The following is a 57,671-nucleotide window of genomic DNA, read 5'->3' on the forward strand; positions in this document are numbered from 1 at the left end:
GGCTGTCAGGTCGCCAAAATCGGTCGTGCCGCGCGCCCTTTTGTTACTTTTGCGGCGAGGCAAAAGTAAGCCCCGCTGGCAGGCGACGAATCAAAATCAAAGCCTGCGGCAGCGCAGCTACCGAAAGAAGCAAAATGAGCGAAGCTCATTTATCCACGCTTCGAGAGTGAGAGAAAGCTCCGGAAAAATAGAATTTCTTAAAAGAAAAAGGATCGTCTTACGACAATCCTAGCCCGGATGACGGCAACTAGCCTTTTGCAGAAAAAACCGAATTTTTCTTGACTTAAAACAGCGACCAAAGGAAGCTCGTTTTAAGACATAGAAAAACCGGTTTTTGCAAAAAAGCTGGTGCCAGTAAGCCGGAAAAAGCTCCAAAAAACAAAAAAATCCCACACTAAAATGAAACTAATTCAAAAAATAACAACGGCATTCCTGTTGCTGCTAGCAACGCAACAAACCGCTGCACAAAGCATAGAAAACACGATCCGGCAAAACGATAGTTTGTTTTGGAACGCCTATAACGCTTGCGAAATCGAAAAAATGCACGCTTTCGTCGCAGAAGATCTCGAATTCTACCACGACAAAGGCGGCCTGCAAAATTCCTGGCTGGAGTTCAAAAAAGCGATGTCCGAGAACATCTGCGGCAAAAAAGATTGGCATTTGAGACGCGAGGCCGTGCGCGGTTCGGTGAAATTCTATGTGATGGAAAAGAACAACGAGGTTTATGGCGCGATCCTTTCGGGCGAACACAAATTCTTCGTCTCCGAAAACGGAAAACCCGAATATGAAACCGGAGCGGCGCGATTCACACATTTGTGGCTGCTCGAGAACGGCCAGTGGAAAATGAAACGCATTTTGAGTTTCGACCATCAGCCGGCGCATTATGCGAACGAGCGAAAAATCGTCTCCGTCCAAAACAAAAAACTAAAGCAATTCCAGGGAAAATACGGCAGCGGTCAAGGCGTAATCACAGTCGCGCCGGGTGATGGCAAGCTGCTGTTGACCTTGGGAGAAAATCGGTACGAGCTTTGGCCCGAGTCCGAAACCGTTTATTTCACGAAGGAGCGCGATCTCACTTTCGAGTTCGTGAAAGTCGGGGCGAAAGTCTCTGAATTGATCATCAAGGAACGCGGCTCGGTGGTCGAAAAAGCTTCAAAAACAAACTGAAACAATGAAAAAAACACTCTTTATAGGGGCGTTTCTCGTGGGAAGCCTCATCGGATTGCGCGCCCAAAACACAAGCGAAGGCGTCGCGACCGTCGATTCGAAAAAAGTCGGATACAAGACTTTCAACTTACAACATCGAAAGGAAGGCGATCCCGTTCTGGTTTTCGAGCCGGGTTTGGGTGGCGGGACTTTCGATCCTATCCTGGCGCTTCTTCCCGACACGATTTCGGGCATTCAGTATGAAAGAAGCGGATTGGGAAAATCGGAGTTGGATTTGGGATTGACCTCGGATGCGCAACTCGTCGATCGCCTTCACGGACTGTTGGTCGCTTTGAAGATAAAGCCGCCGTATCTGTTGGTCGGACATTCCATCGGCGGACCTTACATCCGGTTGTTCGCCTCAAAATATCCTACAGAAGTTTCCGGCCTTGTCTTTCTGGATCCGACCGATTTCATGCTGACCGCGGACGAAGACGAAAAGGCGAGAATCCAGTCCGGAAGCGGCACAGGTTATCGGAAAACGTTCGCGGCAGTCCTCAAAGCCATGTCGCAAAACAGTAATTTCGGTTCCGGAGCGCACAACGACGCCAAAAGAGCAATGGCATCGAACGGCGATGGCTATTTCCCGGAGTATGCGAATTTGCCGCGTCTGGAAAACATTGCCGTTACCGTCGTTATTTCCTACAACAAATATATCGAAGCGCCAGATGAAGAAATGAACAAAAAACTGAAGTTGGGAATCGATTTCAAACCTTGGTGGAAACAATACGACGACTTGAGAATCAGCCATTACTGCGACTTGATCAAGGACAACGACCGCAGCTCGATCGTGCTTCTTCCGAAATACAGCCACGGTTTGTATTACCAAGATCCGAAGCTGATCGCGAAATTGGTCATCGAGAATTACAACAACGCAAAAAAGCCGTAATAGACGCGTGCAACCTTTTTGCTCCAAAAACCGTCTTGCTCAACGGAGGCAATCCTGATTTCGAAATTCGCTTGGGTCAATTTACCTGAAAGAACCAATCCGTTCGGTATCGAATCCTTAAATCACTATTTTTAAACCAATTACCAAACAACAACCACGCCTGGGGCAAAGCTTGTCGCTCAAAGCCTAAAGCGAAAAATCATCAATCTATGAAACTTGTCATCGACAACATCGACAAGAAATATCCCAATGGCGTGCATGCGCTGAACGGCGTTTCTGTCAGTATCGAAAAAGGCATGTTCGGGCTTTTGGGTCCGAACGGCGCCGGAAAATCCTCACTTATGCGAACACTCGCCACGCTTCAGGAAGTCGATTCCGGCTCAGCTTTTCTGGGCGACATCGACGTTTTGCACGACAAGGAATCCGTAAGGAAAGTCTTGGGTTATCTGCCGCAGGAATTCGGCGTTTATCCGCGCACTTCGGCTGTCGATCTGCTAGACCATCTGGCGCTTCTCAAAGGTTTCGACAACAAGACCGAAAGACGTCAGATGATAGACGAATTGCTCGTGAAAGTCAATTTGTGGGAACATCGCAAAAATGCCGTGAGCAGTTATTCGGGCGGAATGCGCCAGCGTTTCGGGATCGCGCAATGCCTTATCGGAAATCCGAAATTGGTGATTGTCGACGAACCGACTGCAGGTCTCGATCCCGGCGAGCGGAACCGTTTTTACAACATCTTGAGTGAAATCGGTGAAAACGTGATCGTGATTTTGTCGACGCACATCGTTCAGGACGTGCGCGAACTTTGCACGCAAATGGCCATTATGGACAAAGGGCGCGTACTTTTCAGCGGAAATACCGACGAAGCCTTGCTACAGATCAAGGACAAGGTTTGGGAACGCAAGATCGACAAACACGAACTTTCGCAATATCAGCAGGATTTCAAGGTGATTTCGAACAAACTCGTTGGCGGAACGCCGCTGATTCACGTGTTCTCTGAAAATGCGCCGTCAAGCGGATTCGTCAAGGCCGAGGAAAATCTCGAGGACGTCTTTTTCGCCAAAATCCACGAACTCGTTTAATTCCAAGAAAGTATGTGGAAATTTCTCAGATACGAGCTGCGCTACTGGCTTCGCACTCCCATGGTTTGGATCTTTACGTTGATTTACGCGTTGTTTGCCTTTGGAGCGACTGCTTCCGAAAACATCATCATTGGCGGAAATCCGGCGAATATCTTCAAGAACGCCCCGTTCCAGATCCAGAACTATTTTGCCATCATGTCCATCATTTTTTTGGTGCTCACGACGGCTTTCATGAACGCTACGGCAAACCGCGATTTCGAGACCGGAATGTACCAATTCGTGTTCTCCTCGCCTATCAAAAAACGCGATTATTTCTTCGGAAAGTTCCTTGGCGCTTATATCGTTTCCTTGATTCCGATGTTGGGAATCGTCATTGGAACGCTGCTTGCACCGCCGATCGCAGTCGCTTTCGATTGGACGCCGGCAGAAAGATTCGGACCCATTTACTGGACGGCATTCCTGCAAGGTTTTCTGGCTTTCGGAATCCCGAACGTGCTTATTTCGGGTACGTTGATTTTCGGGTTGGCGATCATTTTCAGAAACACCGTCGTCTCATTCGTGGGAACGGTTCTGATGATCGTTTTCTATCTCGTTTCCGGAAGTTTTCTGGGCGATCTCGACACCGAATGGATCTCGAATATCACCGATCCTTTCGGCACGCGACCGTTCGCTCTGGCCACGAAATATCTGACGATACAGGAAAAAAACCTGAGCGTCATTGCGCTTGAGGGCGATTTGCTTTGGAACAGATTGCTTTGGGTAAGCTTGGCGATAGTCATGCTCTTCGCGATCTATTGGAAATTCTCGTTCGACATCAAGACAAGGAAAACAAAGATCAAAAAAGACAAGGATGTCAAGATCCCGATGCTTTCCAACGCAGTTTTCACACCCAAAAGCGCGGGCGTTTTCACGTTCAGGTCGTGGTTGCATCTTATCCGATTCGAGACGAAAGCCGTGATCAAAAATCCGGTTTACATTACCGTGATGGCCATCGGATTCATCATTTTGATCGTCGGATTCTGTACTTTGACCTCAAGTTTCGGAACCAAAAAATACGCCACGACGGCCATGGTTGCCAACAGCATAATGGATTCTTACGAAATTTTCTTCTACGGATTCATCGCGTTTTATACAGGCGTTCTGGTCTGGAAGGAACGCGACGCCAAATTCAACGAGATACAGGATGCGACGCCCGTAATTTCCGGAATGCTTTTCACCTCGAAGCTCATCGCGATTTTCACGTCGATTTTGCTCGTGATGGTCGTCTCGATTTTCCTCGGAATCTGCACGCAAGCCATTTACGGCTACACGAATTTCGAAATCGGATTGTACTTTAAGGAACTCATCCTGATCAAGATGTCGGGGATTTTCTTTCTTATCGTGTTGTCGCTTTTGCTGCATTATCTGATCAACAACCGCTACATCGCTTGGGTTTCGTTCATCGCATTCACGATCATGAACAATTTCATTTGGGGCGCTTTCGAGATTTCGACCAATATGGTCAGGTTCGGCGCGCGTCCGGTGACGAGATATTCCGATATGAACGGATACGGTCCGTTCGTGCCAGGATTGAGTTGGTTCAGCGCGTATTGGTTCGCTTTCTGTGCGCTGCTCTTGCTCGTGATTTCCATGTTCTACATCAGAGGAAAAGAGGAACATTTCAAAAACCGATGGAAAAACGCGCGATTCCGTTTCAGACAGAACAGGATCGCGATCGCGGCCAGTCTTTTGATTTTTGCGCTTTGCGGCGGATTCGTGTATTACAATACACAAGTCCTGAACACGTACGATTCTGAAAAGGAACAGGAAAACAAGTATGTCGCTTACGAGAAAAACTACAAAAAGTTCGAGGGCAAAATCCAGCCGCGTTACGTCAGTTTTGACTATAACATCGATTTGACGCCCGAAAAACGCGAGATGCAAGTGGCCATTTCGGCTTGGGTCAAGAACAAGTCAGGCGAGCCGATTCCGCAATTGCATTTTACTTTGCCCGATATTTCGGACGACTACCAAATCGCGGTTCCGAACTCGAAAATCAACACAGACGACAGGAAATCGCACTACAGGATTTACGATCTGGCCAAGCCGATGCAACCCGGAGATTCGATCCAGATCAAGGTTTCGATAAACAAAACCAGTCCGGGATTCGAGAATCAAGTGACTTTTACGAAGCTTACGCAAAACGGCACTTTCTTCAATTCCGAAGACATTCTGCCCAAATTCGGATACCAAAGAGAATACGAGATTTCGGACAAAAACGAAAGGGCGAAACTCAAGCTTCCGAAAAGGCAAAGACGCGCCAAACTCGATGACAACGACCTCAAAGCACGCGACAACACTTACATCGGCAACGATTCCGATTGGGTAAACGTCACCACGACGATCAGCACAAGTGAAAATCAGATCGCCGTTGCGCCAGGCTCGCTGAAAAAAGAATGGAAAGCGAATGGAAAACGCTATTTCAAGTACCAACTCGACCACAAAGCGCTCAATTTCTACTCGTTCATCTCGGCCGACTACGAAGTTGCACGCAAGAAATGGAACGGCATCGACCTCGAAGTTTATTACGACAAAAAGCACGCTTACAACGTTCCGAATATGTTGAAAGCCATGCAAAAATCGCTCGAATATTACACCAAAAATTTCGGGCCTTACTACCAAAAACAATGTCGCATCATTGAGTTTCCGGGCTATTCGAGTTTTGCCCAGGCTTTTCCGGGCACGATGCCTTACAGCGAATCTGTCGGTTTCATCACCGATCTAACAAACGTGAAGCAAACCGACATCGACATGGTTTTCTACGTCGTTGCCCACGAAATGGGACATCAATGGTGGGCGCACCAAATTTGTGGAGCAAACATGCAAGGCGCCGAAATGCTCAGCGAAAGTTTTGCGCAATATTCGGCATTGATGGTCATGGAAAAAGAGTATGGCAAAGATCGGATGAAGAAATTCCTGCAATATGAAATGGACAACTATTTGTCTGGCAGAAGTTATGAATCGGAAGGCGAACAACCCATCATGAAGTGTGAAAACCAGCAATACATCCATTACCAAAAAGCGAGTATCGTGATGTATTACCTCAAGGAAATGGTCGGAGAAAACCAGACGAATCAGGCTTTGCGCAACCTTTTGACGCAATTTGGCTACAAGGACGCGCCTTATGCGACCTCGAATTTTGCCGTGCGCGAGTTCCGGAAAGTCACACCCGATTCGCTCCAATACCTGATTTCGGATTTGTTCGAGAACATCACTTTGTTCAGCAATCGCACCATGAAAGCGTCTTACGAGAAAAAAGGGAATGACTATGTGGTGACTTTAGAAACGCGTTCAGAAAAATTCCGGGCAGATTCCATCGGAAACGAAAAACCGATTCCTATTTCGGACTACATCGACATCGCCGTTTTTGCCAAACCCAAAGAGAACGAGCAATTCGGGAAAGTGCTTTCGAGACGACGCGTCAAGATTTCCAAAAAAGACAACGTGTTCCAATTCAACACGAAAGAAGAACCTTTCAACGCCGGAATCGATCCTTACAATTACCTGATCGACCGCGTTCCCGAAGACAATCTGAAGTCATTGCGCTAAAATTCCAAACGGCAGAAATCGATTTTTCTGCCGTTTTGTTTTTGTGCGAACTTTCGCCCGATTCTCTATATTTGCGCTACATCCAAACAACATGAAAAAACATTTACTCCTGCTCCTTTTCCTGAGCGCCGCCGCGGTTTCGGCACAAAAACTCAAAGGTTCGAAAAACGTGACTTCGGCCGCGGTCGAGATTGGGAATTTCGAGGCGATCGAAGTTGGCGACAACATAGAGATTTTTTTGTCCAAAGGCGATAAGTCGGAAGCTGAAATCGAAGCCGACGACAATTTACACGAGGCGATTTCGGTCACTGAAAGCACAGGAATTCTGAGGATTTCGGGTTCGCAACCTGTGGGAAGTTTCAAGAAGATGTCGGTAAAAATCACTTACACCGATGATCTGAAACTGCTGACAGTCAAAGGAACATCGAATGTGACGGCTCTGACAGATCTGCAACTCGGCGATTTTACGATAAAGACTTTCGAGAGCGCCAAGGTTTTCGCGACGGTAAAAGGCAAGAAATTCACGCTGATGGCCAACGACAAATCGAAGTGCGAGCTAAATGTTTCGGCTGCCGAAAGCATTCTCGAACTCAACAACAACTCGAACGTGAAAGCGCTGATCGCATCGGACAAACTCACGGTTGATATGTACCAGAAAGCTGCTGCGGCGATAGAAGGCGACATCAACGCCTTTAAACTCCGAATTGACAACAACGCGAACTTCGTCGGCAAAAACCTCACGTGCAAAACCGCCGATCTGACCACCGAAGGCTCGAGCAATTGCAGCGTCGAAGTCACTGAAAAGGTCGTGATCGCGGCTTCGGGCAAGTCTGAAATCAACCTGCACGGCGAACAGAAAATCGAGATCAACAAGTTTAGTGACAATGCTTTGATTTCGAAGAAGAACAATAAGGTGAAGTGAGTGGCTTAGTGCCTGAGTGCGAAGTGCCTAAGTTTGTTTGGCGGCTCCGCTTCGCTCCGCCACTTACATTGCATTGGCTTTCTTTGGCTCGCTACGCGTCGCCGCTTTTCTGGCTCAAAACAACAAATGGTTCACCAAGATTTTCAACCGCGAATGCGCGAATTCTACTCACCAAGAAAGTAAATTCGCGAATTCGCGGTTAAATTTTTCATCGCCATAACCACCCTAAATTGGCGGCTCCGCTCCGCTCCGCCACTTACATTGCATTGGCTTTCTTTGGCTCGCTACGCGTCGCCGCTTTTCCAGCTCGAAAACAACAACTATCTCACCAAGATTTTCAACCGCAAATTCGCGAATTCTACTCAGCAAGAAAGTAATTCGCGAATTCGCGGTTAAATTTTCATGGCCATAACCACCCTAAATTGGTGGCTCCGCTTCGCTCCGCCACTAACATTGCATTTGCTTTCCTGGCTCGCTACGCGTCGCCGCTTTCTAGCTCAGCAAAAACGATGTGATTTTTGGCCACGAATGCACGAATTTATCTCGGCACCAAAACTAAATTCGCGAATTCGCGGTTAAATTTCCCAGTGCTACAACAATTGTGAATCGTCAGCTCCGCTCCGCTCCGCCACAACATTGCATTGGCTTTTCTTGGCTCGCTACGCGTCGCCCTTTTCCGGCTCACGAAAACAATATTCCATCAAGATTTTCAGCCGCGAATTCAAGATAAATTTTCATTGCGGTAATTAATTTTTAGCCACGAATACACGATTACACGAGTAACACGATTCGTGCATTCGTGCCCAAAATATCCGCGGCTTTGAATAAAATTTTGGAAACATAAAGCGAACGGCCGATAAGCAAAAACTGCAAATAATTTGAGGCTAGAATCAGCGGTAAAACTGGATTCGTGAAAAAATTCCAAAAAAAATCCCGGCCGAAACCAGGATTGATATAAAAGAAGAATTGTCTTAAGCGGTAATCGGCTCTTCGAGAGAAACCAAATAACGTTCGGCGTCAAGCGCTGCCATACAACCCGTTCCCGCGGCCGTAACAGCTTGGCGGTAAATGTTGTCCTGAACGTCTCCACAAGCAAAAACGCCGGGAAGATTGGTTTTCGTAGATTTTCCGTGCGTGATCAAATACCCGATGTCGTCCATTTCGAGTTGGCCTTTGAAGATGTCGGTGTTCGGTTTGTGTCCGATCGCGATAAACAAACCTGTCACAGGAATTTCGGTTTTTTCAGAAGTCACATTGTCAAAAACGCGAATCCCTTCCACGACAGTATCGCCCAAAACTTCATCGATCTCGGAGTTGTACAAAACCTTGAGATTTGGCGTGTTGTTCACGCGGTGTTGCATCGCTTTCGAAGCTTTCATGTAGCCTTTTCTTACGAGCATCGTCACATTTCGGCAGATGTTTGCCAGATAAGTCGCTTCTTCTGCCGCCGTATCGCCTGCTCCAACAATCGCCACGTCTTGTCCTTTGAAGAAAAATCCGTCGCAGACCGCACAAGCCGAAACGCCGCCTCCGCGCAATTTTTGCTCGCTTGGCAATCCTAGGTATTTCGCTGTCGCGCCTGTCGAAATGATAACTGTTTGAGCGTGGATTTCGGTCGTTCCGTCGACGATGACTTTGTGCCATCCGCCGAATTCCTTGTGGAATTGCACCATCGTGACCATTCCGAAGCGCACTTGTGTCCCGAAACGCTCGGCTTGTTGTTGCAATTGCGCCATCATTCCCGGTCCGTCGATGCCTTCCGGATAGCCCGGAAAGTTGTCGACTTCTGTGGTCGTGGTCAATTGTCCGCCCGGCTCAAGGCCAGTATAAATTACGGGATGCATGTCGGCGCGGGCTGCGTAAATGGCGGCCGTGTAGCCTGCCGGACCCGATCCGATGATCAAACACTTGATTTTTTCGATTGTATCTGACATGTTATAAGTCGTTGGTTTTTCGTCTGCAAATGTAACCGATTCATCGCATTTGAAAATGGCATTGTAGATTACTTTTGCCTATATGTGAATAAGTTTAGAGCCGCGATTTGAGTCGGTTGATATTCGTGTTTCTGTCGGATGAAAAAATCCTTTCGGACGTGTTGATGTGATCGAGCAGAAAAAGACTTTTGGAATACCATTTCCTTTCACCCGATTTATCGCCCAAAACCTCGAAAATCCTTGCCAGCGCCTCGATGTTTCCTGAGTCAAAAGCTTGGTTTTGCTCGATGGTTTCGATCAAGTCGGATTCGTTCATTTCGAGAATATCGTCGATTTTCAGTCCTTTTTCCGCCAATACGGATAGTACGGTTTCGACAGCATCGTCGTAAGCCAGACCCGAAAGCGTCGCGAGCAATTTTGTCATGAATTTGGCCATTTCCTCGATTTGAGCGACGATGTAATCTTTGCGGAACATTTTGTACGGGTTTTTCGTCCGAAAAATAAGGATTTCCGGATTGGGAAAATCAGAAGCTAAATTTGGAACCGAACTCTCCAAAAATCAAGATACTTCCGTCGAAACCCGATTGCAGCCCGGATGCAAGCGGTTAGCCTTTCGCTAGAAACGACTTTGGTTTTGTTCGCCAGACAAAGCGACCAGCGGAAGCTCTTATCTGGCGCTACAAAACCCGGCGTTTTGGCGAAAGCTAAAAGCGGGTCAGCCGGATTTGCTGCCCAAATCAGAACTGAAAAAAATCTAAAAATTTCACGAGATTTCGATATTCCAAAAGAAATTCCGTTACATTTGCCTCGATACACAACAAAAAATTTATGCTTTTCAACAATTTGCATCATCATCATTTCTTTCCTGACTCGACCGAGGACTGAGTGATTTGTGCATTTCCATAATTTCCAGAACCCGTTTGAGTAAAATCAGACGGGTTTTTTGTTGCCTTCTCATTTTGCTCAAGCACATCCAAAAATTGACATGAGTAAATTGAAACTGGCCATCCAAAAAAACGGCCGATTGAGTGAGAAAAGCCTGGCGTTGCTCGACCAGTGCGGCATTCGGCTATCCAATGGCGATAGAAAACTCAAGACGGTCTCGTCGAATTTCCCTATCGAGATCTTGTTTTTGAGGGACGACGACATTCCGCAATATGTGGAGCAAGGCGTGGCCGACATCGGAATCCTTGGTGAGAACGAAGTCGTCGAAAAATCGCGTAAAGTGCAATGCGTCAAAAAGTTGGGTTTCGCCAACTGCAGACTTTCGCTCGCCATTCCAAAAGATGAAAATTACCTTGGACTTTCTTTTTTCAAAGGCAGGAAAATCGCTACGAGTTATCCCAAAATCCTTGAGGATTTCCTCTCAAACAAAGGAATTTCAGCCGAAATTGAGCCTATTGGCGGAAGTGTGGAAATCGCTCCGGCGATCGGTTTGGCCGACGGGATTTTCGACATCGTAAGCACGGGAAGCACACTCCAGATAAACGGACTCAAAGAGGTCGAAACCGTGATGAACAGTGAAGCCGTGCTGATTTCGAATGCGAATTTATCGAATGAAAAACAGCAAATCCTGCAACAGCTTTTGTTCCGTATCCAGTCTGTGCAAAATGCCGCCGCCAACAAATACATCCTGTTGAACGCCCCGAATTCCTCTCTTGATGCGATCTCGAATCTATTGCCCGGAATGAAAAGCCCGACCATTTTGCCGTTGGCCGAAGCCGGTTGGAGCTCGATGCATTCGGTCGTGCGCGAAGACGATTTTTGGGACATCGTGGCCAAACTCAAAGCCCTCGGAGCCGAGGGAATCCTGATTACGAACATCGAAAAAATGGTGTTATGAAGACGACAAAATATCCGGAAAAACGAGATTGGGCAGCGCTTTGCGAGCGTCCGAAACTGGCCAAAGCCGACCTCGACTCGCTCGTTGCCCAAATCTTCGAAGACGTTGCCCGAAACGGTGACGATGCGGTTTTGAAATACAGTTCGTTGTTCGATGGAAGCAATTCCGATTTGGAAATTTCGATGGAAAAAGTGGCCGAAAGCGGCGATTTTCTGTCGGACGAACTCAAAGCTGCCCTCAAACTGGCCAAGTCGAACATCACCAAATTCCACGCTTCCCAGAAAGAATCGGTTCAGGTTCTAGAAACGGTTGCAGGCGTGCAATGTTGGCGGGAAAATCGCGCGATCGGACGCATCGGGATTTATATTCCTGGCGGTTCGGCTCCTTTGTTCTCAACGGTTCTGATGCTCGCGATTCCGGCGAAATTGGCGGGTTGCAAAGAAATTGTGCTGTGCTCGCCACCGAACAAAAACGGCGAAATCGCACCCGAAATTCTGTACGCGGCCAAAGTCACGGGTGTCACGAAAGTCTTCGCTGTCGGCGGAATCCAGGCAATCGCGGCACTTTCCGTCGGAACAAAAGCGATCGAAAAAGTCGACAAGATTTTTGGCCCCGGAAACCAGTACGTGACCGCGGCCAAACAATTCGCTTTCCTCAACGGAACCGCAATCGATTTGCCGGCCGGGCCAAGTGAGGTTTTGGTGATTGCAGATGCGACATCGAATCCTGAATTTGTCGCAGCCGATTTGCTGTCACAAGCCGAACACGGAAGCGACAGCCAGGTGATCTTGCTTTCGGACGACATGTCGGTACTTGAAAGAACGATGGCCGAAATCGACAAGCAGTTGGAAGTTTTGCCAAGGCTCGAAATTGCGAGGTCAGCTTTGGAAAACAGTCGCGCGATTTTACTTGAAAGCCTTGACGAATGTATCGATTTCAGCAATTTTTATGCGCCCGAACACTTGATTATCGCTTCTGAAAACGCCGATGCTTATGTCGAAAAAATCGAATGCGCGGGCTCGGTTTTTCTTGGGAATCTGAGCTGTGAATCGGCCGGAGATTATGCCAGCGGCACCAATCACACCTTGCCAACGAACGGTTATGCCAAAAGCTACAGCGGCGTTTCGCGGGACAGTTTCGTCAAAAAAATCACGTTTCAGAAAATCTCCGAAACCGGACTTCGAAATATCGGACGCGCGATCGAGATCATGGCCGAAGCCGAACAATTGCTCGCCCACAAAAACGCGGTTTCCATACGACTAAAAACACTTGAAAATGTTTGATCTGACAACACTTATCCGTCCGAATATCGCGGCTTTGCAACCCTATTCGAGTGCCCGGGACGAATTTTCGGGAAAGGCTGAAATCTATCTCGACGCCAACGAAAATCCGTTTGGGCAATGGAACCGCTATCCTGATCCGACGCAGTTTTCGCTCAAAAAGAAACTGTCCGAAGTCAAGAAAATTCCAATGGAAAATATCTTTATCGGAAACGGAAGCGACGAAATCATAGACTTGCTTCTACGCGTTTTCTGCGAACCTAAAAAAGACAAAATCCTAACGTTCATGCCAACTTACGGCATGTATTCGGTTTGCGCGGCCTTGAACGACGTCACTCTTTTGGAAGTCGCTTTGGACGAAAATTTCCAGATTGACGAAAAACGGCTCAATTCGATTTTATCCGATGAAAACCTGAAAGCGATTTTCCTGTGTTCGCCAAACAATCCGACGGGAAACACTTTGGACAGAATCGACAAAATCCTCGAAAATTTCAACGGAATCGTGGTCGTGGACGAAGCTTACATCGACTTTTCCGACAGCGAATCCTTACTCGCGAAACTCGAAAAATATCCGAATCTCGTCATTTTGCAAACCTTGAGCAAAGCTTGGGGATTGGCCGCGGCGCGAATCGGGATCGGGTTTGCGAGTGCCGAAATCGTGCAAGTCCTGGATCGCGTCAAACCGCCATACAACGTAAGCCAACTCAATCAAGACGCGGCCATTTCGGCTTTGGACGATGTCGCGACTTTCGAGAATCGGCTCAAGACCTTGATCGTGCAAAGGTTTTGGCTGATTTCCGAACTCGAAAAACTCCAGATCGTAAAGAAGGTTTATCCGACGCAAGCCAATTTTGTGCTGGCCGAATTTACCGATGCGGATTTGGTGTACGAAAATCTTCTAGCTGACGGAATAATCGTGAGGAACCGCAATTCCGTAGTAAAAAATTGCCTTCGGATTTCTGTCGGAACGCCAACCGAAAACCAACTTCTGATCGCCAAACTCCAACAACTCAAACCATGAAAAAAGCATTGTTCATAGACCGCGACGGCACGTTGATCGTCGAGCCGCAACCGAGCCAACAGGTCGACAGCCTTGAAAAGCTCGAATTTTTCCCGACGGTATTTTCGGGTTTGTCGCGGATCGCTTCGGAACTCGATTACGAACTCGTGATTGTCACGAACCAGGACGGTTTGGGCACGAATTCGTTTCCTGAAGCCGATTTTTGGCCCGCACAAAACAAAATGCTGGCAACTTTTGCGGGCGAAGGCATCGTGTTTTCAGACATTTTGATCGACAAAAGTTTTGAACTGGATCAAAAAGACACGCGAAAACCGCGACTTGGTTTGTTGCAAAAATATGTTCACGGCAATTTCGATCTGGTGAATTCGTTTGTAATCGGCGATCGTTTGACCGATGTGCAATTGGCGAAAAATCTCGGTTGTCAGGCGATTTTCATCGGAAGAGAAAATTCAGATGCCGTTTTGGCGACAAGCGATTGGAACGCTATTTTCCGGTTTTTGAAAGCGCGTCCGAGAACGTCAGAAGTCGTTCGGAAAACCAATGAAACCGACATTTCGGTCAAACTCAATCTCGACGGAAACGGCAAAAGCGCGATCGCGACCGGCATCGGATTTTTCGATCACATGCTCGAACAACTCGCCAAACACGGCAATCTCGACCTCGAAATTCGCGTAAATGGCGATCTCGAAATCGACGGACACCATACGATCGAAGACACGGCTTTGGCACTTGGAGCCGCGTTCTCAAAAGCGCTCGCTTCCAAAAAAGGCATCGAACGCTACGGTTTTTTACTGCCGATGGACGATTGTCTGGCTCAAGTCGCGCTCGATTTCGGTGGACGGCCATGGCTGGTTTGGGACGTGACCTTTAAACGCGAAAAAATTGGGGAATTTCCTACCGAAATGTTCTTCCACTTCTTCAAATCGTTTGCCGACGCGGCTTCTTGCAACCTCAACATTTCGGCTTCGGGCGAGAACGAACACCACAAGATCGAGGCGATTTTCAAGGCATTTGCCAAGTCGGTAAAAATGGCCGTCGCGAGAAACGAGTCGAACGGAATTCCAAGCACAAAAGGCATTTTATGATAGCGATAATCGATTACAAGGCAGGAAATACGGGCTCGGTCGGGTTTGCGCTCGAGCGTTTGGGCTTTGATTTCAGGATAACTTCGGATCATGGGGAATTGCTCGAGGCCGACAAGGTGATTTTTCCGGGCGTCGGATCGGCGGGAGAGGCTATGCAACGGCTTCGCGATTCGGGTTTGGACGAAATCCTTCCGAAACTCACGCAACCCGTGCTTGGCATTTGCCTCGGAATGCAGCTTATGTGCAGGCATTCTCAAGAAGACGACACTTTCGGACTCGGGATTTTTGACGTGGACGTGAAGCGATTCCCAGACAAGCTGCGAGTGCCGCATACGGGTTGGAACGACGTCGCATTTGAGAATTTGTCGGCATTTGAAAACCTTGAAAAACAGCCCGATCTTTACTTTGTCCACAGTTATTTCGTGCCGATAAATGCTTACACGACGGCCGTTTGCGACTACGGCATCCGATTTAGCGCCGGTCTCAAAAAGGACAACTTTCACGCATTTCAGTTTCATCCCGAAAAATCGGGTAAAACAGGAGCGAAATTACTCAAAAACTTCCTCGAATCATGAAAATCATTCCAGCAATAGATATTTTGGACGGCAAATGCGTGCGACTTTCACAAGGCGATTACGGCAAGTCGAAAACGTATTCCGAAAATCCCGTCGACATGGCCAAATCGTTTGAAGACGCGGGTTTGCGTTATCTGCATCTGGTCGATTTGGACGGAGCGAAAGCAAAATCGATCGTGAATCACAAAACCTTGGAAGCGATTGCCAAAAGCACGACTCTCGAAATTGACTTCGGTGGCGGAATCAAATCGAGAAACGACCTGGAAACCGCGTTCAGCTCCGGAGCGAAAAAAATCACGATCGGAAGTTTGGCCGTGACTTCGCCCGAAATCGCAATCGAATGGATTCGTGAATTCGGAGCGCACAAAATCATCGTCGGAGCCGATTGCCGCGACCGCAAAATCGCGATCCAAGGCTGGCAACAACAATCTGGAACCGACATAATCGACTTTCTCCAGTTTTTCAAAACCGCCGGACTGACGCAAACCATCTGTACCGACATCGCCAAAGACGGCATGTTACAAGGCCCGGCCGTCGAATTGTACCGCGAGATTCTGTCCCAGGTTGACATTGAATTGATCGCGAGTGGCGGCATTTCTAAGCTGTCCGACATCGAGGATGTGAAAAACATCGGTTGTGCTGGAGTAATCGTCGGAAAAGCGATTTATGAAAACAGGATTTCCCTGAAACAACTATCGGATTATGCTTAAAAAACGGATCATTCCCTGTCTGGACATCAAAAACGGACGCGTCGTCAAAGGCGTGAATTTCGAGAAGCTGCGCGATGCCGGAAACGCCGTCGAACTCGCATCGGTTTACGCCGATCAAGGTGCGGACGAACTCGTGTTTCTCGACATTACGGCAACGCTCGAGAATCGGAAGACGTTGGTCGGTTTGGTTCGGGAAGTGGCGCGCGCGATCGATATTCCGTTTACGGTTGGTGGTGGAATCTCTAGTATTCCAGATGCCGAAATCTTGCTCGAAGCCGGCGCCGACAAGGTTTCGGTGAATTCGTCGGCAATAGGAAATCCGGACTTGGTAGCTGAACTCGCATCCAAATTCGGAAACCAGGCAATTGTCGTGGCGATCGACACAAAACCCGTGAACGACATCTGGCGAGTTTTCTCGAGAGGCGGCTCTTTCGCGACGAATCTCGAAACGATCGATTGGGCGAAAACCGTCGAAAAACTCGGCGCCGGCGAAATTTTGCTGACTTCGATGGCCAATGATGGCGCAAAACAAGGTTTTGCGATCGACATCACGAAAGCGGTTTGCGAGCATACGAACTTGCCGGTAATCGCTTCGGGCGGCGCAGGAAAAATGGACGATTTCGTGGACGTTTTTTCGAGAACGAACGCAACCGGCGCTTTAGCCGCGAGCATTTTCCACTTTGGAGAAATCGCTATTCCCGAACTCAAAACCTATCTGAAAACCAAAAAAATCCCAATGCGATGATCGATTTCCAAAAAATGGGCGGACTCGTTCCTGCCGTGATACAAAATGCCGAGACCAAAACGGTCCTGATGGTAGGATTCATGAATGATGATGCTTATCGGGCCACCCAAAAATCTGGTAAAGTCACGTTCTTCTCGAGAACCAAAAACCGTTTGTGGACAAAAGGCGAAACGTCGGGCAATTTCCTCAATGTGGTCTCGATTGCCGTCGATTGCGACAACGATTCGCTTTTGATTCAAGTGCTTCCGGCTGGGAACGTTTGTCATACAGGACGCGAGAATTGTTTCGGAACGGACGATTCCAAAGGCTTTCTGTACAAACTCGAAAATTTGATTTCGCACAGGATCGAAAACGGGGACGAGAATTCTTACGTGCGGAAATTATCCGAAAAAGGCATCAACAAAATTGCCCAAAAAGTAGGCGAAGAAGCCGTAGAAGTCGTGATCGAGGCCAAAGACGACAACCTCGACCTGTTCCAAAACGAAGCCGCCGATCTCCTTTTCCATTTTCTGATTTTGCTCAAGGCGAAAAACACCAAACTGGAAGAAATCGAGCGAATTCTCGTGAATCGCAACAAGTGATCAAATCGTTTTGATGGCCATGATCTTGCGCTCAAAGCAATCCTTATGGAACGATTTTCCCTTGATACGCGTCTTGTAAGTGTAAACCGTCGCCACCGAAAGCTCGAGAAATTCGGCGATTTGGTTGGCGTCCTGAATTCCCAATCGGTACAAGGCGAAAAGGCGCATTTCCGTGTTCAGAAGTTCACCTTTCTTGATCGTAGGTTTGTGTTCTTCGGGAAACATGGCCGTAAAATCTGTGATGTACGTCGGAAACAAACGCAGGAAAATCTCGTCGAACTGATGGAAAAGGTTCTCGCGTTCGTGCTTGACGTCGTACTTTTTTAGCGATTGCAGCAAATCGTCGGTCTTTTTGGCAATGACTTTTTGGATTGCCGACTTCTGGAAATGGTCGATCTTATTGACAAAATCAGACGTCGCCTTGATAAAATAAGCAATGTATTCCTGCTTGATCGCATTGGCTTCACTCAGCGAAGTGTTCATTTCCTGAAGCTTTTGATACGATTCGGCCATCTCTTTTCTCGCGGCGTTCTTGTGTTTGAGCTGGATGAAAATGATGACCAGAAAAACGATGATGATCACCGCTAGAACCGTGAGCAAAATCACGATGCGTTCCAAGGTTTGGTTTTGGCCCTGGATTTTGGTCAGCTGGGCTTTTTCGATGATCGGAAGAATTGTCGAGATCTCGATCTTCCGATGGCGCGCGTTGTAAAAAGTCGCGTCGTCCATCGCCAGACTGATGTAACTGTTGGCTTTTTCGAGATGTCCGAGTTTGAACAACTCGTTCGCGAGATTTCGCAACGCGACAGTTTCCTTGGTGGCACTTTTGACGTCCGCGATCGCTGCCAAGGCCAGATATTCGATCGCTTTTTCAGTGAATCCTCTTTCGGAATAAATATAGCCGAGACTCGACGTTGCGATTCCGTAATATTCCTCGGGCAACTCAAAATTGTTGATCCAATAGGAAAACGCAAATTCCGCTCCTCTAAAATCCTGCTGTTTCATGCGCTTGAGGCTTTCGGTCGCCCAAAATTCGTTGGTATTCGGACTCACGAGTTTCAGCGCTTTCTCAATGAACTCATTTCCTTTTTGGACATACGCGATGTTGAAACGCGCGTCTTGGTTGTAGTCGGCTAAATCGTAGTAAGCACGAGCCTTTACGGAATAATACTCAAATTGTTCGCGATTGGGCAATCGATCAACCGGAATGCTGTTCAAAGTGTCGAGCGCTTCCTTGAACAAACCGGACGAAAGCAACACAAAACCCTCGCGGATCCTGGCGCGCGACAATAATTTCTCGTCGTTCAAAGCCTTTGCCCGGGACTTGGCCGATTCCAGATAGTAATAAGCCGAATCGTACTTGAAAGACCGGTATTCATCGAACAACTCACTGTAATATTTGTAAAGCTCGCGGTCGTTTTTGCTCAGCGTGAACTTGGCCACATTGCGCTTGAGTTCCTTGATTCTCGCATATTTCCTGGCCACATAAACGTCCTTTTGCTGCAGCGCTTTGTCGAGGCGTTCCAGAACAGGTTTTATGTCCTTGGCCGAAACCAAAAAGCAGGAAAACGAAAAAATAAAGGCGTAAAAAAAGCGCATTTCGTGTTTGTGGATTTATTTTTTGGGCGTCGCGTCGGCGGGAAAATCTATTGCGGAAATTGATCTTTTGGTTCGCCGCCGCCGGGCTGTCCGCTGTATCTTTTGACAAAAACTACAAGGTCTTCGAAACCTCACAGGTTGTCAAAAGGATGCCGCTTCCATCCCTGACGCAATAGGTTTCAATACGCGAAATCGGCTCAAAATTCCGCATTCCTCAAAAAACCCATGACCAATATATGGCATTCCGAAAAATCTAGCGAATAAATTTTCACATCCGCATCGCAAACGATTGAAATGACCAGAATCGGTCTTAACAACTACTTGATTTTTCTCGAATCCGGAATTCCACAAAAACCTACAAACCAATCATTTGACTTCTCGAAATCGTTTGATTTATCTTGATTTTTCGCCAACTTTTTTTTTAAGGTTTTTTTAAGATTTAGTTTCGCCCTGTTCTTCGGGACAAACCAAAAAATAGAACTAAAACCAACCAAAATTATGAGAATCAAACCTATGTTCTGGTTTGCCATTGTCGCCGCGCTCGCCATGAGTTGCAACGAGGAAGACGATGGTGAACGCGTAGCTCCGATCACGCTCTACGAAAAAATCGACGGCAATTGGGCACTTATGAGCCTCAAGATGACCGACGAGGTCGCCAAAGCAAATGGCGTGCAACCTTTCGACCAAAACCTGAGCACGCAATTCAACTACGAAGATTTCGCAATCCGGTTCAACGTAGACGACAAAAACCGTCCCACGACCTATGAAGTTTCGGGAGATGTTCCGCCGCTTTTCGCCCCAAGCGGCTATTACAAATTGAGCAGCGACTTCCAAACCACGAGCGGTGCGGCAGTTCGCATCTATTTGTACAGCGACGCCGGGCTCACCACCAAAACCGACGAGCTGCGACTCACTTCGGTTCCGGGAAGCAATGGCGAAATGGAACTGCAATTGGTGCGCACTTCCGGAGGCGTGCCTTTCGCGAGCTATACTTTCAGACTTAATTCGGTAAACTGATGAAAAAACTACTCTTTCTTCTCCTGGTGATTTTCGTTCTGCCGAATTTCGCCAAAGCGCAAACCTCGGCCGGATCGGTCAACCAAATGTGGTCTTATCCCGTGGTTTACAAATATGACGAACAGGTAAAATGGTATTTCGATTTGACGGGCACGACCTGGAACCAAGGCGACGACATTTATTTGTGGATCTGGTCGCCGTCCGAGCCCGACGCGGGCAACTTCAACAATTCGTCAGACTTCGCCAAACTCACTTGGGAACACGATTTCGTCTGGAGTTTCACGCTTACGCCGACGACTTATTTCAACATGACGCCATCGGCCATCGCGGCCAGCGCCGGTTTCTGGTTCAGACTCAAAAACGACGACGGAACGGTTCAGAGCGAAGTGGCCAACATGCCTTACCAAAGTTTCGAGTCGTTCTACACATCGAACGAACTCATCCGCGCTTATCCCGAACATCCAACCCTGGACGGCGGACTTAGCATTTTGTTCAACGCGAACCTGGCTCCGGGATTCGAGAACGCTACTTCGGTACACATGCACAGCGGAATGAATTCCTGGTCAGTGCTTCAGGAATATCAGGCCTGGTTGCCCGATATCGTGGCAAAAACCGCTTTGAAAAACCTCGGCAACGGGTTTTGGAAAATGGATCTGATTCCGTCCCAATATTACAACAACATCCCAAGCGGATTCGTTTTCGAGAACATCACGTATTTCTTCGTGAAAGACGATTGGGCGGGCACGATTCCCGAGCAGGTTTTGTATGCAGGCGATGTCACGCCGCCGCCACCGCCGGTTTTCAAGTATTTCCCGCAACAGATTTCCAAGCGCGATTTCCTGGGAATCATTCGAAACAACAACGAGCCAGGCGTCAACACTTTGGTTTACACAATCACGGCCGGATCAATCACATTGACCGGAAATTTCACCGGCGGAACGGCCGAGATCAAAGGATTCGTGAATCTTCCGGCTGCTTTGCTGAACGCCAATGTGACGACGATCCACGTTAACGTGAAGGACAATACTGACAGGACTTTGTCTGATGTAGACATTCCACTCAAGATCTTAGACTAAGCCAAACCGAAAAACAAAACCAATGAACAAACCACAAAAAAGTGCCCTGATTCGCTTCAGGGTCGCATCGCTGCTGCTTTTCCTGACGTTTTTCCTGACTTCGGGAATGCAGGCGCAGCAGTCTAAAATCATAACGGGCGTCGTGCTGGACGCCTCGGGAGCAAGTTTGCCCGGAGCGACCGTACTCGACAAAACCACCAAGAAAAGTGCGGTTTCAGATGCCGATGGAAAATTCGCGATCGAGACATCGGTAGGAAACACGATCGAAGTCAGCTTTATGGGATTCGTCACGCAAACGCGCCTTATCGAAGCCGCGACGTCGTCTGAACTCAATTTCACTTTGGCCGAAGACGCTTACATGCTCGACGCCGTAGAATTGGTTTCGGTCGGATACGGGAAAGTAAGAAAGTCCGATTTGACGGGCGCGATCACTTCGCTGGACGAAAAACAGCTCAACCGCGGAACAATCGTTTCCACCGAACAAGTCCTGCAAGGAAAAGTTGCCGGACTGTCGGTAGTGCGAGGAACGGGCGACCCAAGCAGCGGTTCGTCACTTCGCCTTCGCGGCGGAACTTCTTTGACGGCAAGCAACAATCCGCTTATCGTCGTGGACGGCATTGCGGGCGTCGACATCAACGCGGTGCAAGCATCTGACATCAAATCGATCGACATCCTCAAAGACGCATCGGCGACAGCCATTTACGGATCGAGAGGCGCCAACGGCGTGATCATCATCACGACCAAAAACGGAATAAAAGGTTCGAGCGTGACTTACACCGGAATGACGGGAATCGGTTGGGCGGCGAACCACATCGATATGCTTTCGGCAAATCAGTGGAGAAAATACGTGCGCGACAACGGTATCACTGACGCGGTCGATTATGGTGGAAACACGAACTGGCAAAAAGAATTGGAACAGGAAGCGTTCTCCCAATCGCATACGATCAGCATCACGAACGGAAAGGAAATGGCCGGATCTCGCGCCTCGCTTTCGTATTTCGAGAACGAAGGCATCGTCAAAACCAGTAAAATGGAGCGTTTGGCGGCCAATGTGAGCATGTACCAGTATATGGCCGACAAGCGTTTGAAGTTCGACGTGGGCGTTTTTGCCAACATCGACAAATGGCATCCGCTCGACTATCGCATTTTCGAGCGCGCTTTCAACCTCAACCCGACGATTCCGGTGCGCGATGCCAACGGGAATTTCTCGCAAGTCGGTGGGACTTTGTATGAAAATCCGGTGGAAATCCTTACCAACAGAAGAGTCGACAGCGAACGCCACCGCATTTTGGGCTATTTCAAAACCGAGGCTTACCTCATGAAGGATTTGCTTTGGGCGACGAACCTTTCGTTGGAACACAACGCTTTGAAAGGCAACACTTACAAGCCGTCTTATGCAGTTCTCGAAGGCATGACAGAAGGCGGATACGCGCAAAAAACCTACGGCGATTACACGAATTCCCAACTCGAGACTTTCTTCACCTACAACAAATTGCTCGGGAAACATTCGGTAAACGCGACTGTCGGATACTCGTTTCTCGAGAACCAATACGAAGGTTTGGGCGCTCAAAGAAGCGGTTTCACTACAGATCTGTTCCTGTACAACAACCTTGGCGCAGGCCAGGATTACAGGCTTGGCGACGTTTATTCCTACAAAGGAAAATCGCGCCTCGTCTCTTTCTTCGGACGTGCGAACTACTCGTTCAACGACAAGTATTTCGTCACGGGAACGATGCGTCGCGACGGTTCAAGCCGATTCGGGGCGAACCACAAATGGGGTTGGTTTCCGTCGGCTTCGGCGGCCTGGAAAGTTTCCAACGAGGAATTCATGTTTGGCGCAAAAGACGTGTTGAGCGACCTGAAACTGCGCGTCGGTTATGGCGTTACCGGAAATCAGGACGGAATCGGCGAATACCGCTCGCTTTCGATTTTGGGCGTCGGCAACGACAGTTACTACGATCCGGCGACCGGAAACTGGAGTTTGGCCTACTCGCCTACGCAGAATCCGAATCCCGATCTCAAATGGGAACAGACCAAGACAATCAACCTCGGACTCGATTTTTCATTGTTCCGAAGAATCACGGGATCGATCGAATATTACGACAAGAAAACCGAAGATCTGCTCTACACTTACGAAGTGCCGCAACCGCCTTATCTGGTCGGGACGATGCTTGCCAACGTGGGAACTTTGTCGAACAAGGGAATCGAGGTGACTTTGAACGCGAATATCGTAAAGGCTGATAAAGACGGAGATTTTACGTTCGATGCCAATGTCGTCTTCGCCAAAAACAAGCAGAAAATCGAGAGATTGTCAAACGACATCTATGAAACCGATGTGATCAACAGCGGCTCGCTCCACGGACTTTCGGGCATGTCGAACCAGTTTTCGCAAATCGTGGCCGAAGGTTATCCGGTGGGACAATTCTGGGGTTACGAGTTCCAGGGTTTTGACGACAACGGACAGTTTATTTTGTCTGCCGATAAAAAAGCGATCGGCGACGTACAACCTGATTTCACGCTAGGTGTCGGATTCAACGCTTCGTACAAGAACTTCGACCTGTCGGTTTCGGGTTACGGAATGTTCGGACAAAAAGTCCTGAACGCGACCAACATGATGTTGCACGATCCGAATCGCATGCCGAATTATAACATTCCCGACGAATTTGTAGGAAGCGACATCAGTTCTGCCCCGACTTTTTCAAGTTATTGGGTTCAGGATGCGAGTTTCTTCCGTCTGCAAAATGCGACTTTGGGCTACAATGTTCCGTTCAAGACCAACGATTATCGCCTGCGACTTTACGTGATGGGAGAAAACCTTTTCGTCCTGACGGGCTACAAAGGCACCGATCCCGAAATCGACAACACCGGCTTGTCGGCTCCCGGCATCGACCGTTTCAACAACTATCCGCGACCGCGCACGATTTCTTTCGGCGTGAATTTTTCACTCAACAACTAATTGCTAAAAAAGAGAACTCATGAAAATAAGGATCACGGCAGCGCTATTGGTTTGCCTGCTTTTCAACTACTCTTGCACCGACCTTGACGAAGATCTTTACGACCGCGTCGAGGACGGGAATTTCGGTCAGACGCCGGCCGAGATACAGGCTTTGGTCGGTGGTGCGTATTCTTCGCTTCGCGGATTCAACGACGGCATCTCGATCTCGTACCCAACTTGTGAATACGTATTTTTCCTCACGGAATGCACCTCGGACGAAGCCACGATTCCAACCCGCGGAACAGATTGGTTCGACGGCGGACAATACCAGCAGCTGCAACGCCACGAATGGACGCCCCAAAACAGTTTGATCCTTTCGGCATGGCGTTACGCTTACACGGGAATCGCCAAGGTAAATTCGATCATTTACCAAGTCGACAAATCGAGTTTGAGCGACGAGGCCAAACTTCCGATTTATGCCGAACTGAAAGCCATCCGTGCTTATTATTACTACAGTTTGCTCGATTGGTTCGGAAATGTCCCGATCGTGACAAACTTTGAGGATACGGGATTGCCGACGAATTCCACACGCCAGCAAGTCTATGATTTTGTGGAATCGGAATGGACGAATGCTTTGCCTTATCTACAATCTGGCGTGGTTTACTCCAAATTCACCAAGAATGTCGTCTATTCTTTGTTGGCGCGTCTTTACCTGAATTCGGAAGCTTTCGTCGGCGTTGCGCGTTGGCAGGATTGTCTTGACATGTGCCAGAATGTGTCCGGATATTCCCTGAACGCTGATTTCTTCGGAAACTTCATCACCGAAAACCAGAATTCGCCCGAACTCATTTTCGCGATTCCATACGATCATACGGCCGGAACCGTCGGAAACTATATGTCGTCGATGAGCAAGCACTATTTGCACAGGTTCACGCTTTCGGCAACCGGCGATTATCCTTGGTCGGGCAACGGAATGTGCGCGCAACCGGGCGTTTTCTCGAGTTTCGACGATTCGGACAGACGCAAGAAATGCATGCTTTCAGGTGAGCAGATCAGTTTGGCCACCAATTCCGTAATCGTGATGGATTCGGGATTGCCTTTGAATTACACCGAAGAAATCGTCAACTTTACGGATGCCAAACAAAACGAAGGCGTGAGACTTGACAAATACGAAGACAAAGCCGGTGAAACCTGGGAACGCGATCACGATCTGGTCGTTATCCGATATGCCGAAATCCTCATGATGCAAGCCGAATGTTACGTGCGTCTGGGTTCGCCAGATCTCGCCTCGCCTTTCGTACAGCAAATCAGGACACGCGCCGGACTCGACATGCCGGCGACGATCGATCTCGATTTCATCGACAAGGAATTGCTGCGCGAATTCACGTTTGAAGGCCGCCGCCGCACTGACAACATCCGTTTCGGGACGTTCTTCCAGCCTTGGTGGGAAAAAGGAGCGACCGAACCTTTCCGGGCGATCTTCCCGATTCCGGCCAACGTTTTGAGCACAAATACCAATCTGGAACAAAATCCGGGTTACTGAAATTGATTTTTCGGCCTCCCGCCCGGTTAGTTGCGGGAGGCCATTTTTTAAGCCCAAATGACATGAAGAAAAATTTATTTGCCCTGACGCTTTTAGCCGCTATGTTCGCTTTCGGATGCAGTGATCCGGATTCGGAAAAACCGTCCGATGATTTCGAGACGCTCGCGCCCGTGGCCGTTTCCAAAACCAACAACAAAAAGATTTACGTGCACTACATGCCGTGGTTCGAGACCAAGGCCAGCAACGGTTCGTGGGGTTATCACTGGACGATGTCCAACAAGAATCCCGACATCATCACCAACGGAAAGCGCCAGATCGCTTCGCATTATTATCCGATGATCGGGCCTTATCACTCGGGCGACAAACAGGTTATCGAAAACCATTTGTTGCTGATGAAATATGCCGGAGTCGACGGGATCCTCATCGATTGGTACGGCACTTACAACCTGAACGATTTCCGTCTGATCAAGGAAAACACCGAACAACTGATCGAAATGCTGGACAAAGTCGGACTCGAATATGCGATCGTCTATGAAGACCGATTTTTGCCAGATATCGTCAACGCCGGACTGGCGCCATCTGTTACTGCCGCGGCTCGGAACGATTTTTCGTACTTGCAGGCGAATTGCTTTTCAGATGCGAATTACATCAAGGTCAACGGAAAACCTTTGTTGCTGAACTTCGGGCCGATCACAATTCAAACCGAATCCGGTTGGACGGACGCTTTCCAGAACCTGAGCCCAAAACCAACTTTCCTCACGCTTTGGAACGAATCTGGCGATGCCGGAAACAATGCTTCGGGCGAATATTCGTGGGTTTACGAAAACAACGCGAACCTGCAGAACTTCTACACGAACAATGTCCAGAATCTAGACGTTGCGTTTGGAAGTGCGTATCCGGGTTTTCACGATTTCTATGAGGAAGGCGGCGCCGGAAACATCATCGGCTGGACGATTCCCCACAACAACGGAGCGACTTTCGACCAAACTTTGCAAATGTCGGCTTCGGCCAATATCGACGCGATCCAGTTGATCACTTGGAACGACTTCGGCGAAGGCACGATGATCGAACCCACGGATGAATTCGGTTATGCTTATGTGGAGAAAATCCGCAGTTTTGCCGGAGTGCAGAATGCTCCGGTCGCTTTTTCGGAGATTGGCCGATTGTTCAATTTGCGCGAACAATATGCCTCAAATTCGGGCATCCAACGAAAACTCGATCAGGCTTTCTACTATTTCGTATCGCTTCAAACCGACAAAGCCATCGCAAAACTCAACGAAATCCAATAACAAGCATGAGACATTTACGACTGATAGGTTGCGCCCTGGCCTTTGCCGTGCTCTGGTCTTGCGGATCGACGACGCTGTACAAAGTGACTTCACCCGGAAAAAACAACGAACTGGTGTTCGAGCTCAGCGAAAAAGGCGAGCCGATGTACCGTTTTTCTTCGGACGGAAAAGTGGTGCTGAAACCGTCTTTGCTGGGATTCGAATTTCAGGGTCTGGCCAAAATGACCGAAAATTTCGAAGTGGTTGCCACCGACAAAAGACATTCCGATACGACATGGGAGCAACCTTGGGGCGAGACGAAAAAAGTGCGCGACAACCACAACGAACTCACGATCCATCTCAAGGAAAAAAGTGGCGATCAGCGTTTGGTCGACGTTGTTTTCCGGGTTTTTGACGATGGAATGGGTTTCCGATACGAATTCCCGAAACAACCCAAACTGGACAAGGTCAAGATCTCGAACGAAGTCACGCAATTTGTTTTCCCAGCGAATGAAGATGTTTGGTGGATTCCGGTGCACCGCGAGAATTCGTACCTCGAAAGTTACTACCGAAAAACGCCGATGAGCAAAACCGACACGATCAACACGCCGGCTACTTTCGAGACCAAAAGCAAGTTGTTCGTCGCGGTTCACGAGGCCAATTTGACCGATTTCGCATCGATGACGTTACTGAATTCGGGCAACAATACCTACAAAAGCGATTTGGTCCCTTGGGCCGACGGCGTGAAAGTTTATGCCCAAACGCCGTTCAAAACGCCTTGGCGGACGGTTATCGTCGCTCAAAATCCCGGCGATCTCGCGACGTCTCCACTCATGCTGAATTTGAACGAGCCTTCCAAAATCGAGGACCTTTCGTGGATCACGCCTTCGAAATACATCGGGATCTGGTGGGGAATGCACCTGGAAAAATACACTTGGGGTCAAGGCGAAAAGCATGGCGCTACTACAGAAAACGTAAAACGACATATCGACTTTGCTTCGGAAAACGGCTTCAACGGCGTGTTGGTCGAAGGTTGGAACCAAGGTTGGGACGGCGATTGGACTGCCGACGGAAAAGCCTTCAGTTTCGTAAAAGCTTACGCTGATTTCGATCTGGAAGCGATCACGAAATATGCGGCGATGAAAAACGTGCGACTCATCGGACACCACGAAACTGCCGGAGCCGCGAGCCATTACGAAAGCCAGCTCGAGGACGCTTTCAGGTTGTACAATAAAGTTGGCGTGAATTCGGTAAAAACGGGCTACGTGAACAAATATCTCGACAAAAAGGAATGGCACGACGGACAATTCGGCGTGCGCCATTACCGCAAAGTCGTAGAAACCGCGGCCAAGTTCCACATCATGATCGACAATCACGAACCTGTGAAAGGCACTGGAATCAGCCGCACTTATCCAAATCTGATGACTCAGGAAGGCGGTCGCGGACAAGAATATGACGCCTGGTCGTCTGATGGCGGAAACAATCCTGAGCACACGACAATCCTGCCGTTTACCCGAATGTTGTCCGCGCCAATGGATTTTACTCCTGGCACGTTCAACTTCGACTACAAAACGCCGGCCGGAGCAAAAGTGCAGACGACGTTGGCCAAACAATTGGCGTTGTACGTGGTGCTTTTCAGCCCTTTGCAGATGGCTTCCGACTTGCCCGAAAATTACGTGGGCAAACCCGAATTCCAGTTCATCAAAGACGTTCCCGAGGTTTGGTCGCACACAAAATATCTCGATTCGAAGATTGGTGAATATGTGAATATCGCGCGCAAGGACTGGAACAGCGAAAATTGGTATTTGGGTTCGATCACAAATTCCGAAGCCAGAAAAACGACGCTCAAACTTGATTTTCTCGACAAGGACAAAACCTACGCCGCAGAGATCTACGAAGACGGAACCGGAGCCGATTACAAGTCGAATCCTTATCCCGTAAAAATCTCGAAAAAAGCGTTCACAAAAGACGACACTTTAGAGCTGAATCTCGCGCCAGGCGGCGGAACCGCTGTAAGATTCGTGCCGAAACCATAAAATTTCATGCATTTATTTTGGGTTAGTAAGGTAACGGGGCAATTTGTCCCGTTATTTTTTTTGCCCTATTCCGATTGAAAATCAAGGCCGTCCAAATTTATTTCCCACCGATTCAAAAAATTACTTGCAAGCAATGAAATTAGTGCTATATTTGCACCCTGATTCGAAAGAATTCGGGGTGTAGCGTAGCCCGGTCATCGCGCCTGGTTTGGGACCAGGAGGTCGCAGGTTCGAATCCTGCCACCCCGACGAAGGAAATCCTTCTGCAAATGCAGAAGGATTTTTTGTTTCGAAGCGCGCCCCGAACCTAATCCAAAAAAAATCAGGTCGAGCGAAGCGCGACCTAACCATCAAATCCGGGCAAGCGAAGCGCGCCCCGAATCCCGAAAATCACCGCTCAAAAGAAAACCTACCCAAAAACCGCATCGCCCCAACTTCACCAACTCCCTTATAATCAAAGTCGTAAATAACGACAATAGCATTCTTGCCAGCAAACAAAGCCTCGTTAACATCGCCCTTGAAAGTATCCGCGTAAGAGAATTCATTGAGGATTTTTGACTGCAAACCCTTTTGGTCAAAATAGGCTTCAGAAAAATCAACGTCATAAAACGGAATGCCGAAATCGTCGGTGAAGTGGGATGACATATCGTCTTCCTCATTGTAGGTTTCCTGTAAATAATCTTCGAAGGCGGTCTGGTCGTCAAAATTCCCGAGCCAGATCGAAACCCTATTCTCTTTTTCCATAAGTATTTGTTTTGGAACCTGGACTGCGCGAGGGATGACGGCTTTGTCTAAGCTCTTTGGCCAGCCTTTAAAGCTGGCCAAAAGCGAGTGCCGCTCAGCCCGACCCGGCAAATTTTTCGTGCCGAAGCAAAAAACAGGTTCCGGGTCGCGCCCAAATAATAAAAAATCAGCCCTTTTTAGCCTTGATCATTGCCTCGAGCATGTCCCACATTTCTTCCGGAATCGCCTCGAGAATGTTGAACTGGCCGGCGCCTTTTAGCCATTCGCCACCGTCGATGGTGATGACTTCTCCGTTGACGTAAGCCGAAAAATCAGAGACGAGATAAGCCGCGAGATTGGACAATTCCTGATGGTCGCCGACTCTTTTCAACGGCACTTTCTTGGCCAGGTCGAACTTTTCCTTGAGATCGCCCGGAAGCAATCTGTCCCAAGCGCCTTTTGTAGGAAAAGGACCTGGCGCGATCGCGTTGGTACGGATGCCGTATTTCGCCCACTCGACCGCGAGACTGCGCGTCATGGCCAGAACGCCGGCTTTGGCAGTCGCGCTCGGAACGACGTAAGCCGAACCCGTCCACGCGTAAGTCGTGACGATATTGAGCACAACGGACGACTTTTGTTTGGTGTCGATCCAATGTTTTCCAAAGGCCAAAGTGCAATTTTTCGTGCCTTTCAAGACGATATCTATAATAGTGTCGAACGCGTTGGCCGACAATCTTTCGGTTGGAGAAATGAAGTTTCCGGCGGCGTTGTTGAGCAAAACGTCGACTTGGCCAAACGCGTCAAGCACCGATTTCAGCATCGTTTCGACTTGATCGTAATGGCGCACATCGCACGCGACCGCAAGGCATTTTCCGCCCGTTTCCAACTCGAGTTCGGCAGCCGTGGTTTGCAATTTTTCGAGATCGCGCGAAGTGATCGCCACGTTGGCTCCGAGTTCGAGAAAATATCTGGTCATCGATTTCCCGAGTCCGCTTCCGCCGCCCGTCACTACGATTGTTTTGCCTTTCAACGCGTCGTCGCGCAGCATTTTTGCCGTAAAATCCATAGAAAATGTTTTGGTTAAAAGTAGGGATTTTGTTTGGTTTTTGGCCAGCGATTCCGGTCGCCGCTTTTAGCTTTGGCCCAAAACACGCATTTGGCGACCGCCTGGCACGAGCTTCCTTTGGTCGCTGTGCCAAACGGGCCAAATGTCGCATTTTGCGGCCAAAGGCTAACCACTTTAACCGGGCTGGATCGGTTTACCGAACGTCCAGGCATTTTCACAACGAAATTTGACACCGGAAATTTTCGGACTCTTCGGCTTCGCTCCGCGCCTCCCGTTACAAATTCGTCAATTCGAATTGAAACCTTTTTACTTGGATTTTGCCGCGAATTCGCGAATTATCCGCATTTAAAACTCGCCAATCAGCGTCAACTGTTACAAAAAAGTTAATGACTTAGACTCAAACCTTGTGAAATATTCGCTTATCGCCCAATATTTTCCTAAAATTAACTTCAAATAGTTGACAATTTGCGAATATCAAACTAACTTCAAGTAAAATTTAAAACCCCAATCCCATGAAAAAAAATACTTTGGCGCTTCTATTTTTACTGTTGTCGTTTGTCGGCAAAGCGCAATTCAACCAAGATTTTGAAGCCGGACTTTCCGGTTGGATCAACATCAATCAAGGAAGTTCGAATACGTGGACTTTGCTCGATTTGAACGCCACCGGGTTTCTTGCGAATTCCGGAACACACGTCGTCACCCTCGACGCATCGGTCAGTGCAGAAAGCGACTATCTCGTTTCTCCCGCGATTACCGTAACGGCAGGCGTCAACGATTACCTTTATTTCTACGCAAGAAATCGCAGTTTGGCCGCGGCCGCGAACATCGATGTCCTGGTTTCCACAACGGGAACAGCAGTCGCCGATTTTACCGTGACGCTGGAAGGCGAAGTCAATCCGCCGGGTGGACTTACTTTCTTTAGGTATGGAGTCGATTTGAGTGCCTACGTAGGACAGACGATCCATGTTGCGCTTCACGCCACGGCCGCAGCTTCGGTTACCGTAGACATCGACGATATTGTGAGCACCGTTTTACCCGAATGCGAACCGCCAAGTGGTTTTGTCGCGACAGATATCACAGGAAATGCGGCCTTGTTGAGCTGGCTTACCGCCGGAATCAGCAACAATGTCCAGATTGAATACGGTCCGTCCGGGTTTGCACTTGGCACGGGAACTGTGGTGAATCTGACAAACACTTTGCTTTACAACCTCACCGGACTGACCGCGAATGCCGATCTTGACGTCTACATCAGGACAGATTGCGGCGATGGAAATTTCAGCGATTGGGTGCAAATTGACCTAAACGTAGCTGCCGGAACGACCAACGATGCTTGTTCCGGAGCGCTTGCCCTTGAAGTCGGGGTCGATTTCAACTCGGGCGCGATCTTGTCGACCAGCATTGGAGCGACGACTTCGGGAACCAATACGCCAACTTGTGGCACCAACGTGAGCAACGACGTTTGGTTTACGGCCGTAGTTCCGACCAACGGAAGCTTGACAATTCAGACAGGATTGGCTTTGGGATCGCTAAATCTCGACACTGTGGTCGCGGTTTACACCGGAACTTGCGGCAATCTCACGCAAGTCGCCTGTAACGACAATGCTTCGCTGCTCAATCTTTTTTCGAGCGTAAACGTCAACGGACTTACACCGGGACAAACCGTTTACATTTCAGTTTCGCAAAACGGACTGCTGGGCAATATCCTCAATGGCGCCTTCCTTTTGTCGGTTTTCAATACTTCGCTTGTAAATCCTGAGTTTAATTCCAATAGTCTCACGTACTATCCGAATCCTGTCACATCTATTTTGAATCTGAGAAACGACAGCACTATAAAATCGGTTAAAATCTACAACGAATTGGGACAAACGGTCATGGTTTCGAACAATGAGTCACCGACGTCCGAAATCAATATGTCGCCGCTTTCAAGAGGTTTGTATTTCGTCGATGTCACCACGGACGAAGGCAGCCGCCGCCTCAAGATAATGAAGCAGTAATTGGCGTTACTGTAGCTGGAAAGCGCTCTCTTTTTATGGAGAGCGCTTTTTTTTATTATCGGATTGTTGAACGTCGGAATTCAAATGCCTGAAAAATCCGCAACGGATTTACTTTACGATTTGACAAGTTTCAGGCGGAAATCTTTGTTTTCGGATTTTCCCCTAAGAATATAAACGCCGCAAGGCAGATGCGAGATTTGGGCCGATTCGCCTTGGATTGTCAATGGAATGCTCTTTCCATCGACCGAAATCGCCTCGACTTCATCGACTGTTTTGCTGAACGTGATCTGGTCGTTTGCCGGATTCGGATAGAACGAAATCGCAGCGTTTTTCTGTAGATCGTTTGTTGCCAAAGTCGTTCCGTAAGCGAACTGGTGCGAAAGCGAACTGCCGCCCAACGAAAAAGTAACCGTCCAGATCCCGGTTTGGTTTAACGTGCTCGGGTTGAAAGTCCAGAACCACCACGAGGCGTAATACAACTCTGATGTTATCGCAAAACTCGTGTAAGCCAAGGTTCCGTTTGGTCTGTAAAGACTTATCGTTGCTTGCGCGCCAATGTTCTGATCGGCGAAATAGCCGGCGCAAACCACATTTTGCCCGACCAAAAATTCATTCTTGAAATTGGGTGTCTCGATTTGCGGACAATTCGGAAAAATTGGAGCCGCGCTGTGCGTGAAAGCTGCGTTGACTTTTGGCTCGATATACGGTTTTTGCTGATTCCACCAGGAATCGCCACCGTTCCAATTGTTGCACGTTCCCGAATAAGTATCGACCAAAGCATCGGCCGTATCGTAAACCTCGAAGTGCAAGTGCGGACCGGTCGAATTGCCCGAACTTCCTATGACGCCCAAAAACTCTCCGGCCGCGACAAATTCGCCCACGGCTTTGGTCGTCAACGAATTGTTTTTCAGGTGGCCGTACCAAGTGGTCGTTCCGTCAGAATGCGCAACATAGACCGCGTTCCAGTTTCCTCCGCCCATTGCACAACTAGTGTCGGGATTTCCGTTCGACTTGTACAAGATCACGCCAGATGCCGCAGCGACAGCCCAAGATTGGTTGTTCGCCATCTGATACCACGTGAAAGGCCAAGTGAAAATGTCGACGCCCTGGTGGTTATAGCCACCCGAAGTGTCATACGTGCGCGATCCGCAGTTCCAATCCTGAACCTGATTCGGAAAAGCCGCGTTGTGATCGACATAATTGCTGATGCTCCACACATTGTTGTAATTCGCCGTCGGATTCTTGACCACAGGCCAATCGAACATCACGTGAGCGCCCAGATTTTGCGCAGGCAATTTTCCCTGAGCCACTAAAACCTGTCGCGAAGTTGCAAGCTGTGCTTTGATCTCGTCGCGCTTGGCCGGTGAAAGGCATTCGACATGGTCTGGATTGAATTCGTACTCGCCACCAAAAGGCCCGTCTTGGGCAAATGCTGCAACCGATAGCCAAAAGGCCAGAAAAACGTACTTTTTTGTCATTTTGTTTATTTTTTTGGATGTAAAAAACGCGAACCGACCCCAAAATTTCGGGTTGATCCAATTATCGAAAACTGTGGTGGAGTTCGCCAAAGATAAAAATATGATTCAAATACTCAAATAGTTAGGGTTTTTATTTGGCCAGCAAATCCGGTCTCCGCTATTAGCTTTGACCCAAAACGCGCATTCGGCATTCCATTTGGCACGAGCTTCCTTCGGTCGCTGTGCCAAACGGGCCAAATGTCGTGTTTTGCGGCCAAAGGCTAACCGCTTCACCCGGGCTGGACGCGATTTGCCGGAAGGTTTTCGTCAAACTTTGGAAACATCTTGGCAGTACTAACGTTTGTCGCGTGTGTTCACGGACAATTCAAGTTCTAGTGCCAATCCCGATAGCTATCGGAGACAAATCACAAATCCCAAACTCCAAATCCCAAATTGCAGTCAAGGACTTTTACAAAGCTTCGCTTTGCTCAGTTGCTTGGAATGCGTGTCGCCAAATCTTCAGGAAGCCAAATGCTTCGGATTCGTTTTTCCATTTCAGTGTAGCAACTTCAGTCCCAAAAAAGATTTAACAAAATTTACAGGTTTTCTGTAATGGGATAAGTTTGCGTTTTTCGTACGGGTAAAACGCGCCCCTTCCCCATGAAAGCAAAGTTCGGAGTTCTGGAAATACGAGCAGTACAGAAAATCTGTACTTTTTGTTAAACGTAGGTGGAGTGAAATGCCACTCTCTAAATTTAACTTCCAGAAAATAGTCCAAAACTTTCACAAATTTTCTAGCTGCTCAGTTGTTCGGAATACGCATAGCCAAATCTTCGGGAAGCCGAAACTATCTCCGATTAGTATTTCCGTTTCAGTGTAGCAACCTAAAAGTCGCGCAAAAAGATTTAACAAAATTTACAGGTTTTCTGTAATGGCATGAATTGCGTTTTTCGTACGGGTTAAACGCGCCCCTTCCCCATGAACGCAAAGTTCGGAGTTCTGGAAATACAAGCAGTACAGAAAATCTGTACTTTTTGTTAAACGTGGGTGGAGTGAAATGCCACTCTCTAAATTTAACTTCCAGAAAGCAGTCCAAAACTTTCACAAATTTTCTAGCTGCTCGGTTGCTCGGAATACGCATGGCCAAATCTTCGGGAAGCCGAAACTACTTTCATATCCGTTTTTCATTTTGGCACAACAACCTAAAAATCTCTTAAAAGATTTAACAAAATTTACAGGTTTTCTGTACTGGCATGAATTGCGTTTTTCGTACGGGTAAAACGCGCCCCTTCCCCATTAGCGCAAAGTTCGGAGTTGTGGAAATACAAGCATTACAGAAAATCTGTACTTTTTGTTAAACGTAGGTGGAGTGAAATTTCACTCTCCAAGTCCAATTCCGAGAAAACAGTCCAAAACTTTCACTAAATTTTCTATCTGCTCAGTTGCTCCGAGTACAGATGGCCAAATCTTCGGGAAACCGAAACTACTTTCATATCCGTTTTTCATTTCAGTGTAGCAATCAAAAAGTCGCGCAAAAAGATTTAACAAAACTTACAGGTTTTCTGTAATCGGATAAATTGCGTTTTTCGTACGGGTTAAACGCGCCCCTTCCCCATGAACGCGAAGTTCGGAGTTCTGGAAATACGAGCAGTACAGAAAATCTGTACTTTTTGTTAAACGTAGGTGGAGTGAAATGCCAATGAAATGGCAACCAGATTGGGATTTGGGACTTGGAATTTGTACCGATAGCTATCGGAATTGGAATTTGGAGTTTGAGTAATCGATTCCCGTTAAAGTATCCGCAACAAAACTCACGCACAGTATTAAATTCCCGCATTTTCAACATTAGAACTTTCTAATTAACACCATTTTTTTAAGTCTGCGACCTATTTTTGCCAAATTCCAACCACAGGATCGCAAATACCATGAACGCTATAATGTCAACAATCCGAAACAGTTTCCTCGGCAAAGGCTTGAAAGTCCTGCTGATTGGCTATTTCCTGTTGAGCAGCCTGAATCTTGCGTCGAGCGTTGACCGAATCCTTAAAGACCAAAACGCCGACGTTTACAGACAAACGGGAATGGTGTGCCAAATGCTAAAGTTTTTCTTCGACTGCGAGGAATCGGTTGAGGAGTACGAATTCGAGAAGCAACAGACCAAAAGCGTCAAAAAAGGTTTGGTAGTGCTCGAATATCTGCTTCCAAATTACTATTGGGGCGTTCCGAAAAAGTCGCTCACTTCTGACAAAGCCTTCGCACAAAGGTCAAACCTCGACCAAAAAGGCGGCCTTTATTCCAAAATCCACCTTCCGCCTCCCGAACGCTTTCTTTAGCGCCATTTCTGGCAATTTCCAGCGCCTGCGTGTTTACGTCTGGCCTTCGCGGCTTTTGCCTGCAACCAATTCTCACTCATACTGAACTACTTATGACGCCATACAAACGTTTTGTAAACCTGCTCAGACTCGACAAGCGCGACGTCTACCAAATCATATTTTACGCGGCTTTCGCCGGATTGATCAACCTATCGCTTCCGCTTGGCGTACAGGCGATCATCAACTTTATCCAAAGCGGACAGGTTTCGGTTTCATGGATCGTGCTGGTCATCGTCGTGACTTTGGGCGTGGCTTTCGCGGGCGTGCTCACGATCATGCAATTGCGTATCGTCGAGAATCTGCAACAGCGCATTTTCGTTCGGTTTTCATTCGAGTTCGCCTATCGCATGCCGCTCATCAAATTCAAGGAGTTGTACGCCAAATATGCACCCGAACAAGCCAATCGGTTTTTCGATACCTTGACTGTTCAAAAAGGCGGCGCCAAATTGCTGCTCGACTTTTCGGCGGCTTTCCTTCAAGTCGGATTCGGGATTATCCTGCTTGCACTTTACCATCCGTTTTTCCTTATCATCGGGCTCGCGTTGGTCGCCGTGCTTTATTTCATCTTCAAAATCTATTACAACGAAGGACTCGAAACAAGCATCAAGGAGTCGACGTATAAATACAAAGTCGCGGCCTGGCTTCAGGAAATCGCAAGGAATCGCGACAGTTTCCGCAAGAATACCGAACTGGAATATGCCCTGAAACGCAACGACATTTACGTGGCCGATTACGTGAATTATCGCGAGAAACACTTTGGCGTGATGAAAAACCAATACATCAGGTTGGTACTTTTCAAGGTTTTGGCCACCGCGGCGCTTTTGTCGGTTGGTGGATTTTTGGTCATCACCGAACAAATGAATATCGGACAATTCGTGGCATCCGAAATCGTGATCGTGTTGCTGATCAACTCCATCGAAAAAATAATCTTCGGACTCGAAGGCTTTTACGACGTGCTGACTTCCATCGAAAAAATCGGGCAAGTCACTGACATGGAAATCTGTTCGGTTCCGGGCGCGATCGAGAAAAATTCGGTCGGAATCACGATCGAGACCGAATCGGCCTGCTACAATTATCCCGGACTCGAGAAAAAATCGATCAAGGACGTGAGCCTCAAAGTTTCCCAAGGCGAGAAAATTTTGCTCACGGGAAAAAACGGAGCCGGGAAAAGTACGCTTTTGCGGATTTTAGCCGGAGTGCTTGAACCCGTCAGCGGCGCAGTTTACTTCACGGACAATTACATGAACCGCCTCGACGAACACGCTTATCGCTCTCAGGCCGGAACTTTGCTGTTTGGCGAAACTTTGTTCGAGGGCACGATTCGCGAGAACATCCTTTTCGGGAAAAACGACATCGACAACCAAGACCTGAAATGGGCTTTGGACAGCGTTTGCCTGGCGCCTTTCGTGAAAACTTTCCCCGACGGACTCGAGACGAGAATCCATCCGGGCGGACGCCAACTGTCGGCATCGGACGTGCAGAAAATCCTGCTGGCGCGTTGCATCGCCCACAAACCAAAAATCCTGTTGCTTGAGGAACCTACCGACAAAATGGACAAGGCGACGTCCAAATCGATCGTGGAATTCCTTTTGTCGGAACAAAACGACTGGACGGTGATCGTCGCATCCAAAAGCGAAACCTGGAAAAACGGCTGTGACCGCATGATAACGGTTGGTCACGGCGAAATCATCAACGATATAAAACTGTAAGATGCTCAACATATCCAAAGACCAAACGATTTTGATCACGCCGGGCGATTACACCTCGATAACCAGTGTGGCCAAGCGTCCGCATTACAAAATGCTCAACAGGATCATCTTCGGATTCCTGATTTTCATGGTTTTGTGCCTGTTTTTGCCGTGGACGCAGAACATTTCCGGAAGCGGCGCGGTGACGACACTGAAACCCGACCAACGTCCGCAAACGGTGCACAACGCCATCGCCGGACGCATCGAGAAATGGTTCGTAAAAGAAGGCGACTACGTCAAAAGAGGCGATACGATCCTGTTCATTTCGGAGATCAAGGAAGATTATTTCGACCCGAATCTCGTCGGAAATACCAAACAGCAAGTCGATGCGAAGAAAATGGCGCTCGAATCGTACGGCGACAAAGTGAGCTCGCTCGAAGTCCAGGCGCAATCGCTGGGCACCGAACGCGGACTCAAACTGGAACAGGCTCGCAATAAAATCCGTCAGGCGGAATTAAAAATCAAGAGCGATTCGATGGACCTGGAAGCCGTGAAAACGCAACTTCGCATCGCCAAAACCCAATTTGACCGATCGACCGCACTACAAAAAGAAGGCCTCAAGCCTATGACGGATGTCGAGCAGAAACGCCTGAAATTGCAGGAAGCCGAAGCGTACATCATCACACAGGAAAACAAATTGCTGAGCAGCAAGAACGAATTCATCAACGCGAGAGTCGAGATCAACCGCATCACGGCCGAATATGCCGAGAAAATATCAAAATCCCAAAGCGACAAGTTCACGGCCTTGAGCTCGCAATACGACACTGAAGCACAAGTCAACAAACTGCACAACCAATATGTGAATTACTCGGTGCGAAACGGTTTGTACTACATCACGGCGCCTCAAAGCGGTTACGTGAACCGCGCATTGCTCGCCGGACTTGGAGAAACCATCAAGGAAGGTACGCCAATTGTGAGCATCATGCCGGCGACTTACGACATTGCCGTGGAAACTTATGTTGATCCGATCGATTTGCCGCTTGTCCATAGAGGTGCGAAAGTGCGCGTCTGGTTCGACGGTTGGCCGAGAATCGTGTTCAGCGGCTGGCCGGGCTTGTCTTACGGAACTTTTGGCGGACGCATCGTCGCGGTAGAGAATTTCATTAGTTCGAACGGAAAATATAGAATCCTGATCGCTCCCGACAACCAAGCCGAGAAATGGCCCAAAGAACTCAGCATTGGCGCGGGCGCACAAAGTATCGCACTGCTCGAAACGGTTTCAGTCGGATACGAAATCTGGCGTAACCTGAACGGTTTCCCGCCAAATTATTACAAACCTGAAGCGAAAGACACAAGCAAGGAAAAGAAATGATATGATGCAGATGAGAACTTTTTTCCTGCTGTTTTGGCTGATCTCGTTTTCGGCCAACGCACAGGAATTCAACAAAGACGAACTCAGTTTCAACGAATTCCTGGGTTACGTCAAAAAATACCATCCGTTGGTGCGCCAGGCAAACCTCGAACTGAGCAACGCACAGGCGAATTTGCTTACCGCTCGAGGCGGATTCGACCCTAAAATCGAGGTCGATTATGACAAAAAGGAATTTTCGAATACCGAATATTACTCGCTCCTGAACAGCAGTTTCAAGATTCCGACTTGGTACGGCATCGAGATCAAGGCAGGATTCGACGATACGTCAGGCCAATATTTCAACCCACAGAACCGCACGCCCGAAGCCGGATTGACCTCGCTTGGAATCACGGTTCCGCTTGGTCAGGGTTTGTTCATCAACCAAAGAATGGCCGACGTGCGCGAAGGAAAATTGTTCGTCCAGATGAGCGACGCACAGCGAAAATTGCGAGCCATCGAGGTTTTATACAAAGCCAGCCAAGCCTATTTTTCGTGGAAGCAAAGTTTCGCCGAAGCCGACTTGTATCAAAACTACCTCGGTTTTGCAAGCACGCGATTCAAAGGCATCAAAACGTTGATCGAACTCGGCGATTCTCCGGCGATCGATAGCGTCGAGGCGAGAATCACGGTCAGGAATCGCGAACTGAATCTCGAAAACGCCAACCTCAAATTGGCAAAAGCGCGTCTGGAATTGTCGAATTATATGTGGATTGAAGACGTTCCGGTTGAACTTGGCGAGGTCGTGAAACCCGAAAAGGACATGTTGTCGACATTGGACGAAACCTTGCGCACGAACCAAATGTCGGTCGATCTCAATCAGCTTGATGCGCATCCGAAAATCCAGACTTTGCGCACTAAGGTTTCGATTCTTGAAGTCAACCGACAATTGAAGGCCAATGCGTTGCTTCCGAAACTCAATGTCGGCTACAACTATATTTCCGAACCTCGGTACTTCGATCAGGTTGAGGTCGAGGATTACAAATTCAACGTCAATTTCAGCCTGCCGATTTTCCTCCGAAAGGAACGCGGATCGCTGCGATTGGCCAAACTGAAAATCCAGGACGCCCAATTCGACCTTTCCCAGCAAAGGCTCGAACTGCGCAACAAAATCGCTTCCCAGCAAATCGAGATCGAGTCGCTTCGCAAGCAGAAAATGCTGATTGACAATTTGGTAAGCGATTACACGACGATGCTTTCTTCGGAAGAACGACTTTTTTCTTATGGCGAAAGTTCGATTTTCCTGATCAATTCGCGCGAGAACAATCTCGTGAATGCGCGTTTGTCACAAATTGGGATGGAAAACCAGTTTTATATGGCGAATGCGGCTTTGTTCCAGACTTTGGCCAATCCGGATTGAGTTTCTTATTGCATTTTTAACCGCGAATTCGCGAATTTTACGCTGGCTGAAATACAAATTCGCGAATTCGCGGTTTACTTTTTGCCACGAATACAAGGATTTTGCAGATTGTCCAAATTCGATGTTCAATAAAACTTAACATTTTTATTAGCTAAACCTGCAAGGTTTTTTCAACCTTGTAGGTTTCATTTGGCCCTTTTACTCGGATTAACAACGCTTCATATTTCGGTTCAACCATCTTTATTAATTGCATTTTCAACCGCGAATTCGCGAATTTTACGCTGGCTGAAATACAAATTCGCGAATTCGCGGTTTATTTTTCTGCCTGGATTTTATCGATTCTTATAGCTTTCCATACTTCACGCATTGGTTTCGCAGTTCCTGCAATTTTTTCCAACCTCTTCTTTTCGTCTTAAAAAATTAGCAGCGAATGCACGAATAATCGGTTTCATTCATTCGTGACTTTCTTTTTCTGACAAGGCTTATTCAATTTTTATAGTTAACAAATTAATTTGAACCAGCTCATAGTACTGATTTGAATGCGCATTGTATCTTGTCGTGTATCTGATTGTTCGAAGACAAATTTCTAAAATCGCGGCGAAAGCGAAATAACACTCCAGAATTGGTCAGTGGCTTTTTTGACGCAACTGACATCGAATACGACTGTTTAAAGATTTAACATTTTTTACAGATTTTCTGTATCCAGGTTCTCCTTTTTTTGGATAGGGATGTATCAGCCCCTCCCCATACCGGCAAAGTTCGCGATCTCGAAAACACGATCATTACAGAAAATCTGTACTTTTTGTTAAATGTGACCTGAAATGTCAGAATCAAGGATTGGTTTCCGATTTTTTTTCGCTGCCGATGCCCGTCGACCAGTCCGCGTTGCTTTGGCCATAGGTTGATTCCACTATTTTCTTGCCGCAGATTTCCGTAGACTGCAGGCTATCATTAGTCTTCAAAAAATTAGGCCACAAATGCACGAATGACCGGATTCGTATATTCGTGGCCCAAAAATTTTTGTGAAAGTGTTACATCATGTTGGTGGACGGACAAAATTCGTCGCAAATTTACCTTTCCAACAAGATCTCCAAAATCTTGATCGCGGCTTCACTGATTTTCGTACCGGGACCAAAAACGGCAGTCGCGCCGGAATCGAATAAAAACTGATAATCCTGAGCCGGAATAACGCCTCCCACAATCACCATGATATCGTCCCGACCGTATTTGTGCAGTTCCTCGATCACTTGCGGCACCAAAGTTTTGTGTCCCGCGGCGAGTGAGGAAACGCCCAAGATGTGAACGTCGTTTTCTACCGCTTGTTTTGCGGCTTCGGCGGGCGTTTGGAAAAGCGGGCCGATGTCGACGTCGAAACCTACGTCGGCATAACCTGTGGCTACGACTTTCGCGCCGCGATCGTGTCCGTCCTGTCCCATTTTTGCGATCATGATCCTTGGACGTCGGCCTTCTGATTTGGCGAATTCGTCGGCGAGTTCGCGCGCTTTGGCGAAACTCTCGTCGTTCTTGATTTCTTTGCTGTACACGCCGCTGAAAGATTTGATTTGTGCTTTGTATCGTCCGAAAATTAACTCGAGTGCGTCGCTGATTTCACCTAGTGTCGCGCGATTTCTGGCCGCTTCGACTGCAAGTTCGAGCAAATTGCCTTTTCCGGTCTTCGCCGATTCGGTCAAAGCCGACAGACATTTGGCAACTTTATCGGAATCTCTTGCCGACTTGATTTTGTCGAGACGCTCGATTTGTTGTTTCCGGACAAGCTGATTGTCTACATCCAGAATATGCAACGGATCTTCTTTGGCCAAACGGTATTTGTTCACACCTACGATGATGTCTTGCCCGCTGTCGATTCTCGCTTGTTTTCTCGCTGCTGCTTCCTCGATCCTGAGTTTCGGGATTCCGGCTTCGATCGCTTTGGTCATTCCGCCAAGCTCTTCGACTTCCTCGATCAATGCCCAGGCTTTTTCAGCTATTTCAGCTGTGAGTTTCTCGACATAAAAACTGCCGGCCCAAGGATCGACGGTTTTCGTGATCTTGGTTTCTTCCTGAAGGAAAAGCTGTGTATTTCGCGCGATTCTGGCAGAGAAATCGGTTGGAAGTGCGATTGCTTCATCAAGTGCGTTCGTGTGCAGGGATTGTGTTCCTCCGAAAGCTGCCGCGGCGGCCTCGATCGCAGTTCTGGCCACGTTGTTGAAGGGATCTTGTTCGGTCAGGCTCCAACCCGAGGTTTGGCAATGTGTTCGCAAAGCCAGCGATTTTTCATCTGTTGGATGGAACTGTTTCAGCAATTTTGCCCACAACATTCTTCCGGCGCGCATCTTGGCGATTTCCATGAAATGGTTCATCCCGATTGCCCAGAAAAACGAAAGTCTCGGAGCGAATTCGTCGATTTTCATTCCGGCGGCCAATCCGGTTTTGATGTATTCGAGACCGTCGGCCAACGTGTAGGCAAGTTCGATATCGGCGGTAGCTCCAGCTTCTTGCATGTGATAACCCGAGATCGAGATCGAGTTGAACTTCGGCATTTTTTCGCTCGTGAACGCAAAAATGTCGGCAATGATTTTCATGGAAGGCGCCGGCGGATAAATGTAGGTGTTGCGCACCATGAATTCCTTGAGAATGTCGTTTTGAATCGTTCCCGAAAGCAATTCCGGCTTCACGCCCTGTTCTTCGGCAGCGACAATGTAAAAGGCCATAATTGGCAAAACCGCTCCGTTCATCGTCATCGAAACCGACATCTCATTCAGCGGAATCTGGTCGAAAAGCACTTTCATGTCCTCGACGGAATCGATCGCGACTCCGGCTTTCCCAACGTCTCCAACCACTCTTTCGTGATCGGAATCATAACCGCGGTGCGTGGCCAGATCGAATGCGACCGACAACCCTTTTTGTCCCGCGGCAAGATTGCGTCGGTAGAAGGCGTTGCTTTCCTCGGCTGTGGAGAATCCGGCATATTGGCGAATCGTCCACGGACGGCGGACGTACATCGTGGCATACGGTCCGCGCAGGTTCGGGGCGAATCCGGCCGCGAAATCGAGATGTTCGAGATCGGAAATATCGGCTTTGGAGTACGTCGGCTTGACCGTGATTCCTTCGGCGGTGACGAATTCCGAAACCGCTTTTTCATCGGCGGCGACCGGAATTTCCGTTAGCGAAATATGGCTGAGATCTTTGCGTTTCATGATTTTTGGATTTCGATGCGAGTCTTCCCTTCCGAAAAGGAAATCACGCAGATAAAGTGGCTTCGCACGATTTTGCCGTTGCGTTTTCCGGCTGTCCATTTTGGGGATTCCGCAAGTACGCGGGTGATTTCCTGCGACATCGGCATGCCTAGATTTCCGGAAGTTTTTATGTTTGTGATCGCGCCGTCCTTTTCGACGATGCACATCACGCGCATGCTTCCGGTGAAGTTGGCTTTGTCAGGAATGTTCGCCTGAGCCGCCAAATAGTTTTCGAATTGAGAGATACCGCCCGGAAATTCGGTGTTTTTTTCAAGTTCTCTTGCAAAATAGACACTCGTATCTGTGTCGATTTCCTCTTTTGCACTGCCTTGGCCCGAAACGATTTCCTTGACGACAAGCAACGAGGCGAACGTGCGGCAACGAACTGCCTTCCCGTCGACTTTCGCCGGTTTCCACTTTGGTGCGATTTTGGCCAAAAAGGCGTTGTCAGACTTGGAAAACGCTCCGTTGTCACCGCTGGCCACGACTTTGGAGACACTTCCGTTTTTTTCGATCACGAGCCAGGCGTCGATTATGGAAGGTGCGTTTTTCTTTTTGGCCTCGAAAGCGGCTTGAAGCGCGTCGATAAACTTGTATTCGCCTCCCGGAAATTGGGGCGCGACCTGGACTTTTTCCGAATCGTAGATTTTTTCCTTGGTTTGGGCGTTCGAATTTGACGCTACCAGAAACAGTACGATTATCGTGAGAATAGTATTTGTTTTCATTGTTTTGGATCGTTTTCAGATGCTAGTCTTTCTTGTTCGGATTTCTCGGCCAAACGCTTCTCGACCAAAGGCGCGAACAACGTCTTTTTGGCCTTTTGCTTGACGAACGGATACAACTCCAGATCGTCTTTCATTCGGTCGTTCTTGTTCGGATATTTGTTGGTTCCGATGAGGATTTCGTTTCCGGAATCGAACAAAGCCTGCTCTTTTTGGTCCGATTCTTTCACTTTTCGCTGGATCGATCCATCTTTCAGTTTCGCGACGAATCCGCCTTCCGCTTCCAATTCCTTGAACAGGATCAAAGTCTGGTTGGCGAGTTGTTGCGTGAGATTTTCTATGTAATACGCGCCGTCTGACGCATTGGCGACTTTGTCGAAATAACTTTCAGATTTCAGGATCAGCAATTGGTTTCTCGAGATTCTTTCACCGAATTCGTTGCTTTTGTGGTAAAGCGCGTCATAAGGCAAATTGCAAACCGCGTCGGCCGAGCCCAAAATCGCGCTCATGCATTCGGTCGTGGTGCGCAACATGTTCACGTTGTAGTCGTAAAGTGTTTTGTTGCGTTTTGTCGGAGTTGCCAGAATGTGGACTTTCGAATCGCTTCCGAATGCGTCGGCGACAGTTCGAAACAAGATTCTCAAAGCTCGCAATTTGGCAATCTCGAAGAAGTAATTCGGCCCGACCGAAACCTGGAAAAGCGTCGGTTTATCGATAGCGAATCGGTTGAAATATTCCGTTACGTGGCACAAAGCGTAGGCCAATTGCTGCACGATATTCGCTCCGGCGTTTTGGTAGATTCGCGCATCGACCGAAAAAACCGACAGATTTTTTACTTCGGATGCCAAACTTTTCAGGAATTCGTAATCGTCGGTTTTCGAGAACCAATTTCCGTCCTGAACCAAATGTCCTACGGGATCGATTGACGCGAAAACCGTGAAATTCCGGCCGTCAAGTGCTTTGTCCAAATGCCGGACGAAATCGATTGAGAGAAATTTCAAATCGAAGTAAAGCGTGAGATTTTCGAAAGTAAGTCCAGAAATGAGTTTTGCCACGTCGATCTTCTCGTCCGAAATCGCGAATCTCAAACTTTCGGCTCCGCGGTTTACCGAATCGTTGGCGCGTCTGGCCGACTTTTCGACATCGAAAACGAAGATTTCCTGACACACCAAAAACGGGTTTTCGGCAAAAGCGGAATGCGAAATCTGGGCGTCGTCGCGATGGTAAAACGGACGCACTTTGATGCCTTCGGGCGATTCCCAAACGAGGGTTTCGTTGAAATCGGCGCCTTTGAGCTCATATTGGATCTGCTGTTTCCACTGCTTCGAGGAAATGCCGCCGAACGCGCCAAATAAAGGGTTTGAAGTTGTACTCACGGTAAATTCTTGAGTCGCAAATATAGGCAATTGCGGTCAAGCCGAAAGACGGGCGTTGTCGGTATTTCGGAATCGCATCGGCGAAAGTCCTTTCTTTTTGAGAAAAACGCGGTTAAAATACGTAAGACTTTCAAAACCAGCTTCGGAGGCGATCTCGCGCACCGTCAAATCTGTGTCGGTCAACAAAAGACAGGCGTTGGCGATCCTGATTTCGTTCACGTAGTCTGAAAAACTCGTCTTCATATTCCTGGCGAAAAACTTGCAGAAAGCGCTTTTGGAAAGCGAAACGAGATTCGCGGCTTTTTGGAGTTCGATGTGCTCGGATGCATTTTCGTGGACGTAACGGCAAACTTTGTTGATTCGGCCTGCGTTTTCGGGATTTCTACTTCCCGAATAAACCGTCGAGGACAAAGCCACGCTTCCTACCTGACTCAATTTCTCGAGAATTTCCAACAATGAGGTGATCTTTTCGAGTCCCGTTTTTTGCGATAATTCGAGCAGCGATTTCGTAATTTGGGTTGTCGGATTCGGAAAGAAACTGCCGCGCGCGCAATGTTCGAGCAAGTCCAAAATGTTACGGCATTCGTACAGGCCTGAAAATCTTTTGATGAATTCGGACGAAAACTGGATCACGACAGCAGACGATTTCCTGGCATTTCTGGTTTCGTTCGACCAAGTGTGGGGCAATTCCGGCCCGATCAAAACCAGATCGCCTGTTTCAAAACTTTCGTGGCTGTCGCCGATGATGCGCTTTCCCGAACCTTCGGTGATCAACGTGAGTTCGTATTCCGGATGGTAATGCCACTTGAATTCGAAGTTTGGCAACTCGAACGCGTAGGCCACAAATGCGTCCTTTCCTTTAATCGTTTCAACGTTTTCTAAGGTCGCTTTCATACTATGTGGATTCAAGGGTTTCTTCTAACCTCAAATTTAGTCAATATGGTGTCATATTTTGGCTATTTCGTGTCGGGAAGTGCGTTTTGTTTACGATAGCTTTATAAAACTCAAAAAAACTGGACATGGATTGCGATTTCGGTTTACTCGACGAACCGTTTGCACTTGCAAAGGAGCAAATAGAATTTTACGACAAAAACCGTTTCATCAAACTAAAACACGTTCTTGACCAACCGATACTCGAGCATTTCAATAAGGCGATTTCTGACTGCGTAAACCGATTGAACACGCAGGAAATCCCGATGGAAAATCGCGACACTTACGGAAAAGCTTTTCTCCAATTGTTTAACCTATGGCTTGAAGACAGCCTTGTTAAACCTTTGGTTTTCAGCAAACGTATCTCTGGCATTGTTTCGGAGCTTTTAAAAGTTCGCGGGGTGCGAATTTACCACGATCAGGCGCTTTTCAAAGAAGCGAGCGGCGGCATAACACCTTGGCACGCAGATCAATACTATTGGCCGCTCGATTCCGACAAGACCATTACCGCGTGGATTCCGCTCCAGGCGACTCCGCTCGAAATGGGGCCGCTTGAATTCAGTGCCGGAAGCCACGTCATCGTCGAAGGCCGTGAGCTTGGAATTGGTGATAAATCGGAAAACGAGATCTCGAAAAAATTGCGCGTCACCGATTTCGAGCACGTGATAGAACCGTTCGATGCAGGCGAAATCTCGTTCCATTCGGGCTGGATTTTTCACCGCGCCGGCGTCAACAAAACGGCTCAGACCCGAAAAGTGATGACCATCATTTACATGGACATCGACATGAAATTGAAAGCGCCCGAGAATGAAAGCCAGGAACACGATTGGAAAAAATGGTGTCCCGGAGCCGAGATCGGAAAACAGATTGACACACCTTTAAACCCGGTTTTATTTCCCTGAATTGTAATTGACACATGTACGTTGGGGTTCTAAAAAATAGCCGGTCGATTTTTTGAGAGACGTTCAGCGCGTTTTTTCAGGGGCCGAAATCGATCGCGCAGTCCGGGTTTTTGAAATTGGATACAAACAACTAAATACCACTTTTTTGTCCGCGGGACTGCGCCTTTGAGCGTGGTGCAGTCTAATGCGGATACTTTTTGAAAATCCCAAATTCCAAATTCCAGCCCTAATGGATGTCGGGACAGATCCAAAATCCGAACTTTGTCCAAAATCAATCCGATGCAAAAACCGAAACTGCTATCGCTACTTCGACTGCAACTGCTGCTGCTGCTGCTGCCGCTGCTGTTACTATTTTTTACTGAAAACGCAAGAGCGCAAAACGAAGTCTTCTACCACGTCTTCCAGCGCAGTTTTTTCGATTCCGATGGCGACTCGCACGGCGATTTGAAAGGCATCGAACAAAAACTCGATTATCTTCAGGACCTGGGCGTGAACACGATTTTGCTGACGCCTTTGTATCAGTCGGATTTTTACCACAATTACTTCGCCTCTGACTTTGAGAAAATCGATCCCGAATACGGAAGAATGGACGATTACATCGAGCTCGTCAAACAAGTGCACAAACGGGGCATGAAAATCTATCAGGACGTGGAAATGCAATATGTGGCGGGTACGCATCCATGGTTTTCGCAAGGTTTCGGCAATCCGAAGTCGAAATTTTCAGATTATCTCGTCTATGAAGATTTGGCGAACAAAAAGCCTTGGTATTTCTGGGGAATCGAGGAATTCGCGACTTATGACGGTCGAAAGGAAAAGATAATCACGGTAAACATGGCGAGCAAAAACGTCAAGGCCTACACCCAAAAAGTGCTCGAATTCTGGATGGATCCGAACAAGGACGGAAAGTTCGACGACGGCGTGGACGGCTTCCGCCTCGATCACATGATGGACGATCTCGACAATGCCAAAAAGCTCCCGAATCTGTTCGAGACCTTCTGGACGCCTTTGTTCGCGAACCTCAAGGCGAAAAATCCGAAGTTGAAATTGTTGGCCGAACAGGCAAAATGGGCGTCTTTCGGACACGATTATTTCGAGAAAGGAAACGTCGATTTCGTGTTTGCGTTCCGACTCAAGTTCGCGATCACAAAATTCGACAAATCGGAAATCGAAAAAGCCGCCGACAGTACGTTTCTGTACAATCCGACAGCAAAAAACCAGATCGTGTTCCTCGAAAATCACGACACGAAAAGATTCGCTTCCGAGCCCGGAATGACATCGGAAAAAACAAAGGCCGCGATCGCTATCCAACTTTTGATTGGCGGCATTCCGTCCTTGTATTACGGACAGGAAATCGGAATGAAAGGCGAGCAACGGGAATTGGGAAGTTCGGACGGAAACGACATCGGGATTCGCGAAGCCTTCGATTGGTATAAGGAAGAAAGCGGAAAAGGCACGGCGAATTGGTACAAAAATTCGGGTCCGTGGTGGGAAAACCGCTTCAATCGGTCGAACGACGGAATTTCGCTCGAAGAACAAAAAACTGACGCGAATTCGCTGTGGAACCATTATCGGAAATTACTCAAACTGCGAGCCGAAAACAAAGCATTGACTTACGGAAGCTATTCGAAAGTCACGAACGGAAATCCAGAAATACTGAGTTTTGCCAGAAGTTTCGAAGGCCAGAAAGTCCTGGTCTTCGTGAATCTGTCCGATAAAAAACAGGCGACTTTGGCTTCGGTCGATACGCGTTCGGTACAAAATCTGGCCGGAGAAAACGCTTCGGTCGAAAACGGACGTGTCGCTGTTGTTTTGCCCGCTTACGGTTTTTCGGTTTCGGTTTTCAGATAAATCCGGCACACTTCCAAAAAATTCCGAGCATAAAAAAAACCGACTGTTTAGCCGGTCTTTCTTTCAAAAAATATCGCGTTTACTTATTGAGCCGCTTTTGTAAAAGTGTATTCTTCAGTAAAGTTGACTCCGTTGATTGCCTCAACATATTTCACTTTCAGTTTTGTAGCCGAAACGCTGACAACCGTAAATGTTTCAGTATCTACGTTTGTCCCGGAAACAGTAACGTCTTTTCCGTCGATTGTCCAGCTTGCGGCAGTCGTGTCAAGGTCGCAATCGCTGCTCCAGTAATCACCTAGCGTGAAAGTTCCGTTTTCTGCGAATTGGATGTAGTCTTTTGAACAGCCTGGCTCGTTTTCAGAGTAAGCCTGTTCTGGTTGAAGCACTTGTCCAGCAGCCGTGACTTTCTCGGTGTCGTGCTCCCATTTTCCGATCAATTTTGCAGACGAAACACCGCCGTTTCCACCGTCATCGCTACCACAAGAGTTCAACGAAACGATTGCCAATGCCATTGAGGCGACCATAAATAATTTTTTCATGTTTTGTTTTGTTTTATTTTTTGTTAAGGTTCGGTGCAAGAGTAATGGATATCCATCGATTTAACAAATTTTTTACGGGAAAAGTAATCGTTATTTTCAGATGCCTTTCATCCCATATCAAAATCGCAGTTTTTGGGGATTTTCGTCGGTCTAAAAAAGGCGGCGGGGTTTGATTATCTTTGCGCCCGAAAAAACCTCCTTATGTTGATTATTGGTATAGCAGGCGGAACGGGAAGCGGCAAAACGACCGTGGTTCGCCAGATCATGAACGAGATTCCCGAAGAGGAAGTGGGCGTGATTTCCCAAGATCATTACTATCGCGAAACCACGCACTTGAATTTTGACGAGCGCGCCCTGATCAATTTCGACCATCCGCGGGCGATCGATTTCGAGTTGCTGACCAAACATCTGAAGGCCTTGAAAGCAGGCGAAACGATAGATCAGCCGATTTATTCGTTCGTGACGCACAACCGCACTGACGACACGATTTCGACGCATCCGAGAAAGGTAATGATCGTTGAAGGCATCCTGATTTTGGCCAATCCGGAGTTGCGCGAACTTTTCGACATCAAGATTTTCGTACACGCCGATTCCGACGAACGTTTGATAAGACGACTCAAAAGAGACATTGCCGAACGCGGCCGTGACATGGAAGAAGTCTTGCAACGCTACCAAAAGACGTTGAAGCCGATGCACGAGCAGTTCATCGAACCTACCAAAGCTTACGCCGATATCATCATTCCGAACGACAAATACAATACGGTCGCCATCGATGTGGTTCGCGCGGTAATCCATCAAAGGATTCTGTAATCCTGCCATTTATTTTCTACATTTAGGAGCTTTTCGGGAACGTTCGCCTTTTTGGGGATTTCGATTTTCGGATAAAAACCAAACCCATGTCAGAGGAAGTCAAACCGGAGAAAAAACAGAAAAAGAAACGCAAATGGATGCGCTTCGTGGGCAACCGCTATGTGCTCGTATTATTGTTTTTCCTTGCCTGGATCTTGTTTCTCGACAATTATTCGTGGCTGAACCACAAAATGCTCGACAGCGAAATCGACGAGCTCGAGGAAAATAAAACATACTACGAAACCGAGATCAAGCGCGATTCCCAAAACATCAAATTGCTCAAGAATCCTGACCAGATCGAACGCTACGCACGCGAAAAATACTACATGAAACGCGACAGCGAGGACATTTACATCATCGAATACGAAGGCGAAAAGAAAGACACAAGCGGTTATGTTCCGAATTGATCCGACAACATGATTCGTATTTTGATTGACCCGATGGGCGACGGACACAGCGATTTATGGCTCAAAGTCGACGCATTTCCGACATTTTCCCAAATCGCCGACAGCTATTATTTGGGTACTGATCCAGAAATTTCTTCGGTGTCGGAAAAAGCAAAAAATCTCATCTCGTCCTGGATCGAAAAAATCGCCGAACTCGATTTGAACCAAAGTATCTTATTGGCTTTCGATATCTCGGATGAATACGTTTCCGGCTTTCGGATGACTTTCGGACGCAAGGGAATTTTCGTGAAATATCTGACTTGCCGCGATTCCAGATTCGATTCTTCATCAGATTTCACATCGGATCCCGACCAAAATTGGCTTTTGGACAAAACCGCGATGCTCGAAAATCTCACTTGGAGTTTGAGCCGCTTGAAACACTAAAAATTTACGGTTTCGTGAGATTCGCGCACGTGGTTTAAAAATTTTGCCACGAATGCACGAATCTCCCGATAAAATTATAGAGGAAATTTTCCATTTTAAATTTGGAATATTTCCACAAATTGTTATTTTTGGCAAATGGACGAAAAACTGCCGATAGAATCCCTCAAAATCAAGCAACTGCGACAACAGCTCAACTTGACGCAACAGGCTTTTGCCGACGCTATCCAACTCAAAGGAAGTGTCGCCGATATCGAAAGAGGAAAAGTTAGATTGCCCGGAGCCGCCGTGGCCAAACTCTTACAGGTTTTTGGAATCAATCCGCTTTGGATTTATGGCGATAGCGACGACCAGATGCTGGAAATCAAGACCTCGATCTTGCCCAAGGTCGTTACGCTCGATGCCAACGACAACGAGAACATCGCGATGGTGAACGTGAAAGCTTCGGCCGGCTACGCCCACAATTTGATGGACGTCGATTATTACGATACGCTTCCGGCTTTTCAGTTGCCTTTGCCAGAATACAAAAACGCGAGCTTCCGAGCCTTTCAGGTTCAGGGTGACAGCATGCTTCCGGTTTTGAGTCAGGGCGAATGGATCATCGGGAAGTCTCAGGAATCACTTTCGGATCTGTCCGAAAAACAAATTTATGTCGTCGTGCTCGCCGATACCGTTGTGGTCAAAAAAGTCAGGATGTACGCTTCGCGATTGCGGTTGATTTCTTTGAATTCGCTTTATCCGCCAATCGATGTGAATCCGAAAGAAATCAGGGAAGTCTGGAAAGTGACCGCCAAGATTACCACCAATCTCGAAGAACCCGCTTCTACTTTAGACGATCTCACGCGTGAAATGCGCGAAGGTTTCGTGAGTTTGCGGTCTTTATTGGGAAATAGTTGAGAAGCGAAGGAAGCATTTTGGTTTCCACGATAATCTGGGAAAAATGGATATTTTAGATGAACGAAATTGCCAAATACCTGAAAGTCAATCCGGATAAAATGTATTTGCGATTGACATTGCTGTTCTTTGCCGGATGGCTTTTTTTCAAAGGTCCGGCGCGGTGGTTCCTGAGTGGGAAATTCGAAAATGTCGATCATTTGCTTGGCGTCGCTCCGAATTTTTTCGCGGCCACTGCTTTGGTGCTTTGGGTAACTTATGCCACTAGCGCGAAATCCTTGGTGAGTTTTGTTTGCGTAATCCTCATTTTGTCATTGGGCGAATTCGTACAAACATTCATGTCGACCCAAACAGCTGACGTCATGGATATTCTAGCCAGTTTTTGTGGTGGGTTTTTAGGATTGGGAATTGTGGAAGCTAGGCGGTTTTGGGTCGCGAAGCGCAGCGAGCGACCTCGTGGAATATAGCGCGGAGCGCGTTGATTTAAAGCCCGTGCCAATTCGAACAATAATTGTCGTTTAACATGGACATTGAAAAAGCTCAAAAAGTGATCGACGAAACCGTTGGCAGTCAATTTGTCGTCTACAAAATCGAGGATTCCGAAAAATACGGTTTCGCCCATTACAAGCATCGCGATTGCGATATGGACGACCAGCGAGGTCGTTTGGTTGGCGTCGGACCTGTGATTTTCATTAAGGAAACCGGCGAATACCGGCTTTTGGGAGCACTCGAATCTATGGATTATTTGCAGCCAGAACAGGAATGTCCAGTTGTCGTTTTGCCGTCTCTCGAAGAAATAAAAGAGAAAATTATTCGGCACAAGTTCGTAAACGACGGTGACATTTTCGATCTGCAAAGCTATTGGGAAGACAAATTTGGCGATCCGGATATGAATCTAACTTATTACAAAGGATTCGATTTCAGGAATTTCACAAATCTCGGGTCGTCGAACAAAGATTTTCTAGCTTTCATAAAGTCGCTGTGGACCGAACTGCAACTCCCGTTCGAAATAACCGACGAAAATCAGTTGGTGCTCTCAAGAAGAAAGCTCCCAAAAATCTGATGATCATTGTTGACTTTGGGAAAACTCACGGAACCAAATACAGGAAAACCCCGAAAAAGTGGAAAGCGCTGCCGCCCAAAACGAACAGGTGCCAAATCGCGTGATAATACGGACGATTGCCTTTGGCGTAAAAATAAATTCCCAAAGTATAACTTATACCGCCGGCGAGAATCAGCCATAACGCGCCTGGATTCACGGTTTCGAGAAGTGGCTTGATCGCGACGATCGCCATCCAGCCCATCAAGCCGTAAAGGACAAGCGAAAGTTTTTCGGAGTGGCGCAAAGGCGAAAACTTGAAGATAAAACCCGCAATCACGAAAGCCCAACTCAACCCGAATAAAATCCAGCCCCAAGTGCCGCGAAGTCCTAAAAGTGCGACCGGCGTGTAAGTTCCGGCGATTAGCAGGTAAATGCACAAGTGGTCGATTCTTTGAAAAATCCTTTTCCAGCGCAATTTGGTCATGGCGTGATAAATCGTCGAGGCCGAATAGAGCAAAATCAAGCTCAGTCCAAAAACGGAAGAAGCCACGACATCGATGGTCTTGCCGCCTTTTGCCGAAAACACGATCATGAAAACCGCCGCGACAATAGCTAGCATCGCGCCCAATCCGTGGGTAAGGACGTTCCAGAATTCCTCTTTGGCGCGGTTTCTCTTGAGCAACATGACTTTGTGTTTGGGCGTAAATTTAAGGATTGGAACCAAAAGCGGGTTTTAAGGAAAGTATAAAGTTTGGTTCGAAAATCGGAATTTGTCGCTTTTACCAAACCCTAGCCCCGATTTGAGCGGAAAGCTTTGACGGGCGAAACCGCATTTTTTGCCGGACGGCCAAAGCGACCGAAGGAAGCTCTTGGGCGGCCTTGCAAAAAAGCGGTTTTGCCGGCAAACTTGCAGCGGAAGCGGGAGATTGCTCCTTATATTCGGAAACGCCGCGGAAGTAGTGGTAGACGCAGAAGCAGTTGCAGTTGCAGTGGCAGAAGCAGTTGCAGTTGCAGTTGCAGTAGCAGTGGCAGAAGCAGTAGCAGTTGAAGAAGCAGTGGCAGTGGCAGAAGCACTGGCAGAACCAACGATAGAAGCAGTTACGCCTGTCTCAAAACTTTACTTTTCTGTTAACAACTAACCCTTGAATAACCCGCAAATAATTGTATTTTTACGGCTCAAATTTTGAAACTGATTCATGGGTAAAATCATAGCCATCGCCAACCAGAAAGGCGGTGTTGGAAAGACGACGACTTCGGTCAACTTGGCCGCCGCGCTTGGTGTTCTCGAAAAGAAAGTATTGCTTATCGACGCCGATCCGCAGGCAAATGCCGGTTCGGGTCTCGGGCTTGACATCGAGAACGTGACCAAAGGTACTTACCAACTTCTGGAACACAGCGTCACGGCTGACGAGGCGACGGTCGCTACCAGTTCGCCAAACGTGTCGATGATTCCGGCCCATATTGACCTTGTCGCGATCGAAATCGAGCTTGTCGACAAGGAAAACCGCGAGTATATGCTCAAACAAGCGCTTGTGGAAACTAAGGAAAAGTACGATTACATCCTGATCGATTGCGCGCCATCGCTGGGTCTGCTCACTTTGAACGCATTGACGGCCGCCGATTCTGTGGTAATTCCGATACAGTGTGAATATTTCGCGCTCGAAGGTTTGGGCAAATTGCTCAACACGATCAAAAGTGTGCAGAAAATACACAATCCGGAGCTTGACATCGAAGGTTTGTTGCTTACGATGTACGATTCACGTCTGCGTTTGAGCAATCAGGTCGTGGAAGAAGTGCAGAAACATTTTGGGGACATGGTTTTCGACACGATAATCCAGAGAAACGTCAAGCTGAGCGAGGCGCCGAGTTATGGCGAAAGTATCATCAACTATGACGCGACGAGTAAAGGTGCAACGAATTACCTGCATCTTGCACAAGAAATCATCAAGAAAAACAGTTAAGATTCAATGGCACAGGCTATCAAAAAACAGGCGTTGGGACGGGGTTTATCGGCCTTGCTCAAAGATCCGGAGAACAATATACAATCGGTTGACGACAAGAATGCCGACAAGGTAATCGGGAACATCATCGAACTCGAACTCGACCTGATCGAGATCAATCCGTTCCAGCCGCGCTCGAATTTCAATGAAGAAGCGCTTCAGGAATTGGCGACATCGATTCGCGAACTTGGTGTTATCCAACCTATTACCGTCAGAAAAACAGACTTCAACAAATACCAGCTCATTTCGGGTGAACGCCGTTTGCGCGCCTCGAAATTGTCAGGTTTGACGTCAATTCCGGCCTATATCAGAATCGCGAACGACAACGATTCCCTTACGATGGCTTTGGTGGAAAACATCCAGCGCCACGATTTGGATCCGATAGAAATCGCGCTTTCGTATCAGCGTTTGATCGATGAAATCCAATTGACGCAAGAGCAAATGAGCGATCGCGTCGGAAAAAAACGTTCTACGATCGCGAATTATCTGCGTTTGCTCAAACTCGATCCGATTATCCAGACGGGAATCCGCGACGGTTTCATTTCGATGGGACACGGACGCGCGATCATCAATATCGAGGATCACGACGCCCAGACCGACATTTATCACAAGATCATCAGCCAAAATCTTTCGGTTCGCGAAACTGAGGAATTGGTTCGGAATTACCACGAAAGCCAGAAGCCGAAATCTGCAAAGTCGAAATCGACCGGTTTTTCTGTGGATGTCGACGATAAAAAGGCGATTGCTGCTTACTTCGGAGCCAAAGTCGACGTGAAAGTCGCGGCCAACGGAAAAGGCAAGATCACGATCCCTTTCCATTCGGAAGAAGATTTCAACCGCATCGTCAAACTAATGCAAGGCTCTTGAGATTCTCGGTTTTCATAGCGATTTTGTTGTTTTCGGCTTTTTCGGTTTCGGCCCAGAAAGTCCAGGAAGGCAAATTGGCTGTCGCCGATACGACAAAATCGGAACCGATCGATCCGCTGCGGCCGACGAAAGCTTCGTTCTATTCGGCTCTCGTTCCGGGATTGGGTCAGGTCTACAACAAAAAATACTGGAAAGTGCCTTTGGTCTACGCGGCCATCGGAACGAGCCTTTACTTCTACTCCGACCAAAATACCAAGTACAAGAAAGTGCGCGATGCCTACAAAAGGCGTTTGGCGGGTTATTACGATGACGAATACGAATTTCTCGACAACCAACGTCTGATTTCGGCCCAAAGAGGTTACAAAAAAAATCGCGAATATTCGATGTTGTTCGTCGTCGGATTTTATGTCCTGAACATTGTCGATGCCAACATTGATGCGCACTTGAAACAATTCAATGTGAGTGACGACCTGACTTTTCAGCCTGATCTGATCCAGTCGGACGTGTATTCGAAACCATCGGTCGGCGTTACCATAAACTACAGATTCTAGATGAAAATAGCGCTTTTGGGATATGGCAAAATGGGCCAGATAATCGAGCGTATCGCTTTGGAACGCGGTCACGAAATCGTGTTGA

Annotated in this window: 50 protein-coding genes and 1 tRNA gene (1 of these 51 running past the window's edge); 39 read left to right on the forward strand and 12 right to left on the reverse strand. The window is 47.8% G+C overall.

The features are described from left to right. The 6 genes from EOO49_RS17015 to EOO49_RS17040 form a co-directional block, all read left to right on the forward strand. The coding region (locus tag EOO49_RS17015) for a hypothetical protein (protein WP_290847892.1) at nucleotides 1–232 on the forward strand (232 nt) is incomplete at its 5' end. 167 nt (nucleotides 233–399) lie between these two features. Beyond that, nucleotides 400–1,167 carry a nuclear transport factor 2 family protein gene (locus tag EOO49_RS17020; RefSeq protein ID WP_290847894.1) on the forward strand — a complete coding sequence of 256 codons (768 nt, stop codon included), beginning with the start codon at nucleotides 400–402 and terminating at the stop codon, nucleotides 1,165–1,167. 4 nt (nucleotides 1,168–1,171) lie between these two features. Next, the gene (locus EOO49_RS17025; protein ID WP_290847896.1) at nucleotides 1,172–2,095 is read left to right on the forward strand and encodes an alpha/beta hydrolase; all 924 of its coding nucleotides are present in this window, start codon (nucleotides 1,172–1,174) and stop codon (nucleotides 2,093–2,095) included. 209 nt (nucleotides 2,096–2,304) lie between these two features. Further along, nucleotides 2,305–3,177 carry an ABC transporter ATP-binding protein gene (locus tag EOO49_RS17030; RefSeq protein ID WP_290847898.1) on the forward strand — a complete coding sequence of 291 codons (873 nt, stop codon included), beginning with the start codon at nucleotides 2,305–2,307 and terminating at the stop codon, nucleotides 3,175–3,177. 12 nt (nucleotides 3,178–3,189) lie between these two features. Continuing rightward, entirely contained in the window at nucleotides 3,190–6,765 is a 3,576-nt protein-coding gene (locus EOO49_RS17035) for a M1 family aminopeptidase (RefSeq protein ID WP_290847900.1), read from the forward strand. Nucleotides 6,766–6,856: 91 nt separating this feature from the next. Further along, nucleotides 6,857–7,687 carry a DUF2807 domain-containing protein gene (locus tag EOO49_RS17040; protein ID WP_290847902.1) on the forward strand — a complete coding sequence of 277 codons (831 nt, stop codon included), beginning with the start codon at nucleotides 6,857–6,859 and terminating at the stop codon, nucleotides 7,685–7,687. A 971-nt stretch (nucleotides 7,688–8,658) separates the two neighbouring features. Here EOO49_RS17040 and trxB read toward each other — a convergent pair. Both trxB and EOO49_RS17050 read right to left on the reverse strand, forming a co-directional pair. Continuing rightward, nucleotides 8,659–9,621: a thioredoxin-disulfide reductase gene (gene trxB / locus EOO49_RS17045; protein ID WP_290847904.1), complete on the reverse strand. Its 963-nt coding sequence runs from the start codon at nucleotides 9,619–9,621 to the stop codon at nucleotides 8,659–8,661. A 94-nt stretch (nucleotides 9,622–9,715) separates the two neighbouring features. Next, nucleotides 9,716–10,096, reverse strand: coding sequence for a hypothetical protein (locus tag EOO49_RS17050; RefSeq protein ID WP_290847906.1), 381 nt, complete (start codon nucleotides 10,094–10,096; stop codon nucleotides 9,716–9,718). Between the two features lie 510 nt (nucleotides 10,097–10,606). On the opposite strand from EOO49_RS17050, the gene hisG reads away from it, so the two are divergent. The 8 genes from hisG to hisIE are packed head-to-tail and all read left to right on the forward strand — an operon-like array spanning nucleotide 10,607 to nucleotide 17,461. Next, a complete protein-coding gene (gene hisG / locus EOO49_RS17055; RefSeq protein WP_290847908.1) occupies nucleotides 10,607–11,464 on the forward strand; it encodes an ATP phosphoribosyltransferase in 858 nt (285 codons plus the stop codon). Further along, complete coding sequence (hisD, locus tag EOO49_RS17060; protein WP_290847910.1) at nucleotides 11,461–12,747, forward strand: histidinol dehydrogenase; 1,287 nt, start codon at nucleotides 11,461–11,463, stop codon at nucleotides 12,745–12,747. Before hisG ends, hisD begins: the two co-directional genes overlap by 4 nt. After that, nucleotides 12,740–13,765 carry a histidinol-phosphate transaminase gene (gene hisC, locus EOO49_RS17065; protein ID WP_290847912.1) on the forward strand — a complete coding sequence of 342 codons (1,026 nt, stop codon included), beginning with the start codon at nucleotides 12,740–12,742 and terminating at the stop codon, nucleotides 13,763–13,765. The genes hisD and hisC overlap by 8 nt, the downstream gene beginning before the upstream one ends. Next, the gene (hisB, locus tag EOO49_RS17070; protein WP_290847914.1) at nucleotides 13,762–14,850 is read left to right on the forward strand and encodes a bifunctional histidinol-phosphatase/imidazoleglycerol-phosphate dehydratase HisB; all 1,089 of its coding nucleotides are present in this window, start codon (nucleotides 13,762–13,764) and stop codon (nucleotides 14,848–14,850) included. The genes hisC and hisB overlap by 4 nt, the downstream gene beginning before the upstream one ends. After that, nucleotides 14,847–15,425: an imidazole glycerol phosphate synthase subunit HisH gene (gene hisH / locus EOO49_RS17075; RefSeq protein ID WP_290847916.1), complete on the forward strand. Its 579-nt coding sequence runs from the start codon at nucleotides 14,847–14,849 to the stop codon at nucleotides 15,423–15,425. The genes hisB and hisH overlap by 4 nt, the downstream gene beginning before the upstream one ends. After that, nucleotides 15,422–16,135 carry a 1-(5-phosphoribosyl)-5-[(5-phosphoribosylamino)methylideneamino]imidazole-4-carboxamide isomerase gene (gene hisA / locus EOO49_RS17080; RefSeq protein WP_290847918.1) on the forward strand — a complete coding sequence of 238 codons (714 nt, stop codon included), beginning with the start codon at nucleotides 15,422–15,424 and terminating at the stop codon, nucleotides 16,133–16,135. The genes hisH and hisA overlap by 4 nt, the downstream gene beginning before the upstream one ends. Further along, nucleotides 16,128–16,880: an imidazole glycerol phosphate synthase subunit HisF gene (gene hisF, locus EOO49_RS17085; protein ID WP_290847920.1), complete on the forward strand. Its 753-nt coding sequence runs from the start codon at nucleotides 16,128–16,130 to the stop codon at nucleotides 16,878–16,880. Before hisA ends, hisF begins: the two co-directional genes overlap by 8 nt. Then, complete coding sequence (hisIE, locus tag EOO49_RS17090) at nucleotides 16,877–17,461, forward strand: bifunctional phosphoribosyl-AMP cyclohydrolase/phosphoribosyl-ATP diphosphatase HisIE (protein WP_290847922.1); 585 nt, start codon at nucleotides 16,877–16,879, stop codon at nucleotides 17,459–17,461. The genes hisF and hisIE overlap by 4 nt, the downstream gene beginning before the upstream one ends. Here the strand turns inward: hisIE and EOO49_RS17095 are convergent, their stop codons facing one another. Next, entirely contained in the window at nucleotides 17,462–19,060 is a 1,599-nt protein-coding gene (locus tag EOO49_RS17095; protein ID WP_290847924.1) for a DUF6377 domain-containing protein, read from the reverse strand. A 498-nt stretch (nucleotides 19,061–19,558) separates the two neighbouring features. On the opposite strand from EOO49_RS17095, the gene EOO49_RS17100 reads away from it, so the two are divergent. From EOO49_RS17100 to EOO49_RS17130, 7 genes are all read left to right on the forward strand, one after another. Beyond that, nucleotides 19,559–20,077: a DUF5004 domain-containing protein gene (locus tag EOO49_RS17100; protein WP_290847926.1), complete on the forward strand. Its 519-nt coding sequence runs from the start codon at nucleotides 19,559–19,561 to the stop codon at nucleotides 20,075–20,077. Further along, the gene (locus EOO49_RS17105; RefSeq protein WP_290847928.1) at nucleotides 20,077–21,153 is read left to right on the forward strand and encodes a hypothetical protein; all 1,077 of its coding nucleotides are present in this window, start codon (nucleotides 20,077–20,079) and stop codon (nucleotides 21,151–21,153) included. Before EOO49_RS17100 ends, EOO49_RS17105 begins: the two co-directional genes overlap by 1 nt. Before the next feature lie 22 nt (nucleotides 21,154–21,175). Then, on the forward strand, nucleotides 21,176–24,109 hold the full coding sequence (locus EOO49_RS17110) for a SusC/RagA family TonB-linked outer membrane protein (protein ID WP_290847930.1): 2,934 nt from the start codon (nucleotides 21,176–21,178) through the stop codon (nucleotides 24,107–24,109). A gap of 19 nt (nucleotides 24,110–24,128) precedes the next feature. Then, nucleotides 24,129–25,631, forward strand: a complete 1,503-nt coding sequence (locus tag EOO49_RS17115; RefSeq protein ID WP_290847932.1) for a RagB/SusD family nutrient uptake outer membrane protein — start codon at nucleotides 24,129–24,131, stop codon at nucleotides 25,629–25,631. A 62-nt stretch (nucleotides 25,632–25,693) separates the two neighbouring features. Then, complete coding sequence (locus tag EOO49_RS17120; RefSeq protein ID WP_290847934.1) at nucleotides 25,694–26,920, forward strand: glycoside hydrolase family 71/99-like protein; 1,227 nt, start codon at nucleotides 25,694–25,696, stop codon at nucleotides 26,918–26,920. A 5-nt stretch (nucleotides 26,921–26,925) separates the two neighbouring features. Next, complete coding sequence (locus EOO49_RS17125) at nucleotides 26,926–28,935, forward strand: glycoside hydrolase family 97 protein (protein ID WP_290847935.1); 2,010 nt, start codon at nucleotides 26,926–26,928, stop codon at nucleotides 28,933–28,935. A 174-nt stretch (nucleotides 28,936–29,109) separates the two neighbouring features. Continuing rightward, nucleotides 29,110–29,184 (forward strand) — tRNA-Pro (locus EOO49_RS17130). 141 nt (nucleotides 29,185–29,325) lie between these two features. Here the strand turns inward: EOO49_RS17130 and EOO49_RS17135 are convergent. Both EOO49_RS17135 and EOO49_RS17140 read right to left on the reverse strand, forming a co-directional pair. Continuing rightward, nucleotides 29,326–29,679 (reverse strand): immunity 22 family protein, encoded by a 354-nt coding sequence (locus EOO49_RS17135; RefSeq protein WP_290847937.1) that lies wholly within the window; start codon nucleotides 29,677–29,679, stop codon nucleotides 29,326–29,328. Between the two features lie 166 nt (nucleotides 29,680–29,845). Next, on the reverse strand, nucleotides 29,846–30,724 hold the full coding sequence (locus EOO49_RS17140) for an SDR family oxidoreductase (RefSeq protein WP_290847939.1): 879 nt from the start codon (nucleotides 30,722–30,724) through the stop codon (nucleotides 29,846–29,848). A 512-nt stretch (nucleotides 30,725–31,236) separates the two neighbouring features. Here EOO49_RS17140 and EOO49_RS17145 point away from each other — a divergent pair. After that, the gene (locus tag EOO49_RS17145; RefSeq protein ID WP_290847941.1) at nucleotides 31,237–32,718 is read left to right on the forward strand and encodes a choice-of-anchor J domain-containing protein; all 1,482 of its coding nucleotides are present in this window, start codon (nucleotides 31,237–31,239) and stop codon (nucleotides 32,716–32,718) included. A 113-nt stretch (nucleotides 32,719–32,831) separates the two neighbouring features. Here EOO49_RS17145 and EOO49_RS17150 read toward each other — a convergent pair whose 3' ends face one another. Beyond that, nucleotides 32,832–34,196 (reverse strand): peptidoglycan DD-metalloendopeptidase family protein, encoded by a 1,365-nt coding sequence (locus EOO49_RS17150; protein WP_290847942.1) that lies wholly within the window; start codon nucleotides 34,194–34,196, stop codon nucleotides 32,832–32,834. A gap of 1,916 nt (nucleotides 34,197–36,112) precedes the next feature. Between EOO49_RS17150 and EOO49_RS17155 the strand changes: the two genes are divergently transcribed. From EOO49_RS17155 to EOO49_RS17170, 4 genes are all read left to right on the forward strand, one after another. Then, nucleotides 36,113–36,508, forward strand: coding sequence for a hypothetical protein (locus tag EOO49_RS17155; RefSeq protein WP_290847944.1), 396 nt, complete (start codon nucleotides 36,113–36,115; stop codon nucleotides 36,506–36,508). Nucleotides 36,509–36,600: 92 nt separating this feature from the next. Continuing rightward, the gene (locus EOO49_RS17160) at nucleotides 36,601–38,256 is read left to right on the forward strand and encodes an ATP-binding cassette domain-containing protein (protein WP_290847946.1); all 1,656 of its coding nucleotides are present in this window, start codon (nucleotides 36,601–36,603) and stop codon (nucleotides 38,254–38,256) included. A 1-nt stretch (nucleotide 38,257) separates the two neighbouring features. Next, entirely contained in the window at nucleotides 38,258–39,607 is a 1,350-nt protein-coding gene (locus EOO49_RS17165) for a biotin/lipoyl-binding protein (protein ID WP_290847948.1), read from the forward strand. 10 nt (nucleotides 39,608–39,617) lie between these two features. Then, entirely contained in the window at nucleotides 39,618–41,003 is a 1,386-nt protein-coding gene (locus EOO49_RS17170; protein ID WP_290847950.1) for a TolC family protein, read from the forward strand. Between the two features lie 1,070 nt (nucleotides 41,004–42,073). On the opposite strand, the gene scpA is transcribed toward EOO49_RS17170, so the two are convergent. From scpA to EOO49_RS17190, 4 genes are read right to left on the reverse strand one after another with little or no spacing between them, the layout of a single operon-like run. Further along, complete coding sequence (gene scpA / locus EOO49_RS17175; RefSeq protein ID WP_290847952.1) at nucleotides 42,074–44,200, reverse strand: methylmalonyl-CoA mutase; 2,127 nt, start codon at nucleotides 44,198–44,200, stop codon at nucleotides 42,074–42,076. Continuing rightward, nucleotides 44,197–44,964, reverse strand: coding sequence for a hypothetical protein (locus tag EOO49_RS17180; protein ID WP_290847954.1), 768 nt, complete (start codon nucleotides 44,962–44,964; stop codon nucleotides 44,197–44,199). The genes scpA and EOO49_RS17180 overlap by 4 nt, the downstream gene beginning before the upstream one ends. Continuing rightward, nucleotides 44,961–46,337, reverse strand: a complete 1,377-nt coding sequence (locus EOO49_RS17185) for a methylmalonyl-CoA mutase subunit beta (RefSeq protein WP_290847956.1) — start codon at nucleotides 46,335–46,337, stop codon at nucleotides 44,961–44,963. The genes EOO49_RS17180 and EOO49_RS17185 overlap by 4 nt, the downstream gene beginning before the upstream one ends. 36 nt (nucleotides 46,338–46,373) lie before the next feature. Continuing rightward, on the reverse strand, nucleotides 46,374–47,231 hold the full coding sequence (locus EOO49_RS17190) for an AraC family transcriptional regulator (protein WP_290847958.1): 858 nt from the start codon (nucleotides 47,229–47,231) through the stop codon (nucleotides 46,374–46,376). A 125-nt stretch (nucleotides 47,232–47,356) separates the two neighbouring features. On the opposite strand from EOO49_RS17190, the gene EOO49_RS17195 reads away from it, so the two are divergent. Beyond that, the gene (locus EOO49_RS17195; protein ID WP_290847960.1) at nucleotides 47,357–48,169 is read left to right on the forward strand and encodes a phytanoyl-CoA dioxygenase family protein; all 813 of its coding nucleotides are present in this window, start codon (nucleotides 47,357–47,359) and stop codon (nucleotides 48,167–48,169) included. A gap of 279 nt (nucleotides 48,170–48,448) precedes the next feature. Beyond that, entirely contained in the window at nucleotides 48,449–50,017 is a 1,569-nt protein-coding gene (locus EOO49_RS17200) for an alpha-amylase family glycosyl hydrolase (RefSeq protein WP_290847962.1), read from the forward strand. 83 nt (nucleotides 50,018–50,100) lie between these two features. Here the strand turns inward: EOO49_RS17200 and EOO49_RS17205 are convergent, their stop codons facing one another. Then, nucleotides 50,101–50,556: a lipocalin family protein gene (locus tag EOO49_RS17205; protein ID WP_290847964.1), complete on the reverse strand. Its 456-nt coding sequence runs from the start codon at nucleotides 50,554–50,556 to the stop codon at nucleotides 50,101–50,103. A 201-nt stretch (nucleotides 50,557–50,757) separates the two neighbouring features. On the opposite strand from EOO49_RS17205, the gene udk reads away from it, so the two are divergent. The 6 genes from udk (at nucleotide 50,758) to EOO49_RS17235 (ending at nucleotide 54,189) form a co-directional block, all read left to right on the forward strand. Beyond that, nucleotides 50,758–51,366, forward strand: a complete 609-nt coding sequence (gene udk, locus EOO49_RS17210) for a uridine kinase (RefSeq protein WP_290847966.1) — start codon at nucleotides 50,758–50,760, stop codon at nucleotides 51,364–51,366. Nucleotides 51,367–51,452: 86 nt separating this feature from the next. Next, nucleotides 51,453–51,812 (forward strand): septum formation initiator family protein, encoded by a 360-nt coding sequence (locus tag EOO49_RS17215; RefSeq protein WP_290847968.1) that lies wholly within the window; start codon nucleotides 51,453–51,455, stop codon nucleotides 51,810–51,812. Between the two features lie 9 nt (nucleotides 51,813–51,821). Continuing rightward, nucleotides 51,822–52,235, forward strand: a complete 414-nt coding sequence (locus tag EOO49_RS17220) for a hypothetical protein (RefSeq protein ID WP_290847970.1) — start codon at nucleotides 51,822–51,824, stop codon at nucleotides 52,233–52,235. 135 nt (nucleotides 52,236–52,370) lie between these two features. Next, the gene (locus EOO49_RS17225) at nucleotides 52,371–53,129 is read left to right on the forward strand and encodes a LexA family transcriptional regulator (RefSeq protein ID WP_290847972.1); all 759 of its coding nucleotides are present in this window, start codon (nucleotides 52,371–52,373) and stop codon (nucleotides 53,127–53,129) included. A 56-nt stretch (nucleotides 53,130–53,185) separates the two neighbouring features. After that, nucleotides 53,186–53,593: a hypothetical protein gene (locus EOO49_RS17230; RefSeq protein WP_290847974.1), complete on the forward strand. Its 408-nt coding sequence runs from the start codon at nucleotides 53,186–53,188 to the stop codon at nucleotides 53,591–53,593. A gap of 56 nt (nucleotides 53,594–53,649) precedes the next feature. Next, nucleotides 53,650–54,189 carry a hypothetical protein gene (locus tag EOO49_RS17235; protein WP_290847976.1) on the forward strand — a complete coding sequence of 180 codons (540 nt, stop codon included), beginning with the start codon at nucleotides 53,650–53,652 and terminating at the stop codon, nucleotides 54,187–54,189. A 25-nt stretch (nucleotides 54,190–54,214) separates the two neighbouring features. Here the strand turns inward: EOO49_RS17235 and EOO49_RS17240 are convergent, their stop codons facing one another. After that, nucleotides 54,215–54,892, reverse strand: coding sequence for a hemolysin III family protein (locus tag EOO49_RS17240; RefSeq protein WP_290847978.1), 678 nt, complete (start codon nucleotides 54,890–54,892; stop codon nucleotides 54,215–54,217). Nucleotides 54,893–55,094: 202 nt separating this feature from the next. Between EOO49_RS17240 and EOO49_RS17245 the strand changes: the two genes are divergently transcribed. The 5 genes in view from EOO49_RS17245 to dapB are tightly spaced (at most 57 nt apart) and all read left to right on the forward strand, a layout consistent with a single transcriptional unit that may run on beyond the window. Then, nucleotides 55,095–55,307, forward strand: a complete 213-nt coding sequence (locus tag EOO49_RS17245) for a hypothetical protein (RefSeq protein WP_290847980.1) — start codon at nucleotides 55,095–55,097, stop codon at nucleotides 55,305–55,307. Between the two features lie 57 nt (nucleotides 55,308–55,364). Further along, nucleotides 55,365–56,129 carry an AAA family ATPase gene (locus EOO49_RS17250; protein WP_290847982.1) on the forward strand — a complete coding sequence of 255 codons (765 nt, stop codon included), beginning with the start codon at nucleotides 55,365–55,367 and terminating at the stop codon, nucleotides 56,127–56,129. A gap of 6 nt (nucleotides 56,130–56,135) precedes the next feature. Beyond that, the gene (locus EOO49_RS17255) at nucleotides 56,136–57,035 is read left to right on the forward strand and encodes a ParB/RepB/Spo0J family partition protein (protein ID WP_290847983.1); all 900 of its coding nucleotides are present in this window, start codon (nucleotides 56,136–56,138) and stop codon (nucleotides 57,033–57,035) included. Then, a complete protein-coding gene (locus EOO49_RS17260; RefSeq protein ID WP_290847985.1) occupies nucleotides 57,032–57,586 on the forward strand; it encodes a DUF5683 domain-containing protein in 555 nt (184 codons plus the stop codon). The genes EOO49_RS17255 and EOO49_RS17260 overlap by 4 nt, the downstream gene beginning before the upstream one ends. Continuing rightward, nucleotides 57,587–57,671 carry the 5' end (the start) of a 4-hydroxy-tetrahydrodipicolinate reductase gene (gene dapB / locus EOO49_RS17265; RefSeq protein ID WP_290847986.1) on the forward strand. The gene runs 614 nt beyond the window's last position, so 85 of the gene's 699 nt are visible here — the first part of the coding sequence; the start codon lies at nucleotides 57,587–57,589; its stop codon lies off the right edge, out of view.

This window comes from Flavobacterium sp., assembly GCF_004295795.1.
GTDB lineage: Bacteria > Bacteroidota > Bacteroidia > Flavobacteriales > Flavobacteriaceae > Flavobacterium.

Bases quoted from the DNA above. Each gene is read 5' to 3' on its own strand.
- EOO49_RS17020 (WP_290847894.1), top strand. From the start codon at position 400: ATGAAACTAATTCAAAAAATAACAACGGCATTCCTGTTGCTGCTAGCA.
- EOO49_RS17025 (WP_290847896.1), top strand. From the start codon at position 1,172: ATGAAAAAAACACTCTTTATAGGGGCGTTTCTCGTGGGAAGCCTCATC.
- EOO49_RS17030 (WP_290847898.1), top strand. From the start codon at position 2,305: ATGAAACTTGTCATCGACAACATCGACAAGAAATATCCCAATGGCGTG.
- EOO49_RS17035 (WP_290847900.1), top strand. From the start codon at position 3,190: ATGTGGAAATTTCTCAGATACGAGCTGCGCTACTGGCTTCGCACTCCC.
- EOO49_RS17040 (WP_290847902.1), top strand. From the start codon at position 6,857: ATGAAAAAACATTTACTCCTGCTCCTTTTCCTGAGCGCCGCCGCGGTT.
- trxB (WP_290847904.1), bottom strand. From the start codon at position 9,621: ATGTCAGATACAATCGAAAAAATCAAGTGTTTGATCATCGGATCGGGT.
- EOO49_RS17050 (WP_290847906.1), bottom strand. From the start codon at position 10,096: ATGTTCCGCAAAGATTACATCGTCGCTCAAATCGAGGAAATGGCCAAA.
- hisG (WP_290847908.1), top strand. From the start codon at position 10,607: ATGAGTAAATTGAAACTGGCCATCCAAAAAAACGGCCGATTGAGTGAG.
- hisD (WP_290847910.1), top strand. From the start codon at position 11,461: ATGAAGACGACAAAATATCCGGAAAAACGAGATTGGGCAGCGCTTTGC.
- hisC (WP_290847912.1), top strand. From the start codon at position 12,740: ATGTTTGATCTGACAACACTTATCCGTCCGAATATCGCGGCTTTGCAA.
- hisB (WP_290847914.1), top strand. From the start codon at position 13,762: ATGAAAAAAGCATTGTTCATAGACCGCGACGGCACGTTGATCGTCGAG.
- hisH (WP_290847916.1), top strand. From the start codon at position 14,847: ATGATAGCGATAATCGATTACAAGGCAGGAAATACGGGCTCGGTCGGG.
- hisA (WP_290847918.1), top strand. From the start codon at position 15,422: ATGAAAATCATTCCAGCAATAGATATTTTGGACGGCAAATGCGTGCGA.
- hisF (WP_290847920.1), top strand. From the start codon at position 16,128: ATGCTTAAAAAACGGATCATTCCCTGTCTGGACATCAAAAACGGACGC.
- hisIE (WP_290847922.1), top strand. From the start codon at position 16,877: ATGATCGATTTCCAAAAAATGGGCGGACTCGTTCCTGCCGTGATACAA.
- EOO49_RS17095 (WP_290847924.1), bottom strand. From the start codon at position 19,060: ATGCGCTTTTTTTACGCCTTTATTTTTTCGTTTTCCTGCTTTTTGGTT.
- EOO49_RS17100 (WP_290847926.1), top strand. From the start codon at position 19,559: ATGAGAATCAAACCTATGTTCTGGTTTGCCATTGTCGCCGCGCTCGCC.
- EOO49_RS17105 (WP_290847928.1), top strand. From the start codon at position 20,077: ATGAAAAAACTACTCTTTCTTCTCCTGGTGATTTTCGTTCTGCCGAAT.
- EOO49_RS17110 (WP_290847930.1), top strand. From the start codon at position 21,176: ATGAACAAACCACAAAAAAGTGCCCTGATTCGCTTCAGGGTCGCATCG.
- EOO49_RS17115 (WP_290847932.1), top strand. From the start codon at position 24,129: ATGAAAATAAGGATCACGGCAGCGCTATTGGTTTGCCTGCTTTTCAAC.
- EOO49_RS17120 (WP_290847934.1), top strand. From the start codon at position 25,694: ATGAAGAAAAATTTATTTGCCCTGACGCTTTTAGCCGCTATGTTCGCT.
- EOO49_RS17125 (WP_290847935.1), top strand. From the start codon at position 26,926: ATGAGACATTTACGACTGATAGGTTGCGCCCTGGCCTTTGCCGTGCTC.
- EOO49_RS17135 (WP_290847937.1), bottom strand. From the start codon at position 29,679: ATGGAAAAAGAGAATAGGGTTTCGATCTGGCTCGGGAATTTTGACGAC.
- EOO49_RS17140 (WP_290847939.1), bottom strand. From the start codon at position 30,724: ATGGATTTTACGGCAAAAATGCTGCGCGACGACGCGTTGAAAGGCAAA.
- EOO49_RS17145 (WP_290847941.1), top strand. From the start codon at position 31,237: ATGAAAAAAAATACTTTGGCGCTTCTATTTTTACTGTTGTCGTTTGTC.
- EOO49_RS17150 (WP_290847942.1), bottom strand. From the start codon at position 34,196: ATGACAAAAAAGTACGTTTTTCTGGCCTTTTGGCTATCGGTTGCAGCA.
- EOO49_RS17155 (WP_290847944.1), top strand. From the start codon at position 36,113: ATGTCAACAATCCGAAACAGTTTCCTCGGCAAAGGCTTGAAAGTCCTG.
- EOO49_RS17160 (WP_290847946.1), top strand. From the start codon at position 36,601: ATGACGCCATACAAACGTTTTGTAAACCTGCTCAGACTCGACAAGCGC.
- EOO49_RS17165 (WP_290847948.1), top strand. From the start codon at position 38,258: ATGCTCAACATATCCAAAGACCAAACGATTTTGATCACGCCGGGCGAT.
- EOO49_RS17170 (WP_290847950.1), top strand. From the start codon at position 39,618: ATGAGAACTTTTTTCCTGCTGTTTTGGCTGATCTCGTTTTCGGCCAAC.
- scpA (WP_290847952.1), bottom strand. From the start codon at position 44,200: ATGAAACGCAAAGATCTCAGCCATATTTCGCTAACGGAAATTCCGGTC.
- EOO49_RS17180 (WP_290847954.1), bottom strand. From the start codon at position 44,964: ATGAAAACAAATACTATTCTCACGATAATCGTACTGTTTCTGGTAGCG.
- EOO49_RS17190 (WP_290847958.1), bottom strand. From the start codon at position 47,231: ATGAAAGCGACCTTAGAAAACGTTGAAACGATTAAAGGAAAGGACGCA.
- EOO49_RS17195 (WP_290847960.1), top strand. From the start codon at position 47,357: ATGGATTGCGATTTCGGTTTACTCGACGAACCGTTTGCACTTGCAAAG.
- EOO49_RS17200 (WP_290847962.1), top strand. From the start codon at position 48,449: ATGCAAAAACCGAAACTGCTATCGCTACTTCGACTGCAACTGCTGCTG.
- EOO49_RS17205 (WP_290847964.1), bottom strand. From the start codon at position 50,556: ATGAAAAAATTATTTATGGTCGCCTCAATGGCATTGGCAATCGTTTCG.
- udk (WP_290847966.1), top strand. From the start codon at position 50,758: ATGTTGATTATTGGTATAGCAGGCGGAACGGGAAGCGGCAAAACGACC.
- EOO49_RS17215 (WP_290847968.1), top strand. From the start codon at position 51,453: ATGTCAGAGGAAGTCAAACCGGAGAAAAAACAGAAAAAGAAACGCAAA.
- EOO49_RS17220 (WP_290847970.1), top strand. From the start codon at position 51,822: ATGATTCGTATTTTGATTGACCCGATGGGCGACGGACACAGCGATTTA.
- EOO49_RS17225 (WP_290847972.1), top strand. From the start codon at position 52,371: ATGGACGAAAAACTGCCGATAGAATCCCTCAAAATCAAGCAACTGCGA.
- EOO49_RS17230 (WP_290847974.1), top strand. From the start codon at position 53,186: ATGAACGAAATTGCCAAATACCTGAAAGTCAATCCGGATAAAATGTAT.
- EOO49_RS17235 (WP_290847976.1), top strand. From the start codon at position 53,650: ATGGACATTGAAAAAGCTCAAAAAGTGATCGACGAAACCGTTGGCAGT.
- EOO49_RS17250 (WP_290847982.1), top strand. From the start codon at position 55,365: ATGGGTAAAATCATAGCCATCGCCAACCAGAAAGGCGGTGTTGGAAAG.
- EOO49_RS17255 (WP_290847983.1), top strand. From the start codon at position 56,136: ATGGCACAGGCTATCAAAAAACAGGCGTTGGGACGGGGTTTATCGGCC.